This window comes from Pelomonas sp. KK5 (assembly GCF_001984095.1).
Lineage (GTDB): Bacteria > Pseudomonadota > Gammaproteobacteria > Burkholderiales > Burkholderiaceae_C > KK5.
In genome coordinates this window covers 1-46,508 of the sequence record NZ_LYVQ01000019.1, presented here as the reverse complement: position 1 = coordinate 46,508, position 46,508 = coordinate 1, and the positions used below count along the sequence as shown (strand labels likewise).

At 67.6% G+C, this 46,508-nt stretch carries 43 protein-coding genes; 11 read left to right on the top strand and 32 right to left on the bottom strand.

All coding sequences use genetic code 11. The annotated features are described in order from the left end of the window. From B0W88_RS34615 to B0W88_RS04490, 7 genes are all read right to left on the bottom strand, one after another. Positions 1-1,548: CoA transferase (locus B0W88_RS34615; protein WP_077033462.1), on the bottom strand; the 1,548-nt coding region annotated here is incomplete at its 3' end. Between the two features lie 4 nt (positions 1,549-1,552). Next, the gene (locus B0W88_RS04515) at positions 1,553-2,104 is read right to left on the bottom strand and encodes a glutathione peroxidase (protein WP_077033461.1); all 552 of its coding nucleotides are present in this window, start codon (positions 2,102-2,104) and stop codon (positions 1,553-1,555) included. After that, positions 2,101-2,640, bottom strand: a complete 540-nt coding sequence (locus B0W88_RS04510) for a carboxymuconolactone decarboxylase family protein (RefSeq protein WP_077033460.1) — start codon at positions 2,638-2,640, stop codon at positions 2,101-2,103. The genes B0W88_RS04515 and B0W88_RS04510 overlap by 4 nt, the downstream gene beginning before the upstream one ends. 14 nt (positions 2,641-2,654) lie before the next feature. After that, a complete protein-coding gene (locus tag B0W88_RS04505) occupies positions 2,655-3,821 on the bottom strand; it encodes a thiolase family protein (protein WP_077033459.1) in 1,167 nt (388 codons plus the stop codon). Positions 3,822-3,828: 7 nt separating this feature from the next. Then, positions 3,829-4,731, bottom strand: a complete 903-nt coding sequence (locus B0W88_RS04500; RefSeq protein ID WP_077033458.1) for a 3-hydroxyacyl-CoA dehydrogenase — start codon at positions 4,729-4,731, stop codon at positions 3,829-3,831. 36 nt (positions 4,732-4,767) lie between these two features. Next, entirely contained in the window at positions 4,768-5,619 is an 852-nt protein-coding gene (locus B0W88_RS04495) for a fumarylacetoacetate hydrolase family protein (RefSeq protein ID WP_077033457.1), read from the bottom strand. Further along, positions 5,616-6,698 carry an amidohydrolase family protein gene (locus B0W88_RS04490; protein ID WP_077033456.1) on the bottom strand — a complete coding sequence of 361 codons (1,083 nt, stop codon included), beginning with the start codon at positions 6,696-6,698 and terminating at the stop codon, positions 5,616-5,618. Before B0W88_RS04490 ends, B0W88_RS04495 begins: the two co-directional genes overlap by 4 nt. A gap of 164 nt (positions 6,699-6,862) precedes the next feature. Here B0W88_RS04490 and B0W88_RS04485 point away from each other — a divergent pair, with 164 nt between their 5' ends. Further along, positions 6,863-7,291, top strand: coding sequence for a VOC family protein (locus B0W88_RS04485; RefSeq protein ID WP_077033466.1), 429 nt, complete (start codon positions 6,863-6,865; stop codon positions 7,289-7,291). Here B0W88_RS04485 and B0W88_RS04480 read toward each other — a convergent pair. Further along, positions 7,273-8,052, bottom strand: a complete 780-nt coding sequence (locus tag B0W88_RS04480; RefSeq protein WP_077033455.1) for an SDR family oxidoreductase — start codon at positions 8,050-8,052, stop codon at positions 7,273-7,275. The genes B0W88_RS04485 and B0W88_RS04480 overlap by 19 nt on opposite strands. Before the next feature lie 11 nt (positions 8,053-8,063). Continuing rightward, a complete protein-coding gene (locus B0W88_RS04475) occupies positions 8,064-8,936 on the bottom strand; it encodes a TetR/AcrR family transcriptional regulator (protein WP_083748576.1) in 873 nt (290 codons plus the stop codon). A gap of 207 nt (positions 8,937-9,143) precedes the next feature. Here B0W88_RS04475 and B0W88_RS04470 point away from each other — a divergent pair, with 207 nt between their 5' ends. Then, the gene (locus B0W88_RS04470) at positions 9,144-10,766 is read left to right on the top strand and encodes an ATP-dependent acyl-CoA ligase (RefSeq protein WP_233151621.1); all 1,623 of its coding nucleotides are present in this window, start codon (positions 9,144-9,146) and stop codon (positions 10,764-10,766) included. A gap of 62 nt (positions 10,767-10,828) precedes the next feature. Here B0W88_RS04470 and B0W88_RS04465 read toward each other — a convergent pair whose 3' ends face one another. Then, a complete protein-coding gene (locus tag B0W88_RS04465; protein ID WP_077033453.1) occupies positions 10,829-11,629 on the bottom strand; it encodes an SDR family NAD(P)-dependent oxidoreductase in 801 nt (266 codons plus the stop codon). Between the two features lie 79 nt (positions 11,630-11,708). Here B0W88_RS04465 and B0W88_RS04460 point away from each other — a divergent pair, with 79 nt between their 5' ends. Further along, on the top strand, positions 11,709-12,434 hold the full coding sequence (locus B0W88_RS04460; protein ID WP_077033452.1) for a DUF2889 domain-containing protein: 726 nt from the start codon (positions 11,709-11,711) through the stop codon (positions 12,432-12,434). A gap of 35 nt (positions 12,435-12,469) precedes the next feature. Here the strand turns inward: B0W88_RS04460 and B0W88_RS04455 are convergent, their stop codons facing one another. The 5 genes from B0W88_RS04455 to B0W88_RS04435 form a co-directional block, all read right to left on the bottom strand. Beyond that, positions 12,470-13,033: an aromatic-ring-hydroxylating dioxygenase subunit beta gene (locus B0W88_RS04455; RefSeq protein ID WP_077033451.1), complete on the bottom strand. Its 564-nt coding sequence runs from the start codon at positions 13,031-13,033 to the stop codon at positions 12,470-12,472. A gap of 39 nt (positions 13,034-13,072) precedes the next feature. After that, on the bottom strand, positions 13,073-14,470 hold the full coding sequence (locus B0W88_RS04450; protein ID WP_077033450.1) for an aromatic ring-hydroxylating dioxygenase subunit alpha: 1,398 nt from the start codon (positions 14,468-14,470) through the stop codon (positions 13,073-13,075). A 107-nt stretch (positions 14,471-14,577) separates the two neighbouring features. Next, positions 14,578-15,609, bottom strand: a complete 1,032-nt coding sequence (locus B0W88_RS04445; RefSeq protein WP_077033449.1) for a hypothetical protein — start codon at positions 15,607-15,609, stop codon at positions 14,578-14,580. 29 nt (positions 15,610-15,638) lie between these two features. Beyond that, entirely contained in the window at positions 15,639-16,646 is a 1,008-nt protein-coding gene (locus tag B0W88_RS04440) for a fumarylacetoacetate hydrolase family protein (protein ID WP_077033448.1), read from the bottom strand. A 21-nt stretch (positions 16,647-16,667) separates the two neighbouring features. Then, a complete protein-coding gene (locus B0W88_RS04435; protein WP_077033447.1) occupies positions 16,668-17,369 on the bottom strand; it encodes an SDR family NAD(P)-dependent oxidoreductase in 702 nt (233 codons plus the stop codon). A 127-nt stretch (positions 17,370-17,496) separates the two neighbouring features. Here B0W88_RS04435 and B0W88_RS04430 point away from each other — a divergent pair, with 127 nt between their 5' ends. From B0W88_RS04430 to B0W88_RS04405, 6 genes are read left to right on the top strand one after another with little or no spacing between them, the layout of a single operon-like run. Continuing rightward, positions 17,497-18,468: an amidohydrolase family protein gene (locus B0W88_RS04430; RefSeq protein ID WP_233151620.1), complete on the top strand. Its 972-nt coding sequence runs from the start codon at positions 17,497-17,499 to the stop codon at positions 18,466-18,468. Next, positions 18,465-18,881, top strand: coding sequence for a Zn-ribbon domain-containing OB-fold protein (locus B0W88_RS04425; RefSeq protein ID WP_077033445.1), 417 nt, complete (start codon positions 18,465-18,467; stop codon positions 18,879-18,881). Before B0W88_RS04430 ends, B0W88_RS04425 begins: the two co-directional genes overlap by 4 nt. Further along, complete coding sequence (locus B0W88_RS04420) at positions 18,874-20,064, top strand: thiolase family protein (protein ID WP_077033444.1); 1,191 nt, start codon at positions 18,874-18,876, stop codon at positions 20,062-20,064. Before B0W88_RS04425 ends, B0W88_RS04420 begins: the two co-directional genes overlap by 8 nt. Positions 20,065-20,074: 10 nt before the next feature. Beyond that, positions 20,075-21,316, top strand: coding sequence for an MFS transporter (locus tag B0W88_RS04415; RefSeq protein WP_077033443.1), 1,242 nt, complete (start codon positions 20,075-20,077; stop codon positions 21,314-21,316). Between the two features lie 24 nt (positions 21,317-21,340). Then, the gene (locus B0W88_RS04410; RefSeq protein WP_077033442.1) at positions 21,341-22,582 is read left to right on the top strand and encodes an NAD(P)/FAD-dependent oxidoreductase; all 1,242 of its coding nucleotides are present in this window, start codon (positions 21,341-21,343) and stop codon (positions 22,580-22,582) included. Between the two features lie 8 nt (positions 22,583-22,590). Then, positions 22,591-23,514: a zinc-binding dehydrogenase gene (locus tag B0W88_RS04405; protein ID WP_077033441.1), complete on the top strand. Its 924-nt coding sequence runs from the start codon at positions 22,591-22,593 to the stop codon at positions 23,512-23,514. 82 nt (positions 23,515-23,596) lie between these two features. Here the strand turns inward: B0W88_RS04405 and B0W88_RS04400 are convergent, their stop codons facing one another. The 3 genes from B0W88_RS04400 to B0W88_RS04390 form a co-directional block, all read right to left on the bottom strand. Then, the gene (locus B0W88_RS04400; protein ID WP_077033440.1) at positions 23,597-24,943 is read right to left on the bottom strand and encodes an amidohydrolase family protein; all 1,347 of its coding nucleotides are present in this window, start codon (positions 24,941-24,943) and stop codon (positions 23,597-23,599) included. 66 nt (positions 24,944-25,009) lie between these two features. Continuing rightward, positions 25,010-25,804 (bottom strand): alpha/beta fold hydrolase, encoded by a 795-nt coding sequence (locus B0W88_RS04395; RefSeq protein WP_077033439.1) that lies wholly within the window; start codon positions 25,802-25,804, stop codon positions 25,010-25,012. A gap of 7 nt (positions 25,805-25,811) precedes the next feature. Then, positions 25,812-26,681, bottom strand: coding sequence for a fumarylacetoacetate hydrolase family protein (locus tag B0W88_RS04390; protein WP_077033464.1), 870 nt, complete (start codon positions 26,679-26,681; stop codon positions 25,812-25,814). 286 nt (positions 26,682-26,967) lie between these two features. Between B0W88_RS04390 and B0W88_RS04385 the strand changes: the two genes are divergently transcribed. Then, positions 26,968-27,765 (top strand): AraC family transcriptional regulator, encoded by a 798-nt coding sequence (locus tag B0W88_RS04385; RefSeq protein WP_233151619.1) that lies wholly within the window; start codon positions 26,968-26,970, stop codon positions 27,763-27,765. 323 nt (positions 27,766-28,088) lie between these two features. On the opposite strand, the gene B0W88_RS04380 is transcribed toward B0W88_RS04385, so the two are convergent. From B0W88_RS04380 to B0W88_RS04335, 10 genes are all read right to left on the bottom strand, one after another. Beyond that, positions 28,089-28,928 carry an SDR family NAD(P)-dependent oxidoreductase gene (locus B0W88_RS04380; protein WP_077033437.1) on the bottom strand — a complete coding sequence of 280 codons (840 nt, stop codon included), beginning with the start codon at positions 28,926-28,928 and terminating at the stop codon, positions 28,089-28,091. Positions 28,929-28,953: 25 nt separating this feature from the next. Next, entirely contained in the window at positions 28,954-29,742 is a 789-nt protein-coding gene (locus B0W88_RS32870) for an enoyl-CoA hydratase/isomerase family protein (RefSeq protein WP_077033436.1), read from the bottom strand. Positions 29,743-29,745: 3 nt separating this feature from the next. Beyond that, entirely contained in the window at positions 29,746-30,711 is a 966-nt protein-coding gene (locus tag B0W88_RS32865; RefSeq protein ID WP_077033435.1) for a lactoylglutathione lyase, read from the bottom strand. After that, the gene (locus tag B0W88_RS04365; protein WP_077033434.1) at positions 30,704-33,175 is read right to left on the bottom strand and encodes an RND family transporter; all 2,472 of its coding nucleotides are present in this window, start codon (positions 33,173-33,175) and stop codon (positions 30,704-30,706) included. The genes B0W88_RS32865 and B0W88_RS04365 overlap by 8 nt, the downstream gene beginning before the upstream one ends. A gap of 7 nt (positions 33,176-33,182) precedes the next feature. Next, positions 33,183-34,268, bottom strand: a complete 1,086-nt coding sequence (locus B0W88_RS04360; protein ID WP_083748575.1) for a YCF48-related protein — start codon at positions 34,266-34,268, stop codon at positions 33,183-33,185. 62 nt (positions 34,269-34,330) lie between these two features. Beyond that, positions 34,331-35,713 (bottom strand): DUF1329 domain-containing protein, encoded by a 1,383-nt coding sequence (locus B0W88_RS04355; RefSeq protein ID WP_198937767.1) that lies wholly within the window; start codon positions 35,711-35,713, stop codon positions 34,331-34,333. 24 nt (positions 35,714-35,737) lie between these two features. Beyond that, positions 35,738-37,447, bottom strand: coding sequence for a DUF1302 domain-containing protein (locus B0W88_RS04350; RefSeq protein WP_077033432.1), 1,710 nt, complete (start codon positions 37,445-37,447; stop codon positions 35,738-35,740). 354 nt (positions 37,448-37,801) lie between these two features. Further along, positions 37,802-38,650, bottom strand: a complete 849-nt coding sequence (locus tag B0W88_RS04345) for an NAD(P)H-binding protein (RefSeq protein WP_077033431.1) — start codon at positions 38,648-38,650, stop codon at positions 37,802-37,804. 53 nt (positions 38,651-38,703) lie between these two features. Continuing rightward, positions 38,704-39,165 (bottom strand): nuclear transport factor 2 family protein, encoded by a 462-nt coding sequence (locus tag B0W88_RS04340; RefSeq protein ID WP_077033430.1) that lies wholly within the window; start codon positions 39,163-39,165, stop codon positions 38,704-38,706. Between the two features lie 9 nt (positions 39,166-39,174). Further along, complete coding sequence (locus B0W88_RS04335; protein ID WP_077033429.1) at positions 39,175-41,388, bottom strand: molybdopterin-dependent oxidoreductase; 2,214 nt, start codon at positions 41,386-41,388, stop codon at positions 39,175-39,177. Between the two features lie 181 nt (positions 41,389-41,569). On the opposite strand from B0W88_RS04335, the gene B0W88_RS04330 reads away from it, so the two are divergent. Next, on the top strand, positions 41,570-41,932 hold the full coding sequence (locus B0W88_RS04330; RefSeq protein WP_077033428.1) for a hypothetical protein: 363 nt from the start codon (positions 41,570-41,572) through the stop codon (positions 41,930-41,932). Positions 41,933-41,942: 10 nt separating this feature from the next. Here B0W88_RS04330 and B0W88_RS04325 read toward each other — a convergent pair whose 3' ends face one another. From B0W88_RS04325 to B0W88_RS04310, 4 genes are all read right to left on the bottom strand, one after another. Then, positions 41,943-42,755 (bottom strand): SDR family NAD(P)-dependent oxidoreductase, encoded by an 813-nt coding sequence (locus tag B0W88_RS04325; RefSeq protein ID WP_077033427.1) that lies wholly within the window; start codon positions 42,753-42,755, stop codon positions 41,943-41,945. Between the two features lie 118 nt (positions 42,756-42,873). Next, entirely contained in the window at positions 42,874-43,707 is an 834-nt protein-coding gene (gene panC, locus B0W88_RS04320; protein ID WP_077033426.1) for a pantoate--beta-alanine ligase, read from the bottom strand. Between the two features lie 67 nt (positions 43,708-43,774). Further along, positions 43,775-45,145: an MFS transporter gene (locus B0W88_RS04315; protein WP_077033425.1), complete on the bottom strand. Its 1,371-nt coding sequence runs from the start codon at positions 45,143-45,145 to the stop codon at positions 43,775-43,777. Between the two features lie 2 nt (positions 45,146-45,147). Continuing rightward, positions 45,148-46,508: TonB-dependent receptor (locus tag B0W88_RS04310; RefSeq protein WP_144006609.1), on the bottom strand; the 1,361-nt coding region annotated here is incomplete at its 5' end.

Genomic DNA, 46,508 nt, shown 5'->3' with positions numbered 1-46,508 from the left:
GTGGTCGCCCACGCCGAAGCGCAGCCACATCGGCGGCTGCCCTGCCCCGCCGTTCTCGACCTCCCAGCCGCAGGCAGCCTGCATCAATTGGTCGAAGCCGGGCCAGTCGGCGCGCGGCCCCCGCGGGCCATAGGAACTGATGTGACCGCAGATGACGCCGGGATGCAGCGCGGCCAGTTGCTCCGGTGCGATACCGAGCTTGCGTGCGGCGGGCATGCGGATGTTGTGGTGGACCACGTCGGCCCACTTCACCAGCGATTCGAGCGCCGCGGCCGAGGCCGGATCGCCCAGCTTCAGCGCCAGCCCCCGCTTGCCCCGCTGGGTGCCGGCGAAGATGCGCTCCAGCCGGCGCATCGCATCGCCGGACGGCGGTTCGACCTTGATCACCTCGGCGCCCAGATCGGCCAGCAGCATGCAGGCGAAGGGGCCGGCGAGATAGGCGCCCAGGTCCAGCACCTTCAGCCCGCTCAGCGGCGCCCGGCCGGCGCGGCCTGTTCCCGCCTGGGCTTGTGCCGGTCCGGGCGCACGCTCCAGGTGATAGGCCAGGCCAGGCTGCCGGCGTCCGTCGCGCTCGAGCACATAGCCGTTCAGCCGCGCCTGCTCGTCCGCATAGATCTCGCCGAAGGGCACGGCGACCTGGGCGGCCACGTCGTGCTGCCAGAAGTGCCGCGCCCAGTCGTCGGCATTGCGGGTGGCGATGATCGCGCGGTTGGCACCAAAGTTCGGCGCGACATGGCTGGGCGGGAACTTCGCGTTGGCGGCGGCCACCGCTTCCGGGCCCATGGCAGCCAGCGCCTCGGCCATCCAGGGCGCCTTGTCGGGCGAGTAGTGCACATGGATCCAGCGGCCGTCCGCGCAGCGATGCAGCGGGATCGGCGTGCTCTTGTCCAGGCCCTTGGCAAACACCGGTGTCGGCCGCGCGGCGCGGGACCAGTGCATCGTCATCGGCACCAGCGCGGCCTGGGCCAGGCTGGTGTGCGCCGCGCCGCCTCGGCCGCCATCGCGCCTACGCGCAATCAGCCGTGACATCACCGCAATCGCGCTGAGCCAGCCGGCGATCCAGTTGGCGAATGGCATGCGGATGTAGATCGGGCCGGGCCGGTGGCCGGGCTGTTCGTCCAGGCCGCCGAGCGCGGCCAGTACCAGCGTCTCGCGCACGGGCGTGTCCGCCCAGGCATGCGACTGCGGCCAGGCGCCGATGGCCGAGACGATCAGGGCGGGGAAGGTGGCGGCAAGCGCCTCGTCGTCCAGCCCGGCTCGCTGGGCGGCTGAAGGCGGCAGGTCGTGGATCAGCACATCGGCCGAGGCCAGCAACTCATGCAACTGCGCCCGCCCCGGCTCTGTGTCGAGGTCCAGCGCGAGACGCCGCTTGCCGCGCCCGAGCACTTCGAACTGCGCCTCACTCAATCGCGGCGAACGGTACCGCGATGGGTCGATGCTCAGCACCTCGGCACCGGCCTCGCACAGATGCAGGCTCGCGCTCCAGCCGGCCACGTCCTTGGCCACTTCGATGACGCGCAGGCCGGCGAGGACGGCGTCATCGCTCATCGCTTCAGCCCAGCGCCTGCTCGATGGCCGCCAGCAATGCGGGATGCTCGGCCGCCACGTCCGGCGCAAAGCGTGCGAGCACCCGGCCATCGCGACCGACCAGGAACTTCTCGAAATTCCAGGTCACGTCGGTCTCACGCTTGGGCAGCAGGCCGTGCTGGGCCAGCGTCTTGTGCAGCTTGTCGTCGCCGGAGCCCTGGGCCTGCGGCTGCGCGGCGATTAGCGCCTGGTACAGCGGATGGCGCGGCTCGCTGTTGATCTGCACCTTGGCGAACAGCGGGAAGTGCACGTCGTAGCTGGCGTCGCAGAAGCTCTGGATTTCGGCCTCGGTGCCGGGCTCCTGGCCCGCGAAGTCGTTGCAGGGAAAGCCCAGCACCTGCAGGCCGCGCTCGCGCTGCTGCTGGTACAGGGCCTCCAGCCCGGTGTACTGCGGTGTCAGCCCGCATTTGGATGCGACGTTGACGACCAGCAAGACCTGACCCTTGTAGGCCGCCAGCGTCGCGGGCGTGCCGTCGATCCGGGTCAGGGGGATGTCGTACAGCGATGGTTCGCTCATGTCGTGCTTGCCTCCTCATAGGCCTGTTGGACGTAGGTCATGCGGCCGCCGGCCAGCATCAGCGCGCAGAACAGATTCAGCTCGACGACCTCGGGCACGCTGAACCAGCGCGTGAGTTCGTCGTAGACGGTGTCATCGATGGCCGTGTAGTCGCCGGCGAACAAAGTCGCATAGCGCAGCGCCGCACGCTCGGGAGGACTGAAGCGCTCGCTGTCGGGCGCGAGGCAGGCCATGTCGCCAAGGTCAGCCAGGTCGGCCTCGGTGACCGTGTCGCTCTTGCGCGCCAGCCGGCAGGCCTGGCAGTTGGTGATCGAGGCGATCTTGAGCCGCACCAGTTCCCGCAGCCGCGCGCCGAGCAGGCCGTGCGCGTGCAACTGCTCCAGCGCCTGCAGCCATGCGGCGGCCACCTCGGGCCGGTGCGCCCAGACCTGGACCGGCACCGTGGTGCTGAGCATGCCGCTGCTGCGCCCGCGCTCCGTCGCCGCTCGCAAGCCCGGCGGGAACTCGCTCAGCGGCACGAGGGGCAGGCGCGGCATCGCGGGCTCCGGCTTCAGAGGCGTTCGATGATCGTCGCCGTGCCCATGCCGCCGGCGCAGCAGATGGCCTGCAGGCCGTAGCGGGCGCCGCGGCGCTCCATCTCGTGCAGCATCGAGACCATGATCCGCGCGCCGCTGGCGCCGAGCGGGTGGCCCAGCGCGATCGCGCCGCCGTTGACGTTCAGCTTCTCGTGCGACACGCCCAGCTCGCGCATCCACACCAGCGGCACCGGCGCGAAGGCTTCATTGACCTCGAACAGGTCGATGTCCTCGATGTTCAGGCCTGCCTGCGCCAGCACGCGCCGGGTGGCGGCGATGGGACCGGTCAGCATCAGCGTGGGGTCGGAGCCGACAGTCGTGAAGGCGCGCACTCGCGCCCGTGGCTTCAGCTTGAGTTCCGCGGCCGCCTCGGCGGAGGCCAGCAGCAGCGCCGCGGCGCCGTCGGAAATCTGCGAGGCATTGCCGGCGGTGATGCGGCCGTCGGCGCGGAAGCTGGTCTTCAGCGTGGCCAGCTTCTCGGCAGCGGTGCCGGGGCGGATCGTCTCGTCGGCGGCGAACACCGGCGCCTCGCCTTCCAGCGCCTTCTCGCGCAGCGCCATCACCGGCACCGGCGTGATCTCCTTCTGGAACCAGCCCGCCGCTGCGGCGGCGGCGGCGCGGCGATGGCTCTCCACCGCATAGGCGTCCAGTTCGCTTCGGCTCAGCTGCCATTTGTCGACCAGGCGCTCGGCGGCCTCGCCCTGACCGGTCAGCTCGTACTTCTCGCTGGCCATCCAGCCGAAGGCCTCGCCGTGCAGGTCGCGGTTGCTGCCCATGGGCACGCGGCTCATGTTTTCAGCGCCACCGGCAACCACGATGCGGGCCGCGCCCGCCTGGATCAGCCCCGCCGCCACATGGACGGCCGCTTCGCCGGAACCGCACTTGCGGTCGATCGTGAGACCCGGGATGGTCTCGGGCCAGCCGGCGCCGAGCAGCGAGGTGCGCGCGATATTGGCCGACTGCTCGCCGATCTGCGTGACGCAGCCGAAGATCACGTCATCGACCGCATCGGCCGGCACGCCTGCGCGCTTGACCAGTTCGGCGATGACGTGGGCGCCCAGATGATCGGCGCGCACGCCGGCGAGGCTGCCGCGGAACTTGCCGACCGGCGTGCGGACGGCGTCGATGATGTATACGCCCATGGGATCCTCAGAGTGCGCCGGCCTTCAGGCCCGAGGCCGGCACGCGCTGGCCGCCTTCGTACTTGTAGACGCCGTGGCCGGTCTTGCGCCCCAGGCGGCCGGCGGCCACCATCTTGATGATCAGCGGGCAGGGGCGGAACTTGTCGCCCAGCGTCGAATGCAGATAGCGCAGCACCGACAGGCGCGTGTCCCAGCCGGTCAGGTCACCCAGTTCCAGCGGGCCCATCGGATGGTTGAAGCCCAGGCGCAGCGCGGTGTCGATGTCCTCGGCGGTGGCCGTGCCTTCCTGCAGCATCCACATCGCCTCGTTGCCGAGCAGCGCGGACATGCGGCTGGTCGTGAGACCGGGCGATTCATTGACGACGATGCTGGTCTTGCCGATGGCGTCCGACCAGTCGCGGGCCCGGGCGACGGTCTCGTCGTCAGTGGCCAGGCCGCGCACCAGCTCCACCAGCTTCATCTTGTGGACCGGGTTGAAGAAGTGCATGCCGACGACCCGCTCCGGCGCCGCCACCGCGGTAGCGATCTCGGTGACGCTCAGCGCCGAGGTGTTGGTGGCGATGACGGCGTTGGCCGCCAGCACCGGCGCGGCGGCGGTGATCACGGCCTTCTTGATGTCCAGCTTCTCGGAGACGGTCTCCACCAGCAGCGAGGCGCCGGCGGCCGCCGACACGAGATCGGTGGAGATCGTCAGCCGAGCCTTGGCGGCAGCGGCCGCATCGGGCTGCACCTTGCCGAGCTTGACGCCGTCGTCCAGGATCTTCTCGATCTGCTGGCGGGACCCTTCGAGCGCCTCGCCATTGGTGTCGACCAGCACGGTCGGGAAGCCGGAACTGGCGAAGGCGTGGGCGATGCCGGTGCCCATCAGCCCGGCGCCGACGACGATGATCTTGTCTGTGAGGTCTGCCATGGTGCTGGCCTTTTGGGTTGTCGCTCTTGGGTTGTCTTAGCGGGCCAGCTTCGGGCCCACGGTGTTTCTGAGGATGCCGATGCCCTCGACCTCGGCCTCGACGACATCGCCCGGCTTCAGGAACAGGCCCGAGCCCTGGGCGGTGCCGGCCGGCGAGCCGGTGAACATCACGTCCCCGCATTCGAAGGTGGAGCGCTCGTCGACGAAGCGAACGAGGAAGCCCACGTCCCAGGTCATCTCGGCGGTGTTGCCGTCCTGGCGCGTCTCGCCGTTGACCTTGAGCGTCAGCCGGCGCTTGGGCGAGCCCTCGGGGAATTCGTCACGGGTAACGATCCAGGGGCCCAGGCCGGTCGAGCGGTCCTGGCTCTTGGCGGCGAACAGGTCCATGCCAACGCCGGGCGGGCCGCTGCGCTGCAGGTCGCGTGCGCTGACGTCGTTGCCAACCGTGTAACCGAGCACGCTGGACAGCGGATCGTCGCGATCGACGCTCTCGGCGCCGATCACGGCTACCAGTTCCACCTCGTGGTCCAGTTCCTCGGTAAGCGGCGGATAGCGCATCTCGTCGCGCGCGCCGATCAGCGCGCCGAAGGCCTTCAGGAAGGCGATCGGCTGGCCGTGCGGCTTGACCAGGCCGAAGTCGGCGGCCAGATGCTTGGCGTAGTTGGCGCCGGCAACGACGACCCGGTTGCCCTTCTCGATCGGTGGCAGCAGGCGCACCGCCGCCAGCGACAGCGGGCCGCCGGTGGTCTCGATCGCGCCGGCTTCGCCGCGGGTCAGCCGCGGCGCCCAGTCGGCAAAGGCGCCCTTGATCGGCGTGACCGTCTGCGCCGGGACATCGACCAGAGCCCAGAAGGCCGCCCCGCCCGTCGTGCAGCGCGCGATCTTCATGCTGCGGCCACCTGCTTCGGCACCGGGCTGCCCAGCTTGGCCGGGTCGAGGTGCAGCAGCTCGCAGGCATTCTTCCAGCGGATCTTCTGCAGGTCCTCGTCGGACAGGCGCAGGCCGTCGGTCAGGTCATGGCGCACGGCATCGCTGCCGCCGAAGTTACTGCCGTAGAGGATGCGGTCGGCGCCGAGGATGTCGATCAACGCCTGGCGCATCGGCAGCTCGTGCAGCTCGACATCGAAGTAGAAATTCTTCAGGTACTCGGTGACCGGCTTCTTGTTGTAGGAGACATCGAGGTTCGGGTTGCACTGCGCCATGCGGCCGAGCTGGTAGGGCACGTAGCCGCCGCCGTGGGTGATGTAGACCTTGAGGTCGGGGAAGCGGTCGAACACGCCGCCGTTGACCATGTACCAGAAGCAGCGGGTCTCGTCGTAGTTCATGCCGACGATGGCCGTGGTCTCGTAGCGGTCGTCGTTGGCCTTCTTGCCCCAAGTCACCGACTGGTTATATCCGTGCACGAACATCGGCAGGTCCAGGTCGCACAGCGCGCGCCAGACCGGGTCCATCTCCGGGGAGTCGAACTCCAGGCCGCCGAAGTTGGCGCCGCCGGCCACCAGGCCCTTGGCGCCCAGGTGCGTGCAGGCGCGGCGGATTTCCTTGGCGGCTTCCTCGGGCACATTCAGCGGCGCGTGGGCCCAGGCCATCAGCCGGTCCGGCGCCTGGCCGCAGTAGCCGGCCAGCGTGTCGTTGACCTTGCGGGCGAAGGGCACCGAGAACTCCGGCTCGGCCCAGTACATATAGCAGTGCGAGGGCACCGACACGACCTGCGCGTTCTGGCCCGCGGCATCCATGCCGGCCAGGCGGGTCTTGGGATCGGCCCAGCGGGCGAGGTAGGTTTCCAGCTTGGGACCGTTGCCCGAGCGGACGGCCGCTTTGCGCTCCGGCGAGCCGAGGCCAAGAATCCAGTCGCCGACGCGCAGCTTGATGTCGCCGTCCTGGTGCTGCTCGAAGAACGGGCCCCAGTGCGGATGCTGGTTGTAGTAGTCGGGGTGCGGGGCGTGAGCGTGCAGATCGATCAGCATGGGGTGAACCTCGATGAATGAATGTTCGTCAGGAATTTGTCCGGGTCGCCAGCCCGCGTGGCTCTTAGGGTCGCGGTGGGATGTCGTGCATCATGCCAATGTTAGGCATATTAAGCAAATGTGTTCAACTAATGGCTTTCCAGTAGGCAAGCGGGAGCATGCAGATGGGTGCGATACAGCGGATGGACCACTTCACCGTCGTCACCGACCGGCTGGAGGAAACGCGCGTGTTCTATGAACGGCTGGGCCTGGCAGCGGGGCCACGGCCGGACTTCGGCATCGGCGGCCTGTGGCTTTACGTGGGCGGGCATCCGGTCCTGCATGTGATCGAGGTGCAGCAGATGCCCAGCCCGCGGCGCGGCGCGCTGGACCACATGGCCTTCATGGGCGGCGATGCCGTGTCCACGCTGGAGCTGCTGCAGCAGGCCGGCATCGCCTACCGGCTGGTGCGCCTGCCGCGGCCGTACAGCACCTGGCAGGTGTTCTTCCTCGATCCGAATGGCGCGGAGGTGGAGGTCGACTTTGACGCGGCGCAGGCCATCCCGGCTGCGCTGCGCGTCTCACCCGACGCCGGTCAGATCAGGCCGTCGTAGGAGCCGCCGTCGACCTGCAGGTTCTGGCCGGAAATGAACGAGGCCTGGGCCGAGCAGAGAAAGGCGCAGGCATCGGCGAGTTCCTCGGGGCGGCCCAGGCGCCCTGCCCTGACCATGCGGGCCTGCAGGGCGCGCGCCTCTTCGAAGCTGATGCCGCGATCGCGCATCATGCGCTGCGCCATCTCCTGCTGGCGGCCGGTGTCGATGTGCTGCGGCAGCAGGTTGTTGATGGTGACGTTGTCGGCCACGACCTCGCGCTGCAGGCCCTTGCAGAAGGCGGTCAGCCCGGTGCGGGCGGTGGTCGACAGGCTCAGGCCAAGGCGCGGCGACTTCACCACGGCCGAGGTGATGTTGACGATGCGGCCGAAGCGGCGCTCGCGCATGCCGCCGACAACCGCCGTGATCAATTCGATCGGCGCCAGCATATTGGCTTCCAGCGCCCCCAGCCACGCCGCGTGGTCCCAGTCGCCGAGCTTGCCTGGCGGCGGGCCGGCGTTGTTGTTCACCAGGATGTCCGGACCGGCGGCGATCTCCAGCAGCGTGGCGCGGCCCGACGCGGTGTTCAGGTCGGCCATGGCCAGCGTCGGGCGCCGGCCATGCAGGCGCTCGATCTCGTCTGCAGCGTCGGCGAGCCGGCCCGCATCACGGCCGTTGAGGATGACGTCGCAGCCCTCGCGCGCCAGGGCCGAGGCACAGGCCAGGCCCAGCCCGCGCGAGGACGCGCAGACGAGCGCCCGGCGCCCGAGCAGTCCAAGATCCATCGGCACCGCCCTCAGCGACGGCTGCGGACGACGCCGGCGCCCATGATCGTCGTGATCATGCGGGTCACGCGCCTCGGCAGGCTGTGGCGCTCGGTCGAGCCGGTCACCAACTGCTCGCTGAGCACGTAGCGGATCAGCATCTCGCAGACCAGTTCACGGTCGATGCGGGCGCCCAGGCGGTCGTCCCAGGCGTCGAAGACCGGCCGCAGCACGTCCTCGAAGCGCACGACGGCGTCATGGAAGATGCGCTTGAAGAAGCTCAGCGCGTAGTCCGGCGCCACCAGCAGCAGGCGACGTGCGTTCCCGTGTTCCAGGTAGCGCTCCAGATAGGCCAGCAAGGCGTCGAAGCGCTCGTCCGGGTCGGCGAAGGGCTCGACGGCCTGCTGTAGAGATCGGTGGAAGCCATCGCGCTTGTGGCGGGAGAAGGCATCCAGCAGGTCGTCCTGCGAGGAGAAGTAGCGATAGAAGGTGCCGCGCGAGACGTTGGCGAGCTTGCACACGTCCAGGATGGAGATGCGGCTGGCACCGGACTCCAGCACGATCTGCTCGGTCGCGACCAGGATGGTCTCGATCGTCTCCTCCGAACGCTTGTTGCGGCGCTTGCGGCGCACCGGCGTGGCGGCCGGTGCAGGCACTGCCGCGGCCGGAGCCGCGGCCGGCGGCACCAGTGCAACGACGGGCTTGGCGGGCTTCGCAGCCACTTTGTCTGCCGACGCCTTCACGGCCGCGGTCTTGGGCACTTTCGTCCCTTTTGTTGTGGCCTTGGCAGCAGCCGCGCGCTGCGTAGGCTGCGCGACAGCCGACAGCGCCGCGCTGCGCCGGGCCGGTGCCTTGCCGATGGCATCGATCACTTGCGCCGGCGACTGCTCTTTCTCTCGTCCCATGTTCGGTCCTCGCTGAGGGTGCTGGATTGTCGATCAAGTACTTGGTTTTTAGACACGCATTTCTGGATGCGGTCCGGGTCTTTCAGGGTAAACACGCGTGGGGTGCGATGCTCCTACATCTAGAATTTGATTCTCATATTGGAATAGATAGAAACGGGGATTTCCATGCTTGATGCCGCTGTTCGCAATGAAAAATCGCTCACCGGCATGGGCAGCCCCGACACCTGGAGCCTCGGCGAGCGCGACACGGTGATCGCCGCGCTGGACCGCGCCGTGGCCCGTTTCCCGGACCGCGTGTTGCTCGATTTCGCCGGGAAGCTGTACACATACGCCGAAGTTGACCGACTCTCCAATTGCATGGCGCACGCATTGCAAGATCTGGGCCTGCGGCAGGGGCAGACGCTGGTCTCGATGTTGGACAACAACATCGATGCTGTCGTGGTCTGGCTGGCGGTGAACAAGCTGCGCGCCGTCAGCGTGCCGATCAACACGGCGCTGCGCGGCGAGTTCCTGCGCCACCAGATCGCCGACGCCAATGCGGCGCTGGTCGTCTGCGAAGCCGATTACCTGGAGCGCATTGCCGCGGTCGTAGCGGGCGCGCCCGCGGTGAAGCAGATCCTGCACCGTGGTGAAGCGGCCGTGCCGGCAGACCTGCACGTCGGCGTGGCGCCGCTGGACGCCCATCGCGGCAGCGATGCCAGCTCTTTCGCCGACAAGCCCGATCCGGCCGAACTGGCCTGCCTGGTCTACACCTCGGGCACGACCGGGCCATCCAAGGGCTGCATGCTCAGCTACAACTTCATGTGCAACCTGGCGCGGCTGCAGTTGCGCGCCGGCCCGGCCACCGAGAAGGATGTGACGATCACGCCGCTGCCGCTGTTCCACATGAACGCGCTGTGCGTGGGCATCATCTCCAACATCCTGGTCGGCGCGCGGGTCTGCGTCGTGCCGCGCTTCTCGGTCTCCAACTTCTGGCCGGAGGTCGAGCGCTCCGGCGCCACCATCGCCTCCATCCTCGGCGGCATGGGCGGCCTGCTCTCGCAAGCGCCCGACAGCGACGCCGCCAGGCGCTGCTTCGGCCAGATCCACACGGTACGCGGCAATCCCTTCACCGAGGAAACCAAGAAGATCTGGCGCGAGCGCTTCGGCGCGAAGCAGGTCGGCGGCAACGGCTACGGCCTGACCGAAGCCTGCGTGGTCACCTCGCTGCCCGGTGGCGAGTACGCGGCGCCGGGCTCCTCGGGCAAGCGCATTGCCGACTTCGACGTGCGCATCGTCGACGAGCTGGACCGCGAGCTGCCGGCCAATACGGCGGGCGAGATCGTCGTGCGGCCGCTGCGCCCCGACATCATGTTCATGGGCTACTGGCGCCGCCCGGAGGACACGGTCAAGCTGCTGCGCAACCTCTGGTTCCACACCGGCGACATCGGCAAGTTCGACGAGCAGGGCTTCTTCTATTTTGTCGATCGCAAGAAGGACTACCTGCGCCGCCGCGGCGAGAACATCTCCAGCTTCGAGATGGAGGCGGCCTTCGCGGCGCACCCGGCGATCGCCGAGGTGGCCGTGCATGCGGTGCCGTCGAGCAAGGGCGAGGACGACGTGAAGGTCACCGCTGTGCTGCACGCGGGCGCCACGCTGGCCCATGCGGAGCTGTTCCGCTGGTCCACCGATGCGGTGCCCTACTACGCGCTGCCGCGCTACATCGAGTTTCGCGATTCGCTGCCGAAGAATCCGCAAGGCCGGGTCCTGAAGTATTTGCTGCGTGACGAAGGCAAGACGGCTGCCACCTGGGATCTGGAAGAGACCGACATCAAGGTCGCCAAGCGCTGAGGCGCTTTCGAACCCGCGGGCCCGCCATCGCAAGACGGCGGGCCTTGTTCTTTCTGCGGCGCTCAGCGTTCGCGCACCGGCACGTCGGCCGGCCGCGAGTTGTAGCCGGGCAGGTGCAGGCCACCGTCCACATGGATGGACTCGCCGGTGACGTAGCGCGACATGTCGCTGGCCAGGAAGACGACGGCCGGGCCGATGTCCTCCTCGGGGTCGCCGCAGCGGCCCAGCGGGCGCATTGCGGCCGACTTCTCCGCGAAGCCCGGGTTCTCGGCACAGAGCTTGTGGAAGGTCGCGCCCATGGCCGTCGGCGCGATCGCGTTGACGGTGATGTTGAAGCGCCCCCACTCGGAGGCGGCGCTGCGCGTCAGGCCGAGGATGCCGCCCTTGGCGGTGTTGTAGTCGCCGTGCAGCCAGGCGCCCATCTCCACGTCGATCGAATAGAAGTTGACCACCTTGCCGCCGCCGCGGGCGCGCATGTGCGGCAGCGCCGCCTTCATCGCCCACCAGCTGGCCCAGACGGTGGAGCGCAGCGTGCGCTCGAGCATCTCGTCGGTCTTGTCCTCCAGCTTGACGTTGGGCGTGGGCACGAAGGCGTTGTTGACCAGGATGTCCAGGCCGCCGAAGGCCTCGACGGCGGCGGCGATGGCGGCCTCGATGCTGGCCTTGTCGGTCACGTCGGTGCGCACGAACAGCGCCCGTGCGCCCAGCTCCACGCATTCGGCGGCGACGGCCGGGCCGGTGCGTTCGTCGATCTCGGCGATGACGACCACGGCGCCTTCGCGCGCGAAACGGCGGGCCACGCCACGGCCGATGCCATTGCCGGCCCCGGTGATCAATGCGACCTTGTCACGCAGCAGCGCCATCTCCGACCTCGCAAATTAAATATGAACACATTTCGCACTATCGTACACTTTACGATCAATATGTCTAAGTGAAATCTCCATGGGCGCCTTCCGTCGACGCATCGTGATTGCCCATGAGGGCGAGCTGCAGCGTGGCACGGCCCGCGCCGCGCTGGAAGACGACTTCCACCACTTCAGGGTCGCCGTCGACCACGAATTTGAACAGGTGCTGCACGTCGAGGGGAGCGCGCTGCGCAATCCGTACGCGCTGTGTCCCTCGGCGGCCGGGCCGCTGGGCGCCCTGGTCGGCATGCGGCTGGACGGGATTGCCAGCTCGGTTGGGCGCTTCACCGAGGCCAGCCTGCAATGCACCCACATGTTCGACCTGGCCGGCCTGGCGATCGCCGCGGCGGCCAAGAAGCGGCCCCGTCGGAAGTACGACATCGAGGTGCCGGACCGCGTCGACGGCTGCACGCAGGCGAGGCTGTGGGCGGACGGCGAACTGCTGCTGGACTGGCCGCTCGACGGACTGCTCATCGCCGGTCCGGGCGTGTCGCTGCGCGAGGGCTTCTCCCGCTGGGCCTTGCAGACGCTCTCTCCAGACCAGGCCGAGGCCGCCATCGTGCTGCGCCGCTGCGCGATGATTTCCATGGGCCGGCAGAAGAACCTGGACATCCAGATCCACGCGATGCCGACCGGACGCTGCCATGTCCAGCAGCCGGAGCGCGCGGCGCTGGCCTTGCGCAATGTCGGCTCGACCTGGGACTTCAGCGCACGCGCCGCGGCGCTGTGCGCCGACGATGAAAAATGGCTGGCGTTCGAGTGAACGCCAGCCATTCGCGGAAGGCCTGAAGAAGGTCTTTAGAGGAAGATCGCCAGGTTCGGCGTGCCGAGCACGGCCTGGTCCAGCAGGATCTCGCGGCGGGCCAGCTTGAAGCTGCTGCCGTCCTTGCGCAGGATGTCGTGGCGCTCGGCGCTGATCAGGTCGAACTCGTCGAAGTTGAAACGGCTGCGCGTGACCAATAGGTAGCTGACGACGGCGAACTCATCGGGCTTGGCGGTTTTGCGAACCATCACGTTGGTGACGAGGCGACGCGTGCGCGAGGGCGGATCCTCGGCCCAGGCACTCTTGCCGGTCAAGCGCATGATGCGGCCCATCATCGAGCGGTAGTCGTCGTGGTAGTGCTGCACGCTGCGCACATAGGTGGCGGCCTGGTGGGCCGAGCCGCGGGTCTCGCGCAGCGGCGCGTTGTAGACCAGGTCGGTGGCCAGCGTCGCGGCCCATTCCGTCAGGCGGATCTGGTCGAGCAGCGCCGCCTCCTCATAGAGGAATTCGACGATGCGGTTGTACTCGGGCGCGCCCACCGGCACGCGTTCGAAGGTCTCGGTGGATTCCACGGCCTGGCTTTCAAGAACGGCTGACATGACAGATTAGCTCCTTGGACTGATGCGGCGAGGGTTGTCTCAGACTTCCGAAGTCATCAACTCGCGCCAGTACATCCACCAGTGCCACTGCGTGTCGTCCTTGGTGAAACCTTCGTTGACCATGCCGGGGCCGGGCCAGCCCTCGGGCGCGCCGGTCTCGTACACGGCCTGGTACTTGAGGGTCTGCTTCTTGCCCATCGCGCCCTTGGCGGAGAGGGTCATGTGGGGCCAGGTGTCGGAGTCGTCCTGCTCGACCATGCCCGAGGTGCCGAAGAGCTGGATCGTCTGCTTCAGGATGCGCTCGCGCAGCTCCTGCGGCGCGTCCTTCTCGGCCAGGATCCAGTTGACGAACTCGAGCTTGTCCGGGCCGCGCGGCACGTAGGCGTGCAGCGTCAGAGAGCCCAGCACGGAGCCGTCGGGCTGCGGGATGTAGACGAAGCCGAACAGCACGTTCGGGAAGATGCCGCCCACCTGCGGCGGCATCGTCGTCAGCACCTGCAACTGCTCGGGGCTGAGATTGCGCGCCAGCTGCTCGACCATGTCCTTGTGCATGCCGGCGGGCGGCAGCGCGTCGAGCTTCTGCTGGACGCTGAGCTCCTTCGGATCCAGGCCGGTCAGGCGCGAGATCTTGCGGGCCAGGTCGATGCAGCGCAGCGCGTGGCCATGCGGCGAACTGATCTCGACGCCGTACATCTCGGGGCTCAGGTCGGCGCTGGTGCCGTCATCGTTCTTCTTGGCATAGTTGCCGACCTCACCGAGCCAGCGGTGCAACGTCAGCGTGTGGAAGCCGTCGGCCGCGGACTGCTCGCCGGCGGCCTTCCAGTTCGCGCGGACGACGAAGCGCTGCGGCGGGCCGAGCACTTCCAGGCCGCGGTCGCTGCGCTTAAATAGGATGTCGTAATACCACTTGGCATCGCCGAGGAATTCCTCGAAGGACGGGCCCTCGATGTTCCAGGTGGCGAAGATCAGGCCGCCGTACAGGGTGACGCGCGCCTTCTTCAGGCCCAGCTCCTCCTTGCACATCATCTTGCCGTGCATGCACTCCTTCTCGACCGGCGCGCCGATGAAGTCGCCGTTCGGGCGGAAGGCCCAGCCGTGGTAGATGCACTTGTGGATCTGCGTGTTGCCGCCGTCCAGCACCGAGACGCGCATGCCGCGGTGCGGGCAGACGTTGAGCATCACGTGCACCTCGCCGGCCTTGTCACGCGAGATGATCACCTGGTCGGAGCCCATGTCGCGGACGACGAAATCGCCGGAGTTCGGGATCTCGGACTCATGGCCCAGGAAGTTCCAGATCTTGCCGAAGATGCGCTCCATCTCAAGGTCGTAGATCTCGGGATCGGAGAGGACCCTCATCTGGACTTCCCGCGTCGCGGGCATGACCAGGTCGGCGATCTTGGTGCCGTCGGCCAGCATCGGGCTCGTCTGCGTCAGCATGCTTGTGCTCCTGTATGTCTCTTCGACTAATATAAGACACTATCGACGATAGTGTGCATAAAAATAATTGGCTGGCGGCATGGGATCAACCCCACTGGACGCGCCGCTCAAAGTTCGCGGCCCTGCACGTTGCGCGCCGTTCCATTGCGCAGATCGGATTCTCCCCAGCCGAACCAGCGGTCCGGCTCGCGGGTGTCGCCGACGCGGCGCCAGCGGCCTTCCTGCTGCGCGGTCACCGGGAATCCGCCGGTGAAGTCGGCCATCTCGCCGTAGCGGTCGGGCAGGAATTCCCACTGTTCCTTGCCTTCCACGGTGATGGTGACCGACTGGGCGAACCAGCTTTCCTGCTTGTGCACGACGCGGGCATCGACGTCGGTGGTGGTGCGGATCTCGCCCTTCTCGTTCTGGAAGATCGCGTAGCCGAGATGATCGTGGCCCACCATGAAGGAGCCGGTGTCCCAGGTGCCGTCCTTGTAGATAGTGACGAAGGACCACCAGGCCACGTGCTTCTTGTTGTTGACGATCGGATCCTTGCGGAAGTGGATCGCGCCGCCGTCGACCATATAGGGCTGGTCCAGTGCCATCGCGCCCTTGACCGGCCGCCCTTCGCAGGTACCTTGCAGTTCGTAGAGCTGGGACACGTAGAACATGCCCCACTCCGGCCCCGGCAGGTACCACTGGAAGCCCTCGCCCATCAGCGCGCCGGAGAGGTCGAACAGGCCCTCTTCCTTCCAATGGATGCGTTCGCCGGACGCTGCGATGCGCCAGGCATTGCCCTCCTCGCCCGGCACGTTCTGCCAGCACATGGCGCCCTCGCTGAAGCCCCGCTCGGGCATCGCCGTCATCGCCTGGCTGGCGGTGCGGGCCTTGTCGATGCGCAGCGTCTGCCCGTCCACGCGGCTGGACTGGTAGATGAACTTCATCGGGTTGGGCGTGCTGTCCGGCGCGTTCAGCGCGCGCACGAAGGCATAGAGGTGCCCCTCCTCGTCCCGCACGCAGCCGAAGGGCGAGTGCTTGGTCAGCTTGAGGCCGTAGTAGCCCCGCGTATCGGCCAGCGTCTCGGCCGACACCTTGTACGGGGCGATCAGCATCTGGAAGGCGAAGTCGCCCCGTTCGGGCGTGTAAGAGAAGGTCTTCATCGGGGCGGCTTTCGTCAGGATGATCGGGATCAGGCGGGGGCCGTCACACGCTGGGGACGGGTGATGCGTGTGCGCAGGATGCCCAGGCCCTGGACCTCCAACTCCACCACGTCGTTGGCCTTCAGGTTGCGCAACTGTTCCAGGCCGCAACCATTGCCGACGGTGCCCGAGCCCAGGAACTCGCCCGGGTACAGGGTCTCGGAGCGGGAGATGTGCTCGATCACGTCCTCGAAGGTCCAGCGCATCGTGCTTGTACTGCCGCGGCCCCATTCCTCGCCGTTGACGCGGGCGATCATGGTCAGGTTGTACGGGTCTTCCAGCTCGTCGGTGGTCACCAGGCAGGGGCCCATCACATTGGCCGTGTCGAAGTCCTTGCTCTTGGCCGGGCCGAGCATGCCGGACATCTCCAGCGCCTGTGCGTCACGGGCGCTGATGTCGTTGAAGATCGTGTAGCCGACGATGTGCTTGCGTGCGTCCGCCTTGGCGACGTCCTTGGTCTTGCGACCGATGTAGCAGCCGAACTCCAGTTCGAAGTCGAGCGCCTTCGAGAAGCTCGGCCACACCACGTCGTCGTCCGGGCCGATCACCGCGAAGCGGTTGCACTTGTAGTAGATCGGCTGGCGGTTGAAGGTGGCGATCACGCGCTCGTCCGCCTTGGTGCTCATCGCGGCCAGCGTGGCCTCGGGGTCCGGCGTCTGCAGCGCGCGGATCTTGCGGGCCGCGGCGAAGCTCTGGCGCAGGTGCAGTTCGAAGCAGGAGCAGTCGCGCATCTGCGGCGGCGGCTGGATCGGCGCATGCAGGTGCACCTGGTGGCGCAGCAGCACGGCCACACGCGGCGCGCGTTCGACCAGCGAACGCGCATGGGCCATCGCCTCGTCTCCGGCCTCGATCAGCGAGAGCACGCTGGACAGGCTCGGCGACGTGGCGCCGTGCAGTTCGCGCTGCGCCGCCTGCAGCGAGAGGATGGCCGTGTCCTGGTCGATGAAGGCGCCGGCGTGCTGGACGCCCTGGGCGTCGGAGTAGGTGACGAGTCTCATGGTTTCTTGTTGGAAGAGTGGTCAGGTGCGGCCCGCGACGGGCAGCAGCGCGCCGGTGATCGCCGCAGCGTCATCGGACAGCAGGAACTTGATCACGCGGCCCAGGGCCTCGGGCGTGACCCAGCGGTCGAAGGCGGCATCCGGCATGTCGGCGCGGTTGGCCGGCGTGTCGATGATGCTGGGCAGCACCGCGTTGACGGTGATGCCGCGGTCCTTCAGTTCTTCGGCCAGCGCCTCGGTCAAGCGCATCACGCCGGCCTTGGACGCGGCATAGGCGCCCATGCCGGTGGCGGCCTTCACCGCGCCGAGCGCGGCGATGTTGACGATGCGGCCGCGGCCGTCGGTGCTCAGGTGCGGCAAGGCCGCCTGGCTCGCCGACACGGCGCTGCGCAGGTTCATCGCGTAGAGGCGGTCCCAGGTGTCCAGCTTGCCCTCGCCCACGGTCTCCCAGGCGAAGCCGCCGGCCACGTTGACCAGGCCGTCGACGCGCTGCCAGCGCTGCTTCACCTGAGCGAATGCAGCCGCGGCGGCGCCGGCATCGCCCAGGTCTGCGCCGCCGATGACCAGCACGCGCTCACCGCCCGGCAGCCCGGCACCCGCCGGCGCCCGATCCAGCAGCGCGACACGCGCGCCCTCCTCCAGCAGCACCGCCGCCAGCGCGCGCCCCAGCGCGCCGAAGCCCCCGGTGACCACGAAAACCCGGTCAGACAGTGAGGAAGTCATCGTGAAAACCCTCTAAGTTATACATCTTGACTGAATCTGTTCAGCTATTACACTGCTTCGACACTGATGCGTCAACCGGGAGAGCCCCTTGCTTATTGATGTCCACGCCCATCTGTTCACCGCGGGCATGTTGAACAGGCATGAGTTCTGGGGGCCGTTCATGAAGCGTCAGGGGCTGACGGTCGGCCACTTCTCGCTGGGCACCAACAAGCACCGCAAGCCGGCCGCCACCGATGCCGAGGCCGAGGCCGCGCTGCTGTCGAAGATGACCCACGCGAGCCGCCGCGCGCTGATGGCCGAGCGCGGGGTCGACAAGCTCGTCCTGTCCACGCCTTCGCATGCCTTCATGTACTGGGCCGGCGACTTCGGCAACGAGTACGCGCGCACCTGCAACGAGGAGATGTCCAAGTACTGCGCGGAGGACCCGGAGCACTTCGCCTTCTGGGGCCATGCCAACCTGGCCGACCCGAAGGAGGCCGTCAAGGAGATCGACCGGGCGGTCAGGCAGCTGGGCGCCAAGGGGCTGTGCGTGGGCGGCGCGAACTTCAACGGGCTGGAGGCCCACAGCGAGGAACTGTTCCCGCTCTGGGAGAAGCTGACCGAGCTGGACGTGCCGATCATGGTCCACGGCTACAACCAGTCCATCTGGCTGGGCGACCAGCATCACAAGGACAAGTTCGAGACCAGTTCCATCGTCGGCGACTGCGTGGACGAGACCCTGTTCTTCTGGTACCTGATCTGCGGCGGCGCGCTCGATGCCTTCCCGACGCTGAAGACCTACATCACGCATGCCGGCGGCATGGCCGTGTTCCAGCTCGGCCGCCTGGCCGAGCTGAACAAGGGCATGGCGCCGGACGCCCGCAACAAGCGCCCGCTGATGGACTACCTGCCCAATTTCTACTTCGACCTCGACGTGCATTCGCCCGCGCTGCGCCGCGGCGTGCTGGAGGTCGTCGGCGTGGACCGGCTGGTCCACGGCACCAATTTCGGCGGCGCCTACGACAATGGCGATCCGACCGAGGGCCTGGGCCTGGAAGGCGCAGACCGCGAGAAGATCCGCGCCGGCAATGCGATCGAGCTGCTGAAGCTTCAGCCATGAGCCGCAAGCTGCCCGCGCTGACGCCGGACACCGCGCCGTTCTGGCAAGGCGGTGCCGATGGCGTGCTGAACATCCACCGCTGCGCCGCCTGCTCGCGCTGGTTCCATCCGCCGGCGCCGATCTGTCCGCACTGCCGCAGCTTCGATGTCGCCCCGAAGCCGGTGTCCGGTCGCGGCAAGGTGCTGGCCTTCACGATCAACGAGCAGGCCTGGACGCCCGAATTGCAGACACCGTACGTGGTCGCCATCATCGAGCTGGCCGAACAGGCCGGGCTGCGGCTGACCAGCAATATCGTGCGCTGCTCGCCGCAGGAGGTGCGCATCGACATGCCGGTGCGCGTGATCTTCGAGCAGCAGGAGGACGTCTGGATCCCGCTGTTCGCTCCGCTTGAATCAAGGCTTAGCGATGTTTGACCGGGTGTTCGAGAAGGACGTCGCCATCACCGGCATCGGGCAATCCGAGATCGGCCGGCCCTCCACCAAGTCCGCGATGAGGCTGACGCTGGACGCCGCGCTGGAGGCCATCCAGGACGCGGGCCTCACGCCCGCCGACATCGACGGCGTCTCCTGCTGGCCGGGCGACAACAACAACGGCAACAGCTTCTCGCCGGTCGGCCCGAACGCGCTGATCAGCGCCATGGGCTTGCAGGTGAACTGGTTCGGCGGTGGCTACGAAGGCCCGGGGCCACTGGCCGGTGTGATCAATGGCGCGATGGCGATCGCCGCCGGCCTGGCCCGCCATGTGCTGGTGTTCCGCACGATCACCGAGGCCAGCAGCCGCCAGGTCGACAAGGGCGCCTCGGCTCTGACCAACAAGACCAGCGGCCGCGACACCAGCTATTTCTGGCAGTGGTACACGCCGTTCAACGTGCTCTCCGCCGTCAACCTGATGGCGATGTACGCGCAGCGGCACTTCCACGAGTTCGGCACCCGCTCTGAGCAACTGGCTCAGATCGCCCTCACCTGCCGCCGCAACGCGATGCTCAATCCCAAGGCGGTGATGCGCAAGCCGATGGGCATGGACGACTACATGGCCTCGCGGATGATCTCCACGCCGCTGCGCATGTTCGACTGCGACGTGCACTGCGATGCCTCGACGGCGCTTGTCCTGTCGCGCGCCGATGCCGCGAAGGACGGGCCGAACGCGCCGATCCGCATCGAGGCGATCGGGGCGGCCCTGCACCAGCCCTGGTCCTGGGACCAGATCTCGCTGACCGAGGGCGCGGCCTTCGACGTCGGCCGGATGATGTGGAACCGCACGGACCTGAAGCCGGGCGATGTGGGCAGCGCCCAGCTCTACGACGGCTTCTCCATCCTGACGATGATCTGGCTTGAGGCGATGGGCCTGTGCCCGCGCGGCGAGAGCGGTGCCTTCGTCGAGGGCGGCGCCCGCATAGCGCGCGACGGCGTGCTGCCGCTCAACACCAATGGCGGCCAGCTCTCCGGCGGGCGCACGCATGGCCTGGGCTACGTGCACGAAGCCTGCACCCAGCTCTGGAACCGCGCGGGCGAGCGCCAGATCGCGCCGCATCAGGTCTCGGTATGCGCCTCCGGTGGCGGACCGCTCGGCGGCAGCCTGCTACTTGTCAGGGACTGAAGAAATCTCGATGAAAACCAACACCGCCGCGATCGACCTCACCGAGTTCAAGCAGGGCTGGCGCATCGTCATCCTGGCCATGCTCGGCCTGGCCATCAATGCCAACGCCTCGATGCTGTATGCCTTCGGCTCCTTCGTGATCCCGCTGCAGACGGCCTTCGGCTGGGCACGGGGCGAGATCCAGGCGGCCGTCACCTTCCTGTTCGCCAGTGCCGTCGTCGCATCGCAGATCGTGCCGTGGCTGAACCTGCGCTACGGCATGAAGCGGGTGACCTGCGCCTCGCTGGTGTGCCTGGCGCTGAGCTTCGCGCTGATCTCGCTGATGGGGCCGTCGATCGCCTGGCTGTACTTCTTCTTCGCACTGCTGCCGCTGGCGAGCATGGGCACGATCCACGTGACCTGGACCTACCTCGTGAACCTCTGGTTCGTGCGCAACCGGGGCCTGGGGCTGGCGCTGGTGCTGTCGGGCACGGGCATCTCCGCCGCACTGCTGCCCTCGGCCGTGACCTGGGCCATCGGCCGCTGGGGTTGGCAGGGCGGATTCTGGCTGTTGGCGACCCTGCCGGTGCTGGTGGTGCTGCCCTTCGCCGTGGTCTGGATGAAGGAGCCCGCCGGCATCGCGCCGCGTGCCGACGGCACACGGCCGGCCGCCGTGGTGGCGGGCGGGCTGACGTTTGCGCAGGGCCTGCGTTCGATGCGTTTCTGGTTGCTGAACATCGGCCTGTCGCTGGTGGTCGGCGCCATCGTCACGATGGTCTCCAACACCGTGCCGATGCTGCGCGACAAGGGCCTCAGCGCTGCTGCCGCGGGCGCGGTGTTCGGCGGCTTCGGCCTGTCGCTGATCGGCGGCCGCGTGCTGGTGGGCTATCTGATCGACCGTCTGTGGGCGCCGGGCGTGGCTGCCGTGGCGCTGGCCCTGCCCGCGCTGGGTTGCCTGCTGCTGGCGACGACCGGTGCCGAGCAGACCGGCATCCTGCTGCTCGCCACTGCGCTGGTCGGCCTGGGCGCCGGCGCCGAGTTCGACATCGCCGCCTACCTGATGTCCCGCTATTTCGGCCTGCGCGACTACGGGCGCCTGTTCGGCGTGCACCTCGGCCTGATCACGGCGGCCGGCGCGCTGGCGCCGTGGCTCAGTGGCGTCGTCTACAAGAGCACCGGCAACTACCTGATGATGCTGACCCTGTGCGGATCGGCCTTCCTGATCGGCGCGGCCAGCCTGCTGCCGTTGGGGCGCTATCCGAAGTTTGATTGACCAGGAAAGAAGAAGGCTGTCGAGATGTCTGCGTTGAATTCAGTCGTGATCGTCGGCGGCGGCCAGGCCGGCTTCCAGACCGCCGCCTCGCTGCGCCAGGAGGGCTTTGCCGGGCGCATCACCATCGTCGGCGATGAACCCGGCGTGCCCTACCAGCGGCCGCCGCTGTCCAAGGCCTACCTGCTGGGCAAGATCGGCGCGCATGCGATCCGCTTCCGGCAGCCCGAGTACTTCGAGGAGCACCGGATCGAGCGGCTGCATGACAGCGTGACCCGCATCGACCGCGCGGCGCGGCATGTGGAACTGGCCTCGGGCACGATGATCCCGTACGACCACCTGGTGCTCGCCACAGGCGCGCGCAACCGCGTGCCCGACCTTCCTGGCATCGAGCTGGACGGCGTGATCGGCCTGCGCACGCTGGCCGATGCGAATGCCCTCTCGCCGCGCATCGCCAGCATCCGCAATGCGGTCGTCATCGGCGCTGGCTTCATCGGCCTGGAGTTCGCCGCAGTGGCCGCAGCCAAGGGCGTGGCGGTGCATGTGATCGAGCTGGGCGAGCGGCCGATGGCACGCGCCATCTCCAGGCCCATGTCCGACCTGTTCACCGCGGGCCATGCCAGCTGGGGCGTGCAGATCGACTTCAGGCAGAAGCTGCGGCGCATCGTCGGCACCGAGGGCAAGGTCAGTGGCGTGGAGCTGGAGGACGGACGCGTGATCGCGGCCGACCTCGTGGTCTACGGCATCGGCGTACTGCCCAATGCGGAACTGGCGGCGGCAGCCGGCCTCACGGTCAGCAACGGCATCTGCGTGGACGAACTGCTGCTGACCAGCGACCCGGACATCTCGGCGATTGGCGATGCGGCGAGCTTCATGAGCTGCCATGCCGACAGGCCGGTTCGACTGGAGTCCGTGCAGAACGCGGTGGACCAGGGCAAGGCCGTCGCCGCCCGGCTGATGGGCAAGCCCGCGCCCTACACCGCCCTGCCCTGGTTCTGGACCGACCAGGGCGCGCTGCGTCTGCAGATCGCCGGCCTGGCCGACGGGCACGACGAGACCGTGCAGATCGGCGCCGCCGATGGCCACCAGTTGGCCGTGCTCTGCTTCCGCCAGGGCCGCCTGATTGCCGTCGAGACCGCCAACCGCACGGCCGACCACATGGCCGCCCGCAAGCTGCTCGCGCGCAACACGCCGCTGACGCCGGCCCAGGCGCGCGAGCCGGGTTTTGAACTGAAGGCCTACGAGGCCGCGACCAAAGACATCACCTGAGGATCACCATGAAAGCAGCAGTCATTGCGGAACGCGGCGTCGCCCCCGTCCTGACCGAGTTCCGTGAACCCGAGCCGCGCGAAGGCGCCCTGTTGATCGAGATGGACACGGCAGGCCTCGGCGGCTGGGATGTGCTCGGTGCCTACCGCCTCGGCGTCGAGTTCCCTTGCGTCATCCGCGGCGAAGGCGTAGGCCGCCTGAAGGACGGCCAGCGCGTCTACTTCGGCGAGCGCTCGGTGCAGCCCTTCGGCGCCTGGGCCGAGCGAACGCTGGTGCCGGCGGAGGAAGTCTGGGCCGTGCCGGACGACGTGGACGATAAAACCGCGATCAGCATGGGCATCGCCGCCACCGGCGCACTGGTGCCGCTGGAGAAGGCCGCGATCCAGAAGGGCGAGAACGTGCTAATCCTCGGCGCCACCGGCACGCTGGGCCAGATCGCGCTGCAGCTCGCCCGGCACATGGGTGCGGGCCGCGTGGTGGCGGCGGCCCGTTCGGAAGAGTCGCTGCAGCGACTGGTCAGCCGCGGCCTGGCCGATGCGGGCATCAAGCTCGGCGGTGCCGACGACGTCGCCGCGCTGAAGGACGCCTCCAACGGCGGCTTCGACGTCGTGCTGGACCTCGTCTGCGGCCAGCCGCTGCTCTCGGCGCTGAAGGCCACGCGATGGGGCGCCCGCATCATGACCATCGGCACCGGCGCCGGCCGCCAGATCAACCTGGACATCGCCGACCTGCTGTTCCGCACCCTCTCCTGCATCGGCACCGGCCAGCGCCCGCCGGCCGATCGCCGCGCGATCTGGGAGCGGCTGCTGCAGATCGACCGCGAGAACAAGATCGCCATCGACTATCTGGACTTCAGCTTCGACCAGGCAGTCGAGGCTTGGGCCGCTCAGGTGGCGGGGCCGCATGCGAAGGTGACGGCGCGGATGCGTTGAGCCTGGCCGGGCCGCCTCGACAACACGAAATCGCAACACCTCCCGTGCCGGAGCACTGCGAGTTTCCTTCCCGGCCAGGTCGTCAGTTCACGCCGGCCGCGATCGCCTCTTTCACGCCTTCTTCCTGCAGCGGCCGATCGGCGCCGGGCAGATGCAAGGCGGCCTCGGCGGGCACCGGCGTCGCACAGTCCTTGTGGATGACGCCGTCCTTCATCACCAACTGCACCTTGGCCGGGTCCAGAAGCAGCGCGAGGTCCTTGAGCGGGTCGCCGTCCACCAAGACGATGTCCGCCAGGAATCCCGGCTTCAACTGGCCCAGCTCATCGGGCTTCATCATGATCTGTCCCCCGAGCTTGGTGGCGGCGCGAAGTGCCTCGGCAGGCGTCATGCCGATGTAGTCCACGAAATACTGGAGATCGTTGGCATTCGTGCCATGGGGCATCCAGGCAAAGCCATAGTCGCCGCCGGGCAGGATGCGAATGCCGCGCTTGTGCATCTTGCGCAGCGACTCGGATGCGATTTCCAGTTCGCGCTTGTAGCCCATGGCCTCGGCGACGGCCGGCGTGATGCCGAACTCGGAGGCGTTGTAGCAGGTGCGGATCAGCCAGCCGATGCCGGGCGCGACGAAGTGCTTGTCCTTGTTCGCTTCCAGCATGTCCAGCGCCTCTTCGTCCGCGAAGCTGGCGTGATAGACCATCTCGATGCCGTGGCGCACGCATTGCTTGACCGACTCGCTGGAGCGCGCATGTGCTGCCATCCGCTTGCCGTAGCGCTTGGCTTCCTGCGACAGCATGGCGACCTCCTCTTCGGAAAACGGCGACATCTCGGCTGGCAGGCCGGCGATGTACTCGCCTGAGAGATTGATCTTCAGGTGATCGACGCCGTACTTGATGAAGGTGCGTGCCGAGCGGCGGATTTCCTCGGGCCCGCTGCAGACGCTGCCGAAGCTCAGCTCATCGAAGGGCATGTGCGGCAGCGTGTTATCGCCCAGGGCACCAATGGTGGTGATTTCCTGGCTGCCGGCCAAGTAGCGCGGGCCGGGGTACTCGCCGGCAAGGATGGCGTTCCGAAGCACGACATCCAGGCGGGGCTTGGCGGCCGCGGCGCCGATGGCTGAAGTCCAGCCCATGTCCAGGTAGCGCTTGGCCACGCGCATGCACCACAGGATGTGTTCCTCGGGCGGCATGAACTGGATAGCCGCCAGCGAGGGCTGGTCGTTCCAGGAGAAATGGGTGTGGGCCTCGGTCATGCCCGGCATGAGGAATCTGCCGCGGCCATCGATGACGCGGGTGGCGCCCTCCGTGTTCACCTTGCCCGGCGTGCGGGTCACATCAATGATGCGATTGCCCTCGATGAGGACCTCGCCCAGGAAGGTGTCTTCGCCGCTGCCGTCGAAGATGTTGACGTTCGTGAATGCAATTTTGGACATGACAGTCTCCTTCGGCCCCGCTTCGGAGGCCGTTTGGTGGGTGAAACGGGGGTGTGTGGCCGGCGGCTAGCGGATGCTTGCGTAGAAGTGCTGCAGCTCCTGCATGCACGCTTGTGGCTTCTCGAAGGTCGTCCAGTGACCACAGCCATCGAGCAGGGCCATGCGGCTGCCGTCGATGCGTTCTTTCATCAGCGTCACGTTGGCCACAGGGGCGACGCCGTCTTGGTCGCCGGTGACCAGCAAGACGGGAATCCGAATACTCTCGATCAAGGCCGACTGGGCGGCAGCGAGCGCTTCGCAGCTCTGCGCGTAGCCCTCCGACGATTGGCGCATTACGCTCTCGCGAACAAGAGCGACTACGGCGGGCTGCTCCGCCTTGGTTTCCTTGCTGGTGGCGCCCTTGACGATCGCGTCTGCAATCTCCTGCATTGCGGTGAGCCCATTTCGGGCCAGTGCTGCGCGTGCTGTGATGTTCGGCCGCGCAGCCTCAGGCGGCGCCACGAGCGGACCGAACAAGGCCAGCGATTTGACCTTTGCGGGAGACCGGACTGCCAAGTGCTGCGCAACGATGGTCCCGAGGGAGTGGGCGACGACATGCACGACGCCAATGCCCAACTCGCTCAGCAATTGATCAAGCGCTTCGACGTAGAGCTCGATGGAGAGCTTCTCATCCGGCAACTCGGAGCGTGCGCTGCCCGGCAGATCCGGGCGGATGATGGTGAAGCCCTTGAATGCACTCATCACGGGCGTCCAGGTGTTCGAGGAGCCGCCGAGGCCGTGAATGCATAGCAGTGCTTCGGCCTGTCCGATCTCGGTGCCGTCCAGTTCGACAGTCAAGCCGTTGACGATTCGCGTGGTCATGGCGGCCTCAGACGAACTTGTTTTCGATGGAGCCCAGGCCGTCGACCTCGATGAGGACGACGTCGCCTGCACTCAGGTAGCGAGGGGGCTTCATGCCCATGCCCACGCCGGCCGGCGTGCCGGTGGCGATCACATCGCCGGGATAGAGCGTGATGCCGCGCGAGATCGTCTCGATCAGCGTCGGGATGTCGAAGATCATGTTTTCGGTCGGGCCGTCCTGGCGCAGTTCGCCATTGACCCAGCAGCGCACGCGCGTCTTGGTGCCGTCGAACTCGTCGGCGGTGACGATCCACGGCCCCATCGGGCAGAAGGTGTCGAAGGACTTGCCCATGTCCCACTGCTGGTGGCGGATCTGCACGTCGCGCGCCGTCACGTCGTTGACGATCGTGTAGCCGAAAACATGCTTCAGCGCATCGGCCTTCGTGATGTTCTTGCCGCCCTTGCCGATGACCACGGTCAGTTCGGCTTCATAGTCGATCTGGTCAGAGACGCCGACCGGAATACTCACGTCGTCATGCGGGCCGACCACGCACTCGGGCACCTTGGTGAAGACGATGGGCCAGGACTCGGGATTCGCATCGTTGTCCTTAAACACCGAGGCCTGCAGTTCCTTGGCATGCGCGTGGTAGTTGCGGCCGACGCACCAGAGATTGCGGCGCGGCAGCGGCAGCGGCGCCTGGAGTTGCACGTCGCTCAGGGGAATGGCGGCGCCGGCCGGGGCAGGCAAGGCCTTGCCGTCCACGCTCAGCTCGATCAGCGCCTGCGCGCCGCGCCCGGCCTGTTCCTCCGTCAGGGCGACCGGGGTGACCGTCTTCCCGTCGGCCGACACGAGCCCGACCTGGCGCTTTCCGTTCAGCAAAAAGGTGGCAATACGCATGTTCATCTCCTTCATCGTTGCTTGGGTTGTCGTGAGCTGCCGAAACCCGTTTCCGGGCAGCGTCGAACGATGGGAGGACTGTAGAAATGAGGGCCCGGCTGCGCTTCTCACCGCGTCGGACGACTTATCCCAGAGTCAGATTCCGTGCTAGGTGTTTTCCCGGCGCAGGCGTGCGGACGTACCATCGCTGCATAGTGGCTGGTGAAGCCTCAGAGCAGATGGAGACACGACGTTGGAGACTTACGCCTTACACGAAGGCGCCTTCGGGCGGGCCGTTGTCCTCGAGTTGCGCGACGACCTGATCGCCCACGCCCACGCGGAGGTGCAACTGGCGCTCTGGCTGGGTGGCGCACGTGTCGAGGGGCACGTGGGCTCTGAGCTGGTGCCCTATGGCGAACATCTGGCGCTGGGCACGAACTCTTACGAGTCGCATGACGCACGCCTGCTCGACCGCAGCGGCCCGGCTGTGTTCCTGGTGCTCTACATCGCCAAGCCCTGGCTGGACCAGCGCCGCGACCTGACCGGCCGGCCCTTCCACTTCGCCTCGCCGCGCGTGCCCATCGATCCCGCGGTGCGCCAGAGCTGCTGGCGGGTGCTCGACAAGATCGTGTCGCCCCACGAACATCCCGGCGCCGATGTCGATGGCGAGGTCGAGAACCTCCTGTCCGCGGCCATCGAGTCGTCGATGACGTCGGCCGTCGGCACCGATCGCCTCACGGCGACGCCGACGCTGAACCACCGGCTGCGATCAGCGATCGCCTACATGCGCGAGCACGTGAACGAGCCGATCGGCGTCGAGGAAATCGCCGCGAAGGTGGGCCTGTCGCGAGGGCATTTCTTCGCGCTGTTCCGGGATCAGCTCCACACGACGCCGCAGGTCTTCTGGAGCGCGGTGCGGGTGGAAGAGGCGGTGCGCCGGCTGGTCCAGCAGGAAGAGCCGCTGACCTCGGTGGCGTTGGACCTCGGCTTTTCGTCGCCCGGCAACTTCTCGCGCTTCTTCCGCGACCACATGGGTGTTTCGCCGTCGAGGTTCCGCCAGGTCGCCTCAGTTGCGGCGCCTCGATTGCTGACGGGCGTTGCCTAAAGGCTTTCGCCCCGCGCTCCATGCGGGGAGCGAGCACGCAGTACAGGCCCAAGGCTGGCAGCACCGATTTCCGCGGCCAGCTGCGGAGACATGTAGATGGCACCTCGTTCCATGCGAAGACGGCCCTCTCCCAATCTCCCAATAAGCTCATCGATCATCGACCTCAACACTTGCTGGGACACATGCAGGCGCCGCGAAGCGAATGCGAGGTTCGGGTAAGTGCACAGCACGCGCAGAACGCGCAACTGCCGATGACTCAAATGCTGCAAGTCCGTTGAAAGTCGAAGGTCGCCTTCCATTCCCGCAGCACGCGACGACTGCGCTCAGAGCTTGTTCGACCCCTGCCGCTCGAAGTACTCGCTCAAGGGCACCATCGCGGGCGAGTGGCTGGTGAAACCGCCGTCGACGGGAATAGTCGCGCCGGTGATGAAGGACGACTCCTCGCTGGCCAGGAAGGCCACGACGTCGGCGATCTGGCGCGGGCTGCCCAGCTGCGGGGTCAGGTGTTGCGCCAACAGGATCTGCTTGACCTCTTCGGGCACCGTCTTCTGCGCATGGTCATTGACGACGAAGCCGATCATGATGGCGTTGGAGCGGATGCCCTTCTTGCCGAACTGTGCGGCGATCGAGCGAGAGAGCGCCATCAGCGCCGCCTTGGAGGCGGCGTAGGCCGTCAGCGTCACGTCGCCCAATTGGCCGAAGCCCGAGGTGGAGTGGATGATCGAGCCGCCGCCGGTCTTCAGCATCACCGGCACCACGTGCTTGCTGCATAGCATGGCGCCGCGGGCGTTGACGTCCAGCGCCCGGTCCCAGGCGTCGATCGAGACGTTGCAGACGTCGCGGTCGGCCTGGCGCTGCGGCACGTCGAGCGCGGCGGCGTTGTTGTGCAGCACGTCGATGCGGCCGAAGCGCTGGGCGACGGCTTCAGCCATGCCCATGATGTCGGACTCGGAGGTCAGGTCCACCTTGACGGCCATGGCCTCGCCGCCGGCCGCCTCGATCTCGGCCACGACGCCCTGCGCCGCCTCGAGGTTGATGTCGACGATCGCCACTCGTGCGCCCTGCGAGGCCAGCACCCGCGCTGTCTCGGCGCCCAGGCCGTGGGCCGCGCCGGTGACGATGGCGACCTTGCCCGCCAGGCGGTCTCTGCTTGAATAACTCATTGCGTGCTCGCTCCCGGTGGTTTCGTCAAAGGCCGCTGAACTTCGGCGCGCGCTTCTCGCGGAAGGCCAGCGCCGCTTCCTTCACATCATGCATCGGGGCCAGCAGCGCAAACAGGTCGAGCTCCAGGTCCAACCCGCTCTTGAGGTCCAGCTGCAGCGCCGCGCGTGCCGCCTGCTTGGCATAGGCGGTGGCCACCGGCGGCTTGGCGGCGATCTGCTGCGCCAGCGCCCGCACTTCGTCGATCATCGTTGTGGCGCTCGTCGCCACGCGGGTCACCAGGCCCATGGCCTTGGCTTCCTCGGCGCCGACGCGCCCGCCGGTGAGCAGCAGGTCCAGCGCGCGGCCCGGGCCCACCACCCGCGGCAGTCGCTGCGTGCCGCCGCCGCCGGGAATCAGGCCGAGGCCGGTCTCCGGCAGCGCCAGCACCACGTCGGGCGAGACGAAGCGGATGTCGCAGGCCAGCGCCAGTTCCATGCCGCCGCCCATGCAGTAGCCATGGATCGCGGCGATCACCGGCTTCTCCAGGCGATCCAGCGATTCGATCCAGCGCGAGCCCTGCATGCGGCGGCGCACTTGCAGCGAGGTCTCGGCCGCCCGGCGTTCCTTGATGTCCGCGCCGGCGCAGAAGCCACGCGGGCCTTCGCCGCGGATCACGATCACGCGGATGCCGGCGTCGGCCTCCAGCTCGGCCAGCGCGGCCGGGACGCCCTTGCGGATGTCGTCGTTGATCGCGTTGATCTGGTCCGGGCGGTTCAGGACGATCCAGCCGACCTCGCCTTCGCGGTCGATGCGAACTGCTGCTGCGTCGGACATGGATCAGGCCTCTTCGAACTCGAACAGCTGGCCCTGCAGGTCGGCCGGGTCCACGCGAATCAGCGACTTCCCGCCGACGGCCTGGCATTCCTCGATCCAGGTGAAATTCGTGCCGCGCGAGCGCAGGTCCTCGGCCTTGGCCTTCAGGTCGTTGACGGCGACGCGGATGTAGTACGGCCCCGGGCCCCAGCTGTTGACGTAGGTGCCGGCGTCGCCGTTCCAGCGGGTGGCCTCGATCACGTCCAGCGTCGCGCTGTTGGGCAGCGAGAATTCCATCGTCGCGCGCCGGTAGCCTTCCTGCTCCAGCACCTCCACCTGGCCGTGCGGCTCCCAGTCGAGGTTGGCGGAGCAGCGGCGCAGCGTCTCATCGAGGTTGCGCACCAGGAAGCCGCGGGAACTCACCCGCACCATGTCGCCCGGCTTCAGGTCGCGCGGCGTGGGCGCGGGCACGGCGAAGGTCTCGGGCGGCAACTGCAGCGGCTCGATCGGCATCACCTCGATGCACAGGCCGCCGTCCACCGAAGGCTCGTAGCGCGGATCCTCGGGCGTGACGCCCATCCACATGCGGTCGAAGGGCATGGCCGGCGTGCGCTGCGCCATGCGAAAGCGCAGGCGGCGGCGCATCAGCTTCTCCATCAGCGCGTCGAACTTGGCGCTGTGCGTGGCCAGCACGATCGAGTGGGTCAGCATCGGGCGATGCGGGCCCTGGAAGGCCTTCAGGCTCTCCAGGAACTCGTGGAACATCGGGTCGCCGAGGTTGGGCTTGTCCAGGTGCCCCTGCGGCTCGACCCGCGTCGGCGACACGGCCAGCGACTTGTGCGCGCGCAGGAAGTGGGCAATGTACGGATGGTCTGCGAAGGCCTGGCGCCAGCGCTCGTGCTTGTGGATGCCGAGCTTGGTGACCAGCAATTCGGCCATTGCGTCCGGATCGCTGACCATCATGTCAGCGCTCATCAGCAGTTCAAACATGCAATTGCTCCTTGATGTGCGGGGTGAGCGGCGCAGCCACCGGGGGCTGGCTCTTCGGATTGAGGAGGAAGTGGGAGAGCGCCGGGATCAGCACCAGGGCACCGACCATGTTCCACAGGAACATGAAGGTCAGCAGGATGCCCATGTCGGCCTGGAACTTGATCGGCGACCAGGCCCAGGTGATCACCCCAGCGGCCATCGTCAGGCCCACCAGCGCGACCACGCGGCCGGTGAAGTCCAGGGCACGCCGGTAGGACTGGGCCAGCGTCGCGCCGCGGCGCTGCATCGCCAACTGCACGCTGAGCAGGTAGAGCGCATAGTCCACGCCGACGCCCACGCCCACCGCGATCACCGGCAGCGTCGCTACCTTGAGGCCGATGCCCAGCGCCACCATCAGCGCCTTGCACAGCACGGTGGTGATGACCAGCGGGATCATCGCGACCAGCGTGGCGCGCAGGCTGCGGAAGGTCAGCAGGCACAGCAGGGCCGTGGCGCCGTAGACGGCCAGGTACATCTTCAGCACGCCGCGCTCCACCTCGATATTGGTGGCCGCCTCGATGCCGGCGGAGCCCGCGGCGAGCAGGAAGTGGGTCGGATGGGCGGTGCCGTCTACCGTGTTGAACTGGCCGGCAAAGTCCTCGCTGACCTTCAGCACGCGGCTGAGCGTGTCGGCCTTGTGGTCGCTCAGGTAGGCGATCAGCGGCGTGACCGAGCACTGCTGGTTGGTGATGTCCGGCGTGGCGATCATCGCGGCGGACACGGCGACGTTCGTCAGCGCCTGGTCGCGGCTGATGGTCAGCCATTTGCCGCTGCCCTCGGCCAGCGCGGCGGTGATGAAGCGGGTGGACTGGGCCAGCGAACCGGTGGCCTGCACGCCCTCGGTCTCGCGCAGCTTCAGCGCCAGCGCGTCCATCAACTGCAGAGACTCATAGAAGCGGCAGCCTTCCTGGTCGGTCTTCATGATGACGACGAACTGATCGCTCGAGAGGCCGTAGTGCTGGGTGACGTAGGCGTTGTCGCGGTTGTAGCGGGAGTCGGCGCGCAGCTCGGGCGCGCCGGGGTCCAGGTCGCCGATGCGCAGGTGGCGCATCGCCACGGCGCTCACCGCCGTCAGCGCCAGCGCCACGCCGATGGCGGCGATGGCGCCGCGGCGCTCGGTCAGGCGATCCAGCCCCTGCCAGATGCGGGCCAGGCGGGTGCGGCCCTGCTTGGTCTCGTCGTCCTCGGCCAGCGCGCGTTTCGCGGCAGCCGGGCTGACGCCGATATAGCTCAGCGTCACCGGGATCAGGACCAGCTTGGTGAACACGAGCACCGAAACGCCGATGCTGGTGGTGATGGCCAGGTCGCGGATCACCGGGATGTCGATGATGGCGAGCACGGCGAAGCCGACGATATTGGTCAGCAGCGCGGTCAGCCCGGCCATGAACAGGCGGCGGAACGTGTACCGCGCGGCCACGTACTTGTGCGTGCCGCGGCCCACGTCCTGCAGGATGCCGTTCATCTTCTGCGCGCCGTGCGAGAGGCCGATGGCGAAGATCAGGAAGGGCACGAGGATCGAATAGGGATCCAGCTCGTAGCCGAAGATCTGCATCAGGCCCAGCAGCCAGACGACGCCGGCCACGGCCACTGTCACCAGCAGTGTCGTGCTGCGCAGGCAGCGCGTGTAGGCGAACACGAACAGCGCGGCGATCACCACCGAGACGCCGAAGAAGACCATCACTTCATGCAGTCCCGCGATCAGGTCGCCGACGATCTTGCCGAAGCCGATGATGTGGATGCCGACCTTGTCGCTCTCGAACACGCGCACCTTGGCTTCCAGCGCGCGTGAGAACTCGCCGTAGTTCAGCGGCTGGCCGGTGCCCGGCGTGCGGTCCAGCAGCGGGACGACGATCATCGAGGACTTCAGGTCGTTGGCGACCAGGCTGCCGATGATGTTGGCGCGCGAGATATTGGTCTTCAGCTGCTCGATCGAGGTCGGCGTGCCGCTGTAGTCGGCCGGCATCACGGCGCCGCCGGCCACGCCCTCCTCCGTCACCTGGCGCCAGCGGACGATCGGCATCCACAGCGACTTCATCCAGGAGCGGTCGGTGCCCGGGATCAGGTAGAGCGTGTCGTTGACCTTGCGCAGCGCCTCGAGGTAGTCCTTGTCGTAGATGTCGCCGGTCTTGTTCTCGACGACGATGCGGATCGTGTTGCCCAGGCCCGGCAGGTCGGACTTGTAGGCCAGGTAGTTTTTGACGTACGGGCTCGAGGGGGGAATCATCCGCTCGAAGCTCGCGTTGACATTGAGCCGGCTCGCGAACCAGCCCAGCACCACGGTGGCGACGACGCACAGCGCGATCACCAGCGCGCGATGGTTGAAGATCACGCGCTCGGCCAGGTTGCCCGACTTGACGTCGAAGTCGCGCACGTCGGCGATCACCGGCATTGCCGGGTTGGCGGATTTCTCTTGATAGGCACTCATCAGCGGATCACCGGGTAGGCAGTTCGATCGTGCGCAGGCCGTTGATCTGGGCCAGCACCAGTTGCTGGCCGCCGGTATCGGTCGCGGCGAAGATTTCGCTCGTGGGCGTCACGTGCAGGGCCTTGGCCTTCAGGCTTCCCTGCGGCACGGCCAGCACCTGGCCGGCCTGCGAGACCAGCAGGAAATCGCCCTTGGCGCGGGGCACCAGCGCGACCAGGTTGTCGTCCACGCCGGTCTCGATCTTGTTCCAGTGGGCGCCGCCGTCCTCGCTGGCGTAGGCATTGCCGCGCAGGCCGTAGGCCACCAACCGGCCCGGCGCGACGTCGATGCCGAAGTAGCTGCCGGCGTACGGCGTCTCGACCTTGGCGAAGCGCTGCTGCGCGGCGTCCCAGCGCATCAGCAGGCCCTGCTCGCCGGCGATGTAGCGCTCCTCGCCCTGCCCGCCCACGGCGTACAGGTGAAAGCGCCGGTCGTTGTCGGTGCGCTCGATCAGCGGCTCCCAGCTTGAGCCGCCATCATGCGTGGCCAGCACCAGGCCGAAGGCGCCGACCATCAGGCCCTCGGCCGGCGTCTCCGGCGAGAACCAGAGGTCCAGCATCGGCGTGGGCAGCACGCCCGGCGTGGCCGACTGCTCGGCCGAGCGCTCGACCTCCTTCAGCACCGCCGCCGCGCCGGCATCGCCGGCCTTGGCGCGCGGCTCGTAGCTGCTTTTCAGCAGCGCGAACAGCTTGCGCCCGTCGAGGATGCGCGTCCAATGCTGGCCGCTGTCGGTGCTGCGCAGCGCCACGCCGTCGTGGCCAATGGCCCAGGCGGTCTTCGGCGCGGTGAAGCGCACGGTGACCAGATCGGTGGAGACCGGGCTCTCCACCTGCGCCCAGGTCTGGGCGCCGTCGGCCGATGCCAGAATCAGGCCACGCGGGCCGACGGCCAGCATCTGCATGCCCTGGCGCGCGATGCCGGTGGTCGCCCAGCCCTTGGTGAATGGCGACGGCCGCGCCGCCACGTCCAGCGGGTCAGGCCGCGTCTGCGAGGCAGTGCCCGCCACATCCGCCACCACCATCAGCGTCATGCCCACGCTGATCAGGCCGGCCACCAGAGGCCGCAGGATTGAACTCGAAATCTCCACGGAGCCTCCGGTGGGTCGGCAGGACAGGATCAGCGGGCGGTCTCGCGCGTGACGATCGCTTCGGCGTTCAGTTCGCGCTCGGAGCGCGGCTTGGCCTCGATCTTGTGCCCGCCGACCATGACGTCGTTGAAGTAGCCGTACTGGCCCTTGTTGAAGTCATAGATCGTCGTGCGCACGGCCCAGGGCAGCTTCTTGTCGTAGAGCTGGACCATGCCGTTGAAGATCGAGCGATACAGCGCGCCGTTCTGGTCGAAGGCGTCGTACAGCGCCGCGGCCGAGAGGTCCTCGTCGAGGTAGTAGACGCGCTTCGAATAGGCGTGGCGCATGCCCTGCTTCAGCGTCGCCTCGACCACGTACACCCGGTGCAGCTCCCAGCGGTCGCAGACGGGGTTGGTGTGCTTGGCCTGCAGGCCCATCTCCAGCGTCGGGCAGTCGAACGAGCCCTTGTACTGGTTGTAGGGCAGGTACATCTCCTTCTTGCCCGTCAGCTTGTAGTCGAAGCGGTCAAGCTTGCCTGAGACGACGAAGAGTTCGTCGAACAGCGTCAGGCCGCCCTGGCTGGCCACCGGCGTGTCGTACGAGAACTCGGGCGACATCTTGATGCGGCGCTGGCCGGGCGTGTAGCCCCAGGCCTTGCGCGGCTGCTGGATCGGGTCGATGAAGTCGGTGATGCCGGTCACGCCACCGGCCAGGCGGGCGGGAGACTTGGTGACCGAGTAGACGCGCCAGGCCATCGTCGGGTCGCGGTCCGGCAGGTCGGGCTGGTACCAGGTCGCGTCGGTATAGGTACTCTGCTCGGCCGTCATCGTCGGCTTGCCGGCGGTGTCGATCACCCAGGAGCGGGAGGCCGACGTTGTGACGGCGGTGTCGCTCTGGTAGTGCAGGATCTGGTTCCAGAGCGCCTCCAGGCCGGTCTTCGGGATCGGGAACGGCAGGCCGCCGCGGCAGGCGCTGTCCACGCCGATGCCTTCGTGCGTGGTCTTGCAGCCGGTGGCGTTGCGCACGGTGGCCTTGAGCACCTTCTCCGGGTAGGCCGCGGTGCGGTGGCTGGGGAAGATCTCGAGGTAGTAGTTCGGATCCTCCTTCAGCACGCGCTTCTGGCCTTCGCTGAGCTTGTCCGCGTACTTCTCCATGTTCTTGGAGTCGATGCGGAACAGCGGCTTCTCGTCCTTGAACGGGTCGACCCAGAAGCCGCTGTCGGGCTTGAAGCCGGCCGGCGCCGTGGTCAGGCCGCCGGTGTAGGCGGGAATCGTGCCGTCGGCGTTGCCGGCCTTGAGGGCGCCGAACTCGGTCAGCGTCGTGCCGAGCTGCTTGGCTTCATCGGCCGAGACGGCGGCAAGAGCGGGGATGAAAGCAGGGGCACCAAGCAAGGCAATGGCGGCCGCGCAGAGGGTGAGGTTCAGTTGTTTCATGGTCTTGTCTCCTAGGACTGCGGATCAGAACGAGGTCTTATAGGTAAAGACCAGCCAGCCGCGGTCGGTGCCTCCGAGCACGCCGCCTGAACCGCTGCCGCCAATCACCGTTGTACCAGCCGCGTTGTACTTGGTCTTGGCCCGGGTGTCCGCGTACTTCAGCGAGAACTCGTGGCGCGACGAATAGGTCATCTTGGCCGTCAGCGAGTAGCTGAGCGCACCCTCGAACCCGGCGCTGGCGCTGGGCGCGGTGCCCTTGATGCCGTACTGCACGAACATCGGCACTTCCAGGTCCCACGAGGGCAGCACGCCAATGTAGGTCGGGCTGAAGCTGACAGCCGCCTGCAGGAAGTTCTTCGTCGAGCAGCCGTCCGACACATCGCCAGCCACCGTGGCGGCCGCGCCGGACTTGGAGCAGGACAGCGCGCCGGCGGCATTCATCGCCGTCAGGTTGCCTTCGCCGCGATACAGCGCCAGGTTCTGGGTCACCTTGTCCAGGCGGCTGTAGGCCAGTTCCACCAGCACACTGCCGGTATCGAACAGCGCGGTCTTGGGCAGCAGGTAGGTGCCGTTCACGATCGCGTGCCAGGTGTTGCCGCGGGCGCCGGTGTTGTCGGTCGGGCCGTAGCTGCCGGTCGAGTTCAGTGCGCCGTGCTGCCGGTAGGACAGTTCGCTGCCGAAGCTGACAGGGCCGATGCCCTTGGCGAAGCTCAGGCTGGTCTGCTTGACGTTCTGCGGATAGACGAAGCGGAAGGTCGTGGGGAGCGGGCCATTGAAAGTCAGGAACTGGATGCCGTTCTCGGGCGCGTAGTCATCGAAGACGCGGTAGTAGGCGCCGATGGTGGCATCGATCGCGGCCACGTTCAGCCGGGCGCTGATGCCCCAGTTGCCGCGCTGATGCGGCGTCAGCGGGTCCACGTTGTTGGCGTTGATGCCCGGGGCGATGGCCAGGCGGTCCACGTTGGGCGAGGTGTCGGCGCCCACCAGGAAGGTGCCGCCGTTGGGCGCCCGCAGGGGGCGCCACTCAAGGAAGTACTGGCCTGCGACAGTCAGATCGCTCGTGACCTGGGCCTTGAAGGACAGCTGGTTGATCGGCATCAGCAGTTCCTTGGTCTCGATGCCGGGGCTGGCCACCGCCTTGACCGCGTCGGTCGGCGCCTGCGAGTACGAGATCGCATGGGCGCCGATCACCGAGCCCTCGCCCCAGATGATCGCGTGGCGGCCCAGCTTCACGTTGACCGGAACGCTGCCGATGTTGAAATTCGTCCACGCAAAGGCGTCCAGGAACTCTGCGGACGGGCCGTTGACGTAGCGCTCGACCTTGCTGTTGTAGCGGTCGTTGAAGTAGCTGGTCGAGAAGCCGCCGGGCGCCGGCGAGGTGAGGCCGTGCTTGTCGTAGGCCTGGTCGTACCAGGCAGCTGCCGCCAGTCGCGCGCCGAACTGCCCGGCGTAGTTGACGTCGAACTCGCTCAGCAGGTCGAAGCGGTTCGTGACGATCTTGCCCTTGCCGAATTTGGCATCACCCTCGTCATAGGAGCGGTTGGACATGATGCGCGGGTCCTGAGCATCGGTCCGCACGCCCAGGTTGTAGCGGAACGTGTTGTCCCAGCGCATTTTCAGGTCGGGATTGCCGGTGTCGATCTCCACTGCTGTGGCGGCGCCGCCCCAGAGGGCCAGCGCGCTGGCAATCGCATGAAGTCTCAGGGCCGCAGCCCGCCGCCGATGCTCGTTCATATCGCTGTCTCCGTTTGATGATCAGTGTCATTCGCGTGGCTGCTTTGGAGCAGCTTCTACGCAGCAGATCTTGTTCGCGATCCCAGTCCCACCCTGACGCGAAATTCTGCATTGCGATAGGAATTCTATAACCAGAATATGAACAGAATACGAGAGTTTGTACTTATAACGGATGCGGGCCGGATTGAGATGCTGGCGCCGTCCAGGTTGGAAGGTTCGCTGTTGCAGCGCAGTCATGCTCTTGGACACATCGGCCCGAGTTGTCCTGATTGACGAGCGGACGGAAGCTTCGGGGCCCAAATGCAGCGAGCCCGGCGAGCGGCAGCTCCCGGGCTCGACAAGGGACAGGCAGACTTACGCCAGCACCGTGCGGAGCACGTCCCGCAGCGTGCGCGGCGGCCGGCCGGCCAGCCGCTCGACGCTGCCGCTCACGACGTCGAAGTCGCCATCGATGAACTTGGTCCGCAGGCCGACGACGGTCTCGACCAGCGCGGGCGGCAGGCCTGACTTGGCGAGCCCACCACGCAACTGCGCCTCCGAGATGACCACGTAGCCGAAGGGCTTGCCGGTCAGCTCGGCCACCAGCGCGGCGCGCTCGGCACCGGAGATCGCAGCCGGGCCGGTCGCCTCGTAGACGGCGCCAGCATGCCCTTCCCCGAGCAGGAGGCCCGCCGCCGCCGCACCCACATCGTCGCGCGACACGAAGGCCACGCGGTTCTCGCCCAGGCCGGTCAGCATGCCCGTGGCGAGCGAACGCGCCACCTCCTGGCCGAAAGCTTCCGCATAGAAGTTCATCCGCAGGACGGTCCACCGCGGTGCGGTCCTCATCAGATGCTGTTCGCCGGTCCAGTAGGCGGCGCCGACGGCCGGCTCCGCCGCCTGGCGCGTGCCTGCGGAAGACACCAGCACGATGTGCCCGACACCCGCCCGCACGCCCGCATCGATGGCGGCGACGAGCTGGCGCGCCCGAGCCCCGGGGGCCAGGTCGGCGCTGGGGATGATCAGCAGCCGGTCCAGCCCTGCATAGGCCTGCGCCAGCGAGTCCGGCTGGTCATAGTCGCCACGCCGGCCCTGGACCGGGGCCGGCACCGTGGCAGGCGTGCGCGAGATGCCCACGATCTCGTGCCCGCCGCCGCGACCGAGCAGCTCCTGCAGCACTGCTTTCCCGAGTTGTCCGCTTGCACCGCTGACACCGATTTTCATGATGGATTCACTCCTTCCGAGAAGACAAAAATTGAACAGTCGGGGACCTGGCCTCAAGACGATCGGCCGGCCTCGCCGCCTTCGCCGTACTCGTCGCGGTAGGCCGGCAGCACCGGGCCCTTCTTCTTAGCGGCCAGGTCGGCCATGTCCAGGTACTCGCGCCACTCGCTGATCAGGCCCTGCTCGTCGAGCACGTAGACCGCGACCATCGTGTGCCAGGCATCGCGGCCGTACAGCACGGCGTCATCGACCCGCTCGGTCATCACCAGGCGCTCGCTGGACAGGATGTTCTTGATGTTGCAGCGGTTCTGCCGCAGGAAGCCCATCTGCCGCTCCAGCTCCTGCCGGATCGCGGCGCGGCCCTTGATCTTCGGGCCGCCCGGCACCCACAACTGCCATTCCGCGTCCTCCGCCATCATCGAGAGGATCCTGTCGACGTCGGGCCGCGTCTCGTAGCTGCCGTCGCCGAAGCTGGCGCAGAACTCGCGGATGAAGTCTTCCTGGCGCTGTCCCATCGCTTCTCCTCAGGCCTGTGCCGTCGTCACGGGCGCCACCCTCACGGGGATGCCATTGAGCATCGCGTTCCCCGAGGCTGCATCCACCAGAGGCCCCGGGCTCAGCAGGTTGTAGTTGACGCCGGGGTGGCCGGCCGCCGTCGCCATGCGGCTGCCGGGCTGGCCATGGCCCCAGCCGTGCGGCAGCGACACCACGCCGCGGCGGATGTCGTCCATCGGCTCGGCCGCCACGTGGACGGTACCGCTGTCGCTGGTGACTTCGACCGTGTCGCCCTCCCCGATACCCAGCCGCGCGGCATCCTCGGTGTGGATCTGCAGGGTGCAGCGGTCCCTGCCTTTCACCAGTGCCTGCATGTTGTGCATCCACGAATTGAGCGAGCGCAGATTGCGCCGGCTGACGAGCACGAATTCGGGCAGCGCGCGCGCCATCGCCGCCTCCAGCCGCGGCAGGTCGCCCGCCATGTAGGGCGGCGCCAGTTCGAGCCGCTTCGACGGGGTCTTGTAGGCTGCCGCGCCCTGCGGTTCGGCGTGGCCGAAGAGCAGGCCGTCGGGCGCGTCCCTGAAGCTCTGCAGACTCAGTCCGCCGGGGTTCTCGCCGAAGCGATCGCCCAGGGGCCCGGTGCGGATGCACAGGTCAAGGATGCGCTCCCCGCCGCGCTCAGGCAGTTGCGCCATCACCGGCGCCGGATCCAGGCCCAGCTGCTGGCACATGCGGGCGAAGAAGGCATCGTCCAGCGCGTCGAGATCCGCTTCGGGCTGCCCGCCGAAGATCGAGCCCAGCCGCGCGAGCACGCGCCATTCGGCCGGCCGCTCCTTCGGCGGGAAGATCGCCGCCGAGTAGTGGCCGCCAACGGTCAGGCTGAACGGCCAGGACCACACGTCGTAGTGCGGCTGCTCCAGCGGCGACAGCGGGGGCAGGATCACGTGCGCATGGCGCGTGGTCTCGTTGATGTAGAGGTCGATGCTGACCATGCATTCGAGCATCGGCAGCGCCGCGTCGAGCCGGGCCGAGCCCGGCGCCGACAGCACCGGGTTGCAGCCGGAGGTCAGCAGGCCGCGCACCGCGCCCGACCCCGGCGTGTCGATCTCCTCCGCCAGGCAGGACGCCGGGTAGTTGCCCAGGATCCCCGGCACGCCGCGCACACGGTTCTTCGGTCCCAGCAGCGGCGCATCGGTGCGGTAGGGCGGGGTGAGCTTCAGGTGTGGCGCGACCGGGTCGCTCCACATCGTGCCGCCCTCGCGGTCCAGGTTGCCCGTCAGCACGGCCACCACGTCGACCAGCCAGGAGGCCAGCGTGCCGAATTCCTGCGTGCAGGTCCCGATGCGGCCGTAGATGGCCGCTCGCGGTGCCGCGGCGATCTCGCGTGCCAGCGTCCGGATCACCTCGGGCGCCACGCCGCAGAAGGTGCTGACGCGCTCCGGCGTGTAGCCGGCGCTGAGCCTGCGCATCTCGTCGACGCCGTTCACCAGGCCGTCCAGATGGCGCAGCCGCACCAGGCCGTCCGCGAACAGCACCTGCACGATCGCCATCAGCAGCGCCGCGTCGGCGCCCGGGCGGATGCCTATCCACTGGTCGGCGGCCTGGGCCGTGCCGGTGCGCACCGGGTCCACCACGACCAGCCGCCCGCCCCGGGCACGCATCGCCTTGATCGCACCCATCACGTCGCGGTGCGAGAACATGCTTCCCTTGGACGCCGACGGATTGCCACCGAAGATCACGAACAGGTCGGTGCGGTCCACATCGGGGATCGGCATCTTCCACATGTCGCCGTACATCAGGAAGGTGCTGACGTTCTTGGGCAACTGGTCGACGCTGGAGGAAGAGAAGCGCTGCGCGAAGCGGGCCTGCTGCGCCAGCAGCATCAGGTAGCGGGCGGTATCGAAGCCGCTCTTGTTCATGTTGCCGCTGTAGAAGGCGAAGGCCTCAGGCCCATGGCGCTCGCGCACGCCGGCCACCAGTTGCTCGATGTGCGCGAAGGCTTCGTCCCAGCCCGCGTCGCGCCACTCGCTGCCGCTGCGGATCATCGGCCGGCGCAGGCGGTCCGGGTCGTGGTGGACGGCGCCGAGGGTCGTGCCTTTCGGACAGATATGGCCGCGGCTGAAGACGTTGTCCGCGTCGGGCCGGATGCCGATCACCTGTTCGCCGCGCACCTCCACCTTGATGCCGCACATCCCCTCGCACAGCGTGCAGGAATGGCGATGGATGGTGGTGTCTGAAGTCATGCGGCCAGTCTAGGAAGCCCGAGTCCGCGCACGGAGCCGCGGGAGCATCGCCGAAGCGCACTTCGATACATGCCAGCGGCATTTCGGGAACATTCAAAGCGGGTTCGGCGATAGCGGCGGCACCACGCGGCCCGCGTCGGCCCGGCCATCATGGGCGGAACACATCTCCCGGAGACACCCGATGAAGACACGCAGCCCTGAAGAGATCCGCAAGTTCCTGCACGACTCGGTCGAGTCCTGGAACGCGGGCAGGAAAGAAGAGATGTTCGCCGTCTACCGCGCGATGGTGCCCGGCCGGATGACCATCGAGTACATCGGCATTCCGCCGCTCGAAGGATGGGCCGCGCTGGAGGACATGTGGCAGCGCTTCGCCGGCAAGGTGCGTATCGAGCCCAAGGAAGTGATGGTCACCGGCAACGAGGCCGCCTGCTACCACCTGAACACGACGCTGGGCGCTGGAACGCCGCCGCGGCCGAGCATCGAGCTATACCGCTTCGATGGTGACGACGTGGCGATCCGCTATTTCCACCAGGCGCAGATCTGAGCCCTCGACCTCAACCCGCCTTGAGCAGGTTGCGCACGATCTGCAGGTGCGGGATGCCGCAGCTCATGCCGCCGTCGCAGGGCATCAGCACGCCGTTGATGTAGTGCGCTTCGTCGGAGCAGAGGAAGGCGGCCAGCGCGGCCACGTCCTCGGGCTCTCCCAGGCGGGTCGAGCTGTTGATGTCAAGGAAGGCCGTGTTCATCGCCTCGTTGGCCCAGCCCTTCATCGCCGGGGTCTGGATCACGCCGGGCAGGATGCAGTTGCTGCGGATGCCCTGCTTGCCGAAGGTGGCCGCCATCGTCTGGGCGTACCAGTTCACCATCGACTTGGACGCACCGTAGGAAAACTGCGAAGCGTCGCCGCCCAGCGAACTGGTGGACGAGGTCCAGAGGATGTTGCCGCCGCCCTGCTTCAGCATGTGCGGAATCGCGTACTTGCAGGCCAGCACGCCGCCCAGCACGTTCACGTTGACGATGGCCCAGAAGCGCTCAGGGTCGAAGCTCAGGAAGTCCTTGTCGGGCTTGCCCTTGTTGGCGCCGGTGTTGACGGCGTTGTTGAACAGCACGTCGATGCGGCCATGGGCTTCCATCGCGCGCTCGATCATCGCGCGGATGTCGGCCTCGACGCCGGCGTCCACCTTCAGCGAGATCGCCTTGCCGCCCGCGTCGACGATGGCCTGCGCCGTCTGCGCGGCGGTGTCGGCATTGAGGTCGGTGGCGAGGACCGACGCGCCCTCCTGCGCGAAGCGCATCGCGCTCGCCCGGCCGATGCCGCTGCCGGCCCCGGTGATCACCACGGATCTGCCCTTGTATCGCTGTTCCATCGCTGCCCCTGTCGGTTTCGGCTGAGTATGAACAGCCGCGCAGGCGATGGCGTCGGCGGCGCGTTCGGCGATATCGACATACGCCTCGGCCATATCCGGCCGATGGCGGGCAGCCCGGTCAGAACTCGATGTTGTCGATCAAGCGCGTCGCGCCCAGGCGAGCGGCACCGAGCGCCACGAGAGGCACTTCGGCTTCACCGGCGGACGGCAGGCCCAGGTCCGCACGACGGCGCACGGTCAGGTAGTCTGGGTGCCAGCCGCGCGCCGCCAGGCCTGCGAGGGCATCGGCTTCGAGGGCCGCGAGGTCCGTGGCACCGCCCTTCACCGCCTCGATCAACCGGCGCAGGGCCAGCGAGAGCTGCACGGCCTCCGCCCGTTCCTCCCCCCTCAGGTAGCCGTTGCGCGAGGACAGGGCCAGGCCGTCCTCCGCGCGCTCGGTCTCCACGCCCACCACGTCGATCGGCATGTTGAACTGCCGCACCATGTTGCGGACGACCATCAGCTGCTGGTAGTCCTTCTTGCCGAACACCGCCACCTGCGGCTGCACGCACTGGAACAGCTTCATTACGATCGTGCCGACTCCCGTGAAGAAGCCGGGACGGAACTGCCCTTCCAGCACGTCGCCCAAGCCGGCAGGCGCCTGCACCAGGTAGCCCTGCGGCTCGGGGTAGAGCTCCTGCTCGCTGGGCGCGAAGACGATGTTGCAGCCGGCCGCCATCAGCTGCTTGCAGTCGCGCTCCAGCGTGCGCGGATAGCTGTCGAAATCCTCGTGCGGGGCAAACTGCAGGCGGTTCACGAAGATGCTGGCAATCACGCAGTCGCCATGAGCCCTGGCCTCCCTGACCAGGTTCAGGTGCCCTTCGTGCAGATTGCCCATGGTGGGCACGAACACCCGGCGCGGGTTGCCGGAAATCGCCTGGCGCAGATCGGCCAGGGTACGAACAAGCATCAACTCAGCCATTCAGATCCATCTCGGTTGTCGCGCGCCACGGCCATGTGCGGTCCGTGTGACTAACTGCTTACTTGAGCGGTCCATGCAAGGCCCTGCGCGTGAGTTCGTAGGGCTTGAGGCCCGAGGCGATCAGCCAGAGGCCCAGCAGCGTGGAAGGCAGGGCCGTCAGGGCCAGCGAGTACGGCAGGTCGGCGTCGGCGTGGAAGACGTAGTCCGTCACCAGCGCCACCGAGGTCGGCCCGAGGCCGATGCCCAGCAGGCCCGCCAGCAGCAAGTAGACGGCGATGGCGCGGCCGCGCATGCGATTGGGCACGACCGCCTGGATCGATGCCGGCGCCGCCGATTGCGCCACGCCCAGGCCCAGCACGTTGAGGAACAGCAGCGCATAGGCCAGGCCGGCATTCGGCATCAGCGGCCACAGCACCGAAGGCACCGCGAACAGCGCCACGCCGGTCAACGCAACCCGAAAGCGCGCCGCCGGTTTGCCCTGGGCCACCCAGCGATCGCTGAGGAAGCCGCTGCTCATGGTGCCGATCGCGCCCGCCGCCGCGACGATCAGCCCCAGCACCACGCCCGAGCGCGACGGCGGCAGGCCATAGGCCCGGTCGAACAGGGCCGGCGCCCACGCCAGCGCGCCGTAGCCGATGACGGAGAGCAACGCCGGGTAGCTCAGCACGCGGGCAAAGGTGGCGGCGTTGTCGCGCAGGTAGCGCAGGAACTCGGCGAGCCCCGGTTGATCGTCGGCCGAGAGGCTGCGCACCTCCTCCTGCCGCGCGGGCTCGCGCACCGTGGCGAGCAGCACCAAGGCCAGCGGCACGGCCGGCAGTGCCGCCGCCAGGAAGGCCAGCCGCCAGGCCGGCAGGCTGCCCAGACCCGCGACGACGAGGCCCTCCTTCGGAATCGCGGCCAGCAGCCAGCCGCCCAGCAGCAGCGACGCGCCCGACCCGACGGCAATCGACACGTAGTACGCCGCCAGCGCGCGCCCGCGGCGGCGGGGCTCGATCAGGTCGGCGATCAGCGAGTACGCGGCGGGAGCGAGCACCGCCTCGCCCACGCCGACGCCGATGCGGGCCAGCAGCAGCTGTGTATAGCTCTGTCCGAAGGCGAACAGGGCCGTCGCGGCACTCCAGGCCAGCAGGCCGACGAAGATCAGGTTGCGCCGATTACCCCGGTCCACGAAGCGCCCCAGCGGCAGGCCCGCCAGCGTGTAGAACACGGCGAAGGCGTAGCCCTGCAACAGGCTGAAGGCCGTGTCGCTGATGCCGAACTCCTTGCGCAGCGGCTTCACCAGCAGCGCGGGCAGTTGGCGGTCCAGCTGCGACAGCAGCGTGACCACGAAGAGCACGGCGATCACATACCAGGCATAGCGCGCCGGTGGATAGCCGGGGCGGGATGGCGGCGAGGAGGTCCCCGGGGTGATGAATGGAAGGGCAGCCATAGTCAGAGGAACTTGTAGTCGAGCGTCACGCCGAGGGTGCGCGGATCTCCCGGCGTCACCGTGTTGTAGCCTTGCAGATAGAACGAATTGGAACGGGCCTTGTAGTACTGGTTCGCCAGGTTGCGGCCCCACAGCGACACGCGCAGACGCGTGCCGGTGATGTCCAGGCTGGCCAGCGCGTTGAGCAGGCCGTAGCCAGCCTGTTCGTTGGACGCGATCTGGCCTGCCGTCAGCGGGCTGAACGGCGTCGTGTTGGTATTCACCGGGACGAAGAAGGACACCTTGGACCGCCAGTTGTAATCGGCGTGCAGGTTCAGGCGGCCGAGGGCCATCGCGACCGGCACGTCCAGGCCCAGGTTGTAGGTCACCTTGGCGGCGGTGACGAAGGGCTGGCCTTCGTAGGGACCGGAGGTGAACTTCGGGTCCATCAGGCCGAGGCCGGCGCTGAGCTCGAAGCCGTTCAGGCGCAGTTGCGAATCCAGCTCCAGCCCCTTGACCGTCGCCTTGCCGGCATTGATCACGCTGCTGATCGTGACCGTGCTGCCGGGTGGAATGTTGGGGGCCAGCTGCTGGATGTCGGTGTATTTGGACAGGTAGGCCGCCACGTTGAGCCGCAGCCGGTTGTCCAGGCCCACCCACTTCGCCCCGGCCTCGTAGGCGATCACCTGCTCCTTGTCGAAGGGCAGGTAGCCACCCGCCGTCGCCGCGCCGCCGGGCTGGAAACCGCCTGAGCGGTAGCCGTTGGAGACCTTGCCGTAGATGAGGTTCCTGCCGTCCGGCTTGTAGTCCAGGCCCAGGGTCCAGGGGACGTAGTGGAACTTGAGGTCCGGCGGCGCGTAGTGGCAGCCGCCCTGGTCGAGGCCCGGCGCGGCCAGCGCGCAGCCGCCATTGCCGGCCAGCGGAGCGCCGGTTTCCACCGTGTAGCGTGGCAGGTAGTAGTTGATGCCGCGTTGGTCGTGCACCGCACGCGCGCCGGCGGTGGCCCTGAGGTTCTTCGTGAAGGACCAGGTCAACTGGCCGAAGAAGCTGGTGGAGGTCTGGTCCACATCGAACTGGTTCAGCCGCCCGAGCGTGTTGCTGCCGCTGGGCGAGGTGACGAGGCTGCTGTCGGTCAGGCTCTCCTTGAAGTAGTAGAGGCCGGTGATCCAGTCGAGCCGGCCGTCGACGGCGTCGCCGTAGGCCTGCAGCTCCTGCGAGACCTGATCGCCCGTGACGCCATAACGCTGGATCTGGTTGACGAAGACCGGCGTGGCATCGAGGTCGTAGCCGCTGATGACATCGATCTTGCGGTAGGCCGAGATCGACTTCAGCGTCAACGCATCGGCGGTGTAGCTGGCCGTGAGCACCTGGTTGTGCACATCGG

Excerpts from the sequence above, each read along its gene's own strand:
- B0W88_RS04365 (WP_077033434.1), bottom strand. The coding sequence starts at position 33,175 with ATGAGTGCCTATCAAGAGAAATCCGCCAACCCGGCAATGCCGGTGATC.
- B0W88_RS04505 (WP_077033459.1), bottom strand. The coding sequence starts at position 3,821 with ATGGGCGTATACATCATCGACGCCGTCCGCACGCCGGTCGGCAAGTTC.
- B0W88_RS04315 (WP_077033425.1), bottom strand. The coding sequence starts at position 45,145 with ATGGCTGCCCTTCCATTCATCACCCCGGGGACCTCCTCGCCGCCATCC.
- B0W88_RS04435 (WP_077033447.1), bottom strand. The coding sequence starts at position 17,369 with ATGACTTCCTCACTGTCTGACCGGGTTTTCGTGGTCACCGGGGGCTTC.
- B0W88_RS04410 (WP_077033442.1), top strand. The coding sequence starts at position 21,341 with ATGTCTGCGTTGAATTCAGTCGTGATCGTCGGCGGCGGCCAGGCCGGC.
- B0W88_RS04350 (WP_077033432.1), bottom strand. The coding sequence starts at position 37,447 with ATGAACGAGCATCGGCGGCGGGCTGCGGCCCTGAGACTTCATGCGATT.
- B0W88_RS04355 (WP_198937767.1), bottom strand. The coding sequence starts at position 35,713 with ATGAAACAACTGAACCTCACCCTCTGCGCGGCCGCCATTGCCTTGCTT.
- B0W88_RS04345 (WP_077033431.1), bottom strand. The coding sequence starts at position 38,650 with ATGAAAATCGGTGTCAGCGGTGCAAGCGGACAACTCGGGAAAGCAGTG.
- B0W88_RS04445 (WP_077033449.1), bottom strand. The coding sequence starts at position 15,609 with ATGAAGACCTTCTCTTACACGCCCGAACGGGGCGACTTCGCCTTCCAG.
- B0W88_RS04460 (WP_077033452.1), top strand. The coding sequence starts at position 11,709 with ATGGGCGCCTTCCGTCGACGCATCGTGATTGCCCATGAGGGCGAGCTG.
- B0W88_RS32870 (WP_077033436.1), bottom strand. The coding sequence starts at position 29,742 with ATGTCCGACGCAGCAGCAGTTCGCATCGACCGCGAAGGCGAGGTCGGC.
- B0W88_RS04440 (WP_077033448.1), bottom strand. The coding sequence starts at position 16,646 with ATGAGACTCGTCACCTACTCCGACGCCCAGGGCGTCCAGCACGCCGGC.
- B0W88_RS04340 (WP_077033430.1), bottom strand. The coding sequence starts at position 39,165 with ATGGGACAGCGCCAGGAAGACTTCATCCGCGAGTTCTGCGCCAGCTTC.
- B0W88_RS04485 (WP_077033466.1), top strand. The coding sequence starts at position 6,863 with ATGGGTGCGATACAGCGGATGGACCACTTCACCGTCGTCACCGACCGG.
- B0W88_RS04335 (WP_077033429.1), bottom strand. The coding sequence starts at position 41,388 with ATGACTTCAGACACCACCATCCATCGCCATTCCTGCACGCTGTGCGAG.
- B0W88_RS04510 (WP_077033460.1), bottom strand. The coding sequence starts at position 2,640 with ATGCCGCGCCTGCCCCTCGTGCCGCTGAGCGAGTTCCCGCCGGGCTTG.
- B0W88_RS32865 (WP_077033435.1), bottom strand. The coding sequence starts at position 30,711 with ATGTTTGAACTGCTGATGAGCGCTGACATGATGGTCAGCGATCCGGAC.
- B0W88_RS04515 (WP_077033461.1), bottom strand. The coding sequence starts at position 2,104 with ATGAGCGAACCATCGCTGTACGACATCCCCCTGACCCGGATCGACGGC.
- B0W88_RS04450 (WP_077033450.1), bottom strand. The coding sequence starts at position 14,470 with ATGCTGACGCAGACGAGCCCGATGCTGGCCGACGGCACCAAGATCGCC.
- B0W88_RS04380 (WP_077033437.1), bottom strand. The coding sequence starts at position 28,928 with ATGAGTTATTCAAGCAGAGACCGCCTGGCGGGCAAGGTCGCCATCGTC.
- B0W88_RS04470 (WP_233151621.1), top strand. The coding sequence starts at position 9,144 with ATGGGCAGCCCCGACACCTGGAGCCTCGGCGAGCGCGACACGGTGATC.
- B0W88_RS04455 (WP_077033451.1), bottom strand. The coding sequence starts at position 13,033 with ATGTCAGCCGTTCTTGAAAGCCAGGCCGTGGAATCCACCGAGACCTTC.
- B0W88_RS04420 (WP_077033444.1), top strand. The coding sequence starts at position 18,874 with ATGTTTGACCGGGTGTTCGAGAAGGACGTCGCCATCACCGGCATCGGG.
- B0W88_RS04465 (WP_077033453.1), bottom strand. The coding sequence starts at position 11,629 with ATGGCGCTGCTGCGTGACAAGGTCGCATTGATCACCGGGGCCGGCAAT.
- B0W88_RS04425 (WP_077033445.1), top strand. The coding sequence starts at position 18,465 with ATGAGCCGCAAGCTGCCCGCGCTGACGCCGGACACCGCGCCGTTCTGG.
- B0W88_RS04395 (WP_077033439.1), bottom strand. The coding sequence starts at position 25,804 with ATGACCACGCGAATCGTCAACGGCTTGACTGTCGAACTGGACGGCACC.
- B0W88_RS04330 (WP_077033428.1), top strand. The coding sequence starts at position 41,570 with ATGAAGACACGCAGCCCTGAAGAGATCCGCAAGTTCCTGCACGACTCG.
- B0W88_RS04415 (WP_077033443.1), top strand. The coding sequence starts at position 20,075 with ATGAAAACCAACACCGCCGCGATCGACCTCACCGAGTTCAAGCAGGGC.
- B0W88_RS04390 (WP_077033464.1), bottom strand. The coding sequence starts at position 26,681 with ATGCGTATTGCCACCTTTTTGCTGAACGGAAAGCGCCAGGTCGGGCTC.
- B0W88_RS04405 (WP_077033441.1), top strand. The coding sequence starts at position 22,591 with ATGAAAGCAGCAGTCATTGCGGAACGCGGCGTCGCCCCCGTCCTGACC.
- B0W88_RS04325 (WP_077033427.1), bottom strand. The coding sequence starts at position 42,755 with ATGGAACAGCGATACAAGGGCAGATCCGTGGTGATCACCGGGGCCGGC.
- B0W88_RS04400 (WP_077033440.1), bottom strand. The coding sequence starts at position 24,943 with ATGTCCAAAATTGCATTCACGAACGTCAACATCTTCGACGGCAGCGGC.
- B0W88_RS04495 (WP_077033457.1), bottom strand. The coding sequence starts at position 5,619 with ATGAAGATCGCGCGCTGCACGACGGGCGGGGCGGCCTTCTGGGCTCTG.
- B0W88_RS04490 (WP_077033456.1), bottom strand. The coding sequence starts at position 6,698 with ATGCTGATCGATCTGCACGCTCACGCCCCGCACCCCGACTACTACAAC.
- B0W88_RS04500 (WP_077033458.1), bottom strand. The coding sequence starts at position 4,731 with ATGGCAGACCTCACAGACAAGATCATCGTCGTCGGCGCCGGGCTGATG.
- B0W88_RS04475 (WP_083748576.1), bottom strand. The coding sequence starts at position 8,936 with ATGGGACGAGAGAAAGAGCAGTCGCCGGCGCAAGTGATCGATGCCATC.
- B0W88_RS04430 (WP_233151620.1), top strand. The coding sequence starts at position 17,497 with ATGTTGAACAGGCATGAGTTCTGGGGGCCGTTCATGAAGCGTCAGGGG.
- B0W88_RS04480 (WP_077033455.1), bottom strand. The coding sequence starts at position 8,052 with ATGGATCTTGGACTGCTCGGGCGCCGGGCGCTCGTCTGCGCGTCCTCG.